The organism is Spirochaetota bacterium (genome assembly GCA_040756435.1).
Lineage (GTDB): Bacteria > Spirochaetota > UBA4802 > UBA4802 > UB4802 > UBA4802.
The window spans coordinates 1-54,047 of the sequence record JBFLZD010000024.1; the positions used below are offsets into that span (position 1 = coordinate 1).

At 38.6% G+C, this 54,047-nt stretch carries 48 protein-coding genes; 26 read left to right on the plus strand and 22 right to left on the minus strand.

Annotation, left to right across the window (positions count from 1 at the left end; translation table 11 throughout):
• Nucleotides 1–438 precede the first annotated feature (438 nt).
• From AB1444_08310 to AB1444_08320, 3 genes are read right to left on the minus strand one after another with little or no spacing between them, the layout of a single operon-like run.
• Nucleotides 439–708, minus strand: coding sequence for a PIN domain-containing protein (locus AB1444_08310; protein ID MEW6526652.1), 270 nt, complete (start codon nt 706–708; stop codon nt 439–441).
• Nucleotides 687–881 (minus strand): hypothetical protein, encoded by a 195-nt coding sequence (locus tag AB1444_08315; GenBank protein ID MEW6526653.1) that lies wholly within the window; start codon nt 879–881, stop codon nt 687–689. Before AB1444_08315 ends, AB1444_08310 begins: the two co-directional genes overlap by 22 nt.
• Nucleotides 872–1,081, minus strand: a complete 210-nt coding sequence (locus AB1444_08320; GenBank protein MEW6526654.1) for a hypothetical protein — start codon at nt 1,079–1,081, stop codon at nt 872–874. Before AB1444_08320 ends, AB1444_08315 begins: the two co-directional genes overlap by 10 nt.
• Before the next feature lie 799 nt (nt 1,082–1,880).
• On the opposite strand from AB1444_08320, the gene AB1444_08325 reads away from it, so the two are divergent.
• Nucleotides 1,881–2,282 (plus strand): hypothetical protein, encoded by a 402-nt coding sequence (locus tag AB1444_08325; GenBank protein ID MEW6526655.1) that lies wholly within the window; start codon nt 1,881–1,883, stop codon nt 2,280–2,282.
• 676 nt (nt 2,283–2,958) lie between these two features.
• Here the strand turns inward: AB1444_08325 and AB1444_08330 are convergent.
• Entirely contained in the window at nt 2,959–3,411 is a 453-nt protein-coding gene (locus AB1444_08330) for a coiled-coil domain-containing protein (protein ID MEW6526656.1), read from the minus strand.
• 632 nt (nt 3,412–4,043) lie between these two features.
• Nucleotides 4,044–4,229: a hypothetical protein gene (locus AB1444_08335; GenBank protein MEW6526657.1), complete on the minus strand. Its 186-nt coding sequence runs from the start codon at nt 4,227–4,229 to the stop codon at nt 4,044–4,046.
• Nucleotides 4,230–4,502: 273 nt separating this feature from the next.
• Between AB1444_08335 and AB1444_08340 the strand changes: the two genes are divergently transcribed.
• From AB1444_08340 to AB1444_08355, 4 genes are all read left to right on the plus strand, one after another.
• On the plus strand, nt 4,503–4,772 hold the full coding sequence (locus tag AB1444_08340; protein ID MEW6526658.1) for an STAS domain-containing protein: 270 nt from the start codon (nt 4,503–4,505) through the stop codon (nt 4,770–4,772).
• Nucleotides 4,773–4,946: 174 nt separating this feature from the next.
• On the plus strand, nt 4,947–5,306 hold the full coding sequence (locus AB1444_08345) for a hypothetical protein (protein ID MEW6526659.1): 360 nt from the start codon (nt 4,947–4,949) through the stop codon (nt 5,304–5,306).
• Between the two features lie 252 nt (nt 5,307–5,558).
• Nucleotides 5,559–5,849 carry a metalloregulator ArsR/SmtB family transcription factor gene (locus AB1444_08350; GenBank protein ID MEW6526660.1) on the plus strand — a complete coding sequence of 97 codons (291 nt, stop codon included), beginning with the start codon at nt 5,559–5,561 and terminating at the stop codon, nt 5,847–5,849.
• A complete protein-coding gene (locus AB1444_08355; protein MEW6526661.1) occupies nt 5,839–7,434 on the plus strand; it encodes a hypothetical protein in 1,596 nt (531 codons plus the stop codon). Before AB1444_08350 ends, AB1444_08355 begins: the two co-directional genes overlap by 11 nt.
• Before the next feature lie 801 nt (nt 7,435–8,235).
• Here AB1444_08355 and AB1444_08360 read toward each other — a convergent pair.
• From AB1444_08360 to AB1444_08385, 6 genes are all read right to left on the minus strand, one after another.
• Entirely contained in the window at nt 8,236–8,418 is a 183-nt protein-coding gene (locus tag AB1444_08360; GenBank protein MEW6526662.1) for a hypothetical protein, read from the minus strand.
• A 279-nt stretch (nt 8,419–8,697) separates the two neighbouring features.
• Nucleotides 8,698–9,504 (minus strand): exonuclease domain-containing protein, encoded by an 807-nt coding sequence (locus AB1444_08365; GenBank protein ID MEW6526663.1) that lies wholly within the window; start codon nt 9,502–9,504, stop codon nt 8,698–8,700.
• 5 nt (nt 9,505–9,509) lie between these two features.
• On the minus strand, nt 9,510–10,430 hold the full coding sequence (gene murB / locus AB1444_08370; GenBank protein ID MEW6526664.1) for a UDP-N-acetylmuramate dehydrogenase: 921 nt from the start codon (nt 10,428–10,430) through the stop codon (nt 9,510–9,512).
• A gap of 378 nt (nt 10,431–10,808) precedes the next feature.
• On the minus strand, nt 10,809–11,585 hold the full coding sequence (locus AB1444_08375; protein ID MEW6526665.1) for a hypothetical protein: 777 nt from the start codon (nt 11,583–11,585) through the stop codon (nt 10,809–10,811).
• 36 nt (nt 11,586–11,621) lie between these two features.
• Entirely contained in the window at nt 11,622–12,359 is a 738-nt protein-coding gene (locus tag AB1444_08380) for an ABC transporter ATP-binding protein (protein ID MEW6526666.1), read from the minus strand.
• 9 nt (nt 12,360–12,368) lie between these two features.
• Complete coding sequence (locus AB1444_08385; GenBank protein ID MEW6526667.1) at nt 12,369–13,652, minus strand: ABC transporter permease; 1,284 nt, start codon at nt 13,650–13,652, stop codon at nt 12,369–12,371.
• Nucleotides 13,653–13,814: 162 nt separating this feature from the next.
• Here AB1444_08385 and AB1444_08390 point away from each other — a divergent pair, with 162 nt between their 5' ends.
• From AB1444_08390 to AB1444_08400, 3 genes are all read left to right on the plus strand, one after another.
• A complete protein-coding gene (locus AB1444_08390) occupies nt 13,815–14,591 on the plus strand; it encodes a hypothetical protein (protein MEW6526668.1) in 777 nt (258 codons plus the stop codon).
• 232 nt (nt 14,592–14,823) lie between these two features.
• On the plus strand, nt 14,824–15,819 hold the full coding sequence (locus AB1444_08395; GenBank protein MEW6526669.1) for an RNA polymerase sigma factor RpoD/SigA: 996 nt from the start codon (nt 14,824–14,826) through the stop codon (nt 15,817–15,819).
• A gap of 9 nt (nt 15,820–15,828) precedes the next feature.
• Nucleotides 15,829–16,899, plus strand: coding sequence for a hypothetical protein (locus AB1444_08400; GenBank protein MEW6526670.1), 1,071 nt, complete (start codon nt 15,829–15,831; stop codon nt 16,897–16,899).
• Here AB1444_08400 and AB1444_08405 read toward each other — a convergent pair.
• Genes AB1444_08405 through AB1444_08420 form a run of 4 tightly spaced genes read right to left on the minus strand, consistent with a single transcriptional unit; the run spans nt 16,847 to nt 19,985 of the window.
• Nucleotides 16,847–17,719: a glycosyltransferase gene (locus tag AB1444_08405; protein ID MEW6526671.1), complete on the minus strand. Its 873-nt coding sequence runs from the start codon at nt 17,717–17,719 to the stop codon at nt 16,847–16,849. The two genes, AB1444_08400 and AB1444_08405, sit on opposite strands and share 53 nt — an antisense overlap.
• A gap of 3 nt (nt 17,720–17,722) precedes the next feature.
• Nucleotides 17,723–18,406 carry an MlaD family protein gene (locus tag AB1444_08410; protein MEW6526672.1) on the minus strand — a complete coding sequence of 228 codons (684 nt, stop codon included), beginning with the start codon at nt 18,404–18,406 and terminating at the stop codon, nt 17,723–17,725.
• Between the two features lie 11 nt (nt 18,407–18,417).
• Nucleotides 18,418–19,185, minus strand: a complete 768-nt coding sequence (locus AB1444_08415) for an ATP-binding cassette domain-containing protein (GenBank protein MEW6526673.1) — start codon at nt 19,183–19,185, stop codon at nt 18,418–18,420.
• Between the two features lie 2 nt (nt 19,186–19,187).
• The gene (locus AB1444_08420) at nt 19,188–19,985 is read right to left on the minus strand and encodes an ABC transporter permease (GenBank protein MEW6526674.1); all 798 of its coding nucleotides are present in this window, start codon (nt 19,983–19,985) and stop codon (nt 19,188–19,190) included.
• 96 nt (nt 19,986–20,081) lie between these two features.
• Here AB1444_08420 and AB1444_08425 point away from each other — a divergent pair, with 96 nt between their 5' ends.
• Together AB1444_08425 and AB1444_08430 are read left to right on the plus strand one after the other, a co-directional pair.
• The gene (locus tag AB1444_08425) at nt 20,082–21,545 is read left to right on the plus strand and encodes a putative glycoside hydrolase (protein MEW6526675.1); all 1,464 of its coding nucleotides are present in this window, start codon (nt 20,082–20,084) and stop codon (nt 21,543–21,545) included.
• A complete protein-coding gene (locus AB1444_08430) occupies nt 21,542–22,348 on the plus strand; it encodes a class I SAM-dependent methyltransferase (protein MEW6526676.1) in 807 nt (268 codons plus the stop codon). Before AB1444_08425 ends, AB1444_08430 begins: the two co-directional genes overlap by 4 nt.
• A gap of 30 nt (nt 22,349–22,378) precedes the next feature.
• Here the strand turns inward: AB1444_08430 and AB1444_08435 are convergent, their stop codons facing one another.
• Complete coding sequence (locus tag AB1444_08435; GenBank protein ID MEW6526677.1) at nt 22,379–23,944, minus strand: radical SAM protein; 1,566 nt, start codon at nt 23,942–23,944, stop codon at nt 22,379–22,381.
• 718 nt (nt 23,945–24,662) lie between these two features.
• Here AB1444_08435 and AB1444_08440 point away from each other — a divergent pair.
• The 7 genes from AB1444_08440 (at nt 24,663) to AB1444_08470 (ending at nt 35,404) form a co-directional block, all read left to right on the plus strand.
• The gene (locus tag AB1444_08440; protein MEW6526678.1) at nt 24,663–26,480 is read left to right on the plus strand and encodes a long-chain fatty acid--CoA ligase; all 1,818 of its coding nucleotides are present in this window, start codon (nt 24,663–24,665) and stop codon (nt 26,478–26,480) included.
• Nucleotides 26,481–26,687: 207 nt separating this feature from the next.
• Nucleotides 26,688–27,281, plus strand: coding sequence for a TetR/AcrR family transcriptional regulator (locus AB1444_08445; GenBank protein ID MEW6526679.1), 594 nt, complete (start codon nt 26,688–26,690; stop codon nt 27,279–27,281).
• A complete protein-coding gene (locus tag AB1444_08450) occupies nt 27,278–28,705 on the plus strand; it encodes a DUF1302 family protein (GenBank protein MEW6526680.1) in 1,428 nt (475 codons plus the stop codon). Before AB1444_08445 ends, AB1444_08450 begins: the two co-directional genes overlap by 4 nt.
• The gene (locus AB1444_08455) at nt 28,695–30,413 is read left to right on the plus strand and encodes a hypothetical protein (protein MEW6526681.1); all 1,719 of its coding nucleotides are present in this window, start codon (nt 28,695–28,697) and stop codon (nt 30,411–30,413) included. Before AB1444_08450 ends, AB1444_08455 begins: the two co-directional genes overlap by 11 nt.
• Nucleotides 30,414–30,554: 141 nt before the next feature.
• A complete protein-coding gene (locus tag AB1444_08460) occupies nt 30,555–33,221 on the plus strand; it encodes an efflux RND transporter permease subunit (GenBank protein ID MEW6526682.1) in 2,667 nt (888 codons plus the stop codon).
• 39 nt (nt 33,222–33,260) lie between these two features.
• A complete protein-coding gene (locus AB1444_08465; GenBank protein MEW6526683.1) occupies nt 33,261–34,028 on the plus strand; it encodes an outer membrane lipoprotein-sorting protein in 768 nt (255 codons plus the stop codon).
• Between the two features lie 779 nt (nt 34,029–34,807).
• On the plus strand, nt 34,808–35,404 hold the full coding sequence (locus AB1444_08470; GenBank protein ID MEW6526684.1) for a transposase: 597 nt from the start codon (nt 34,808–34,810) through the stop codon (nt 35,402–35,404).
• A 50-nt stretch (nt 35,405–35,454) separates the two neighbouring features.
• On the opposite strand, the gene AB1444_08475 is transcribed toward AB1444_08470, so the two are convergent.
• The gene (locus tag AB1444_08475; GenBank protein MEW6526685.1) at nt 35,455–36,441 is read right to left on the minus strand and encodes a DUF2279 domain-containing protein; all 987 of its coding nucleotides are present in this window, start codon (nt 36,439–36,441) and stop codon (nt 35,455–35,457) included.
• Between the two features lie 224 nt (nt 36,442–36,665).
• Nucleotides 36,666–37,400: a lysophospholipid acyltransferase family protein gene (locus tag AB1444_08480; protein ID MEW6526686.1), complete on the minus strand. Its 735-nt coding sequence runs from the start codon at nt 37,398–37,400 to the stop codon at nt 36,666–36,668.
• A 214-nt stretch (nt 37,401–37,614) separates the two neighbouring features.
• On the opposite strand from AB1444_08480, the gene AB1444_08485 reads away from it, so the two are divergent.
• The 6 genes from AB1444_08485 to AB1444_08510 all read left to right on the plus strand — a co-directional run bounded on the left by AB1444_08485 (nt 37,615) and on the right by AB1444_08510 (nt 44,138).
• On the plus strand, nt 37,615–38,928 hold the full coding sequence (locus AB1444_08485) for a DUF362 domain-containing protein (GenBank protein MEW6526687.1): 1,314 nt from the start codon (nt 37,615–37,617) through the stop codon (nt 38,926–38,928).
• 96 nt (nt 38,929–39,024) lie between these two features.
• Nucleotides 39,025–39,666: a hypothetical protein gene (locus tag AB1444_08490; protein ID MEW6526688.1), complete on the plus strand. Its 642-nt coding sequence runs from the start codon at nt 39,025–39,027 to the stop codon at nt 39,664–39,666.
• Between the two features lie 30 nt (nt 39,667–39,696).
• Complete coding sequence (locus AB1444_08495; GenBank protein ID MEW6526689.1) at nt 39,697–40,779, plus strand: helix-turn-helix transcriptional regulator; 1,083 nt, start codon at nt 39,697–39,699, stop codon at nt 40,777–40,779.
• Nucleotides 40,780–40,900: 121 nt separating this feature from the next.
• Nucleotides 40,901–42,004, plus strand: a complete 1,104-nt coding sequence (locus AB1444_08500; protein ID MEW6526690.1) for an acyl-CoA dehydrogenase family protein — start codon at nt 40,901–40,903, stop codon at nt 42,002–42,004.
• 1 nt (nt 42,005) lies between these two features.
• A complete protein-coding gene (locus tag AB1444_08505) occupies nt 42,006–43,328 on the plus strand; it encodes an acyl-CoA dehydrogenase (GenBank protein MEW6526691.1) in 1,323 nt (440 codons plus the stop codon).
• Between the two features lie 18 nt (nt 43,329–43,346).
• Nucleotides 43,347–44,138, plus strand: a complete 792-nt coding sequence (locus AB1444_08510; GenBank protein MEW6526692.1) for an acetoacetate decarboxylase family protein — start codon at nt 43,347–43,349, stop codon at nt 44,136–44,138.
• Here AB1444_08510 and AB1444_08515 read toward each other — a convergent pair.
• Nucleotides 44,128–44,250 carry a hypothetical protein gene (locus AB1444_08515; protein ID MEW6526693.1) on the minus strand — a complete coding sequence of 41 codons (123 nt, stop codon included), beginning with the start codon at nt 44,248–44,250 and terminating at the stop codon, nt 44,128–44,130. The two genes, AB1444_08510 and AB1444_08515, sit on opposite strands and share 11 nt — an antisense overlap.
• Nucleotides 44,251–44,341: 91 nt before the next feature.
• On the opposite strand from AB1444_08515, the gene AB1444_08520 reads away from it, so the two are divergent.
• The 3 genes from AB1444_08520 (at nt 44,342) to AB1444_08530 (ending at nt 50,236) form a co-directional block, all read left to right on the plus strand.
• Nucleotides 44,342–45,733 carry a sodium:glutamate symporter gene (locus AB1444_08520; GenBank protein MEW6526694.1) on the plus strand — a complete coding sequence of 464 codons (1,392 nt, stop codon included), beginning with the start codon at nt 44,342–44,344 and terminating at the stop codon, nt 45,731–45,733.
• Between the two features lie 326 nt (nt 45,734–46,059).
• Nucleotides 46,060–47,943: an acyl-CoA dehydrogenase gene (locus tag AB1444_08525; protein ID MEW6526695.1), complete on the plus strand. Its 1,884-nt coding sequence runs from the start codon at nt 46,060–46,062 to the stop codon at nt 47,941–47,943.
• Between the two features lie 421 nt (nt 47,944–48,364).
• Nucleotides 48,365–50,236: an acyl-CoA dehydrogenase gene (locus tag AB1444_08530; GenBank protein ID MEW6526696.1), complete on the plus strand. Its 1,872-nt coding sequence runs from the start codon at nt 48,365–48,367 to the stop codon at nt 50,234–50,236.
• Between the two features lie 200 nt (nt 50,237–50,436).
• On the opposite strand, the gene AB1444_08535 is transcribed toward AB1444_08530, so the two are convergent.
• From AB1444_08535 to AB1444_08545, 3 genes are read right to left on the minus strand one after another with little or no spacing between them, the layout of a single operon-like run.
• Nucleotides 50,437–51,096, minus strand: coding sequence for an MBL fold metallo-hydrolase (locus AB1444_08535; GenBank protein ID MEW6526697.1), 660 nt, complete (start codon nt 51,094–51,096; stop codon nt 50,437–50,439).
• A 21-nt stretch (nt 51,097–51,117) separates the two neighbouring features.
• The gene (gene thrC / locus AB1444_08540; protein MEW6526698.1) at nt 51,118–52,473 is read right to left on the minus strand and encodes a threonine synthase; all 1,356 of its coding nucleotides are present in this window, start codon (nt 52,471–52,473) and stop codon (nt 51,118–51,120) included.
• A 2-nt stretch (nt 52,474–52,475) separates the two neighbouring features.
• On the minus strand, nt 52,476–53,750 hold the full coding sequence (locus AB1444_08545; protein ID MEW6526699.1) for a homoserine dehydrogenase: 1,275 nt from the start codon (nt 53,748–53,750) through the stop codon (nt 52,476–52,478).
• Nucleotides 53,751–54,047 lie beyond the last annotated feature (297 nt).

Consider the following 54,047-nt stretch of genomic DNA (forward strand, 5'->3'; position numbering starts at 1 on the left):
TGAGACGCGGTCCCTTCGAGAACCTCAGTGACCGCGAGAACCTCAGCCACCGCGAGAGCCTCAGCCCGCCGGTCTTCGACAGGCTCAGCCCATCGCTCGTTGAGGCTCTCGAAACGAGCGGCGTGTGTAACGTGGTCGTCGAGTAGCCCGAAGGGCCTGTCGAAATGCGGTCATTGAGCTTGTTGAGACGCGGTCACTTCGAGAACCTCAGTGACCGCAAGAGCCTCAGCCAAAGCGAGTGCCTCAGTGAGTGAGAATATGCCGCTCGTTGAGGCTCTCGAAACGAGCGGCGTATCGAAATTCGGTCGTCGAGCTTGTCGAGACGTGGTCATTGAGTAGATTGAGTAGCCCGAAGGGCGTATCGAAATGCGGTCATTGAGTAGCCCAAAGGGGCCTGTCGAAATGAGCGCGTACCATTTTTTATTTATCAATACAATTTTACAATACATCACTTAACAGTAAAACAGAAACATCATCAACCTTTTTTAAACGAACATCGTTTGTTATAAATAGAGTAGCATTATATTCAATACATGTTGCTACCTGTATTGCATCAGGCGTCTTGATAGAGTATTTTGCTCTAAATTCAGCCGCTTTCTCCGCTATTACCTCATCAATTGGATACATTATTAGATCCTGTGAATCACAAAGGATGGCTTTATAATTTTCTCCGATATCATATTTTTTTATCGCAATGGATGTGCTAATACCTCAATGAGAGTAATAACAGAAGTAATCATCGTAATATTATTTTTTATAGAAGTTGTTATAATTTGATTGGCTATCCTCCCTAAATCCGCATGCTCTTCTATGAAATAGATAATTGGCGCAGTATCGAGCATTATTCGTTTATGTTTTTTTATAATTTTTTCTATGTCCATGAATCTCTCTCAGATTCTATATATGCATCAACATCAATTGTTTGCCAGATATCTAAACCCAACCCCTTAATTTCTGTTATTGAATGTTTTTTTCCACCTTCTTCGGACATAATGTCACGGGTAATTCTCGTCAAAAGGGCTTTTTTTTCTTGTATGCGTAATTGAGATATTTCTTTATAAATTTTTCGCAAAGAACTCATTTCACTATAGACCTCCTTGTAACATGATACTTTAAATTTAAAAATAATAATATTATATGTCAAATACAATTATCAAGAAATCAAGGAAACTCTATACAATACCATGGGATTGTTTCGTCGCTAGCGCTCCTCGCAATGACAGGATTTGCCGATGTGTCATTGCGAGCGTAGCGAAGCAATTTCATTGTTACAATAATGTCACCCCCGCTGGGGGTTTTATGGCGTGGTGATATATCGCTTTGTTACAATAATGTCACCCCCTCCGGGGGTTTGGTGGGGTGGTGATAACGTCATCTTTGCTATAACACTGTCATCCCCTGCAGTGATTCTGCCGTAATGCGGTCACCTCGATACGCGCACTGCGTGCACAGTATTAATGTCATTCTGAGCGAATAATCTCAACAATACCATAAGATTGCTTCGTCGCTAGCGCTCCTTGCAATGACGGGATTGGCCGATGTGTCATTGCGAGCGTAGCGCTTGCACTGAGTGCTTCGACGAGCTCAGCAACCACTTGTCGAAGTGAAGCAATCTCAATCTCCCAGAAAACAAGATTGCTTCGTCGCTAGCGCTCCTTGCAATGACTTTACACGACGCGGTCATTGAGTAGCCCCGCAGGCGTATCGAGACGAGCGCGATATCCAATCACTGTAAAAAATTTTGCAAATTTTAAAAAAAATTATTGTTGCATCAATTTTGTGCGTAGCAGTATTATAGAGAAGTGTGAATGGATATCCCTGCATGTGAAAAAGAGTTTTGTCCCTGAGTGGCAAACATATGATTTCATGGAGTTATAATGATGAAAAATAGAATACTTATTGGCATTCTTTTTGCGATAGTAGTATCATCATGTGCCTTTGCCCGCGATATTCCTTTCACGCAGGATGATCGCGACCGCCTCATTCGCGTGGAAACGAAAGTGGAGGAAGGATTGAAGGCTGTAAACGCGCGCATTGATGGCCTTGAAAAGCGAATTGACGGACTTGAAAATCTCATGTATGTGCTCATCTCAGCCATTTTTGTCCAGACAGTAGGTGTGGTGGGCTTTGTGCTGTGGGACAGGCGCAGTGCGCTTTCGCCGGTTGCCTCGAAAGCACGTGAGCTTGAAGAGCGCGAGGAGCGCGTGGAGCGCGCACTGAAAGAGATGGCGCGTGCCGATAAAAAGACGGCAGAAATTTTGCGCCGCGTGGGGATGCTGTAGAGGAATGCGGTCATTGAAATGCGGTCACTTCGAGAACCTCAGTGACCGCTAGAACCTCAGCCACCGCGAGAGCCTCAGCCCGCCGGTCTTCGACAGGCTCAGCCCGCCGCTCGTTGAGGCTCTCGAAACGAGCGGCGTGTGTAACGTGGTCGTCGAGTAGCCCGAAGGGCATATCGAGACGCGGTCATTGAGCCTGTCGAAATGTGGTCACCTTGATACATGCGTTTTGAGCACAGTATTAATGTCATTCTGAGCAAAGCGAAGAATCTCAACAATCCATGAGATTGCTTCGTCGCTATCGCTCCTCGCAATGTCAGGATTGGCCGCTGCGTCATTGCGAGCGTAGCGCTTGCACTGAGTGCTTCGACGAGCTCAGCAACCACTTGTCGAAGTGAAGCAATCTCAATCTCCCAGAAAACAAGATTGCTTCGTCGCTAGCGCTCCTCGCAATGACGGGATTGGCCGATGTGTCATTGCGAGCATAGCGCTTGCACTGAGTGCTTCGACGAGCTCAGCAACCACTTGTCGAAGTGAAGCAATCTCAATCTCCCAGAAAACAAGACTGCTTCGTCGCTAACGCTCCTCGCAATGACAGGAGGGCAAATGTCATTATACACGGATGTCTTTTGGGACACCCCCTTTTACATTACATTAATTCACACAAATTCTATTACAACTACTTGAATACCTGAAACAACCCTACAATTACTCCTATTATGGTTATTGTTTGTGTTAACAACAACCCTATGAGCCATTTCAACAAGCTTACCTTTGTTTGCTGTATTTCTACCTTTAATTCTGCTCGTACCTGCTCTATCTCTTTGGTAAGCTTAAGCTCTATCTCCTTCATCTCATTACGTACCTGTTCTATCTCTTTGGTTAGGTCTGCTCGCACTTGCTCTATCTCTTTGGTTAGGTCTGCTCGCACTTGCTCTATCTCTTTGGTAAGCCTAAGCTCTACCTCTTTTATTTCTTTAGTTAGCTTAAGCTCCTGCACATGTAAATCCTGTCGCGTTGCTACCTGATTATTATTTATTGCTTCTTCCACCTTCTCTATAAATTCGGCCAAAACTTTTGCTTTTACCTCATCGTCTTTGAATGCCTCATATACCTTGATTGCATATCCCATTATTCTATACCCTTCCTTATATTTTTTTACTCCTGTTCATCTTAAACATATTGCTTACTATATATTTTTTCAAGTAATTTTTCTGTTACAATAATATCACCCTGCCATACTAATTTCACCCCCTCCGGGGGTTTGGTGGGGTGGTTATAATGTAATCTTTGCAAAAATAATTTCACCCCCGCTGGGGGTTTGATGGGGTGGTTACATACATTCTCTGCTATAATAATTTCACCCCCTCCGGGGGTTTGGTGGGGTGGTTGCATACATTCTCTGCTATAATAATTTCACCCCCGCTGGGGGTTTGGTGGCGTGGTGATAATATCATCTTTGCTATAATAATGTCATCCCCTCCGGGGATTTGGTGGCATGGTTGTATATCTTCCCTGCTATAATAATTTCACCCCCTCCGGGGGTTTGGTGGCGTGGTGATATACCGCTTTGTTACAATAATTCCACCCCCGCTGGGGGTTTGGTGGGATCCGGTCACCTCGATACGCGCGCTTCGCGCGCACTCGGTGACCGTTGAGAGACGTGGTCATTGAGCCCATCGAAATGCGGTCGTCGAGCTTGTCGAGACGTGGTCATTGAGCCTGTCGAAATGTGGTCATTTCAACCCGGTAACTATCGCCCCATTACCGTATTAGCTCCACCACTGTTGCAATAAATTCAAGGGCATTTTGATGTAAAAAGATTATGGTAAATAACAACACTGCAAAATTTATATTAAATTTTTTATCTAATTTTTCTAATTTTATCAAAAACTCTACTCGTAGATTTTCTAAATCCTGCTTAATGGCAAAGTGACTGAACACCTCCATTTTAAGCTCTTCCTTTGTTTTAAGACGCAAAAAAATAAAAAATTAAAAAAATTTTTAAATATTTTGTTGACTTTTTTGTATTATGTCATATAAGCAAACCAATTTTGTTGACAAATTTTTAATTGTGTTTTTTTTGGTTTTATGTTTTCGATGAATTGTTGTGTTTTTTGTCTATTGCTTGCCGGGCTTATAAAAAAATCTAAATTTTAATACAATAAAGGACGATTATATATACATAACGGTACGTGTGCTTTTATGGATAGGAGGAAGCTAATGATTCAGGAAAACTGCTGGACGTTTCCTAAAGAAATCCCACTTGAAGAAGTGCCGGAATACTCAAGCAGGTTTGAAAAAATTGAAAAACTACAATATATGCAATTTGACTTAAGCCAAACCGAATGGATCCATTCTTCATTTATTGGCTTTTTAATCTATGCAAAACACAGAATTGCATCAAAAGGTGGCAAGCTCTACATTATCCCTTCTCCATCTGTGCAGCGAATACTCCATTTAATGAATCTTAATGATTATTTGCTGCATTAAAGAAACTTTTTGGCACACATCACATTCCAACCAGATAACATCAGAAATGGCTGATGGAATTTTATTAATTAAGGACTCTAAAACTGCGCAAATTTAAAAAATCAAAATACTATTGACATTTTGCCAGCGTCTGCGTATCTTTTAAAAGAAAGAAAAATATTTCATGAGGTGCCCATGAATAATAATATACAAAACTCAATAACTCAGCTCAAAGAGGAACTTATACCTCTTATCAAAACTGTTGTGCAGGATGAAGTTAAAACTAATATTGAAGAATTTATGCGCCAAAGCGAGTTACGAGCAAAAGAATTAAGCCTTATTGAACGCATTATACGTGTTGAAGAAGAATTAAAAGCATTGAAAGAAGTTGAAAAAGCTCGTTTTGAGACAATTGAAGCTCGTTTCGAGACAATTGAAGCTCGTTTTGAAGCTATAGAAAAGCGTTTTACCTCACTCCAATGGTTTATAGGTATTGGTTTTGCCATTATTAGCATTTTAATTGCCGTGTTTGGACTATTTGTTGGAAAGGTATAAAAAATAATGAAACAATTCCCCCCATGGAATTGAATACTCATTCCGTGCTACCAATAGATGGCAAAGGTGCAATAAAAAAATGTTGACAACACTGTACGTATTGCTACCTTGTTATTAAACAGTAAAATAATTGTTTAATTAAAATCTTAAATTCCAGAGTATTACGCTTAATTACTTTTTGCTGATTTCTTTTACCGCCATGTAATGTGTTAACAGTCTTGCAATATTCTGTGCAGAGGGGGCTTTATACATATGATTTTTTCTGAAGAACAGGTATGGTTTACCAGCGAACTATTAAAATCAATTGCCCATCCCATACGGCTTAAAGTATTGTGTTTTTTAATGGATGGCGAAAAAACCGTAGGTGAAATTGAAAAAGAATTTGGCTCCACCATATCAAATATATCCCAGCACCTTACTATCTTAAGAAAAATGAATATTATACACAGGCGCAAGGAAGCCAATTTCATGTATTACTCTATTAAAGATGAACGCATTTTAAAGCTTATTTCTACATTAAAAAATCTGTACTGTGCGCAATAAATGGTTTATTCTATCGCTTTTATTTATTCTTTACCTGTATTCGGATGTTTTTAGCCTTCCTAAAGATCTTACCATACAGGGCACTATAATCTACAATCAGGACTACTTAGTCCGTGCTGCCGACATAGATACCATACCTGCCAGCAAGTTTACTTTTGGAACTATCGCCACCGCTATAACTAAATTTTATCATGACAATGGATATACACTGGCGCGCGTTTTACTGGTGCGCCAAACGTTAGCTTCCATTACCGTGTTTGTTGATGAAGGACGCTTAAACCGCATTGTGTTTAAAAATTTAAACAGTCTTGACACGCTGCGCATTCAATATGATTTTGATCTGCCAAACCGTATTTACCATAAACAAACCGTAGAAATACAATTAGAAAAACTGAAGAAAAAATATGCCATTAAAGATTTTATTGTGACAGTACAGGAATCAAAAGATTATTCCAGTGCACTTTTCCAGATAGACAGGCTGAGTAAACCCTTTACTGACGGAAAAGTGCCATTTATACCAACTATACCTGCAACTCCTCTCCCACACTACGATTTAATTATTACCATTGTGTCATTTTCACCTGAAGAATCCGGTGGGTTTACCTATGGCCTTGATACCAGTTTCAGTTTAGGACTCATTCCGTATGCACGGTATACTCATAACGACCTTATAAAGCAGGGCGATAGTTTCCGAATAGGTTTTAAAACTGGTTTTATGTACGGGCTGGATGGAAATTTTACTTCACTTCCCTACAACACGTTTAATCAGATCAAATCAACCTATAACTTCATGCCACACTTTGATGGCTTATTTATTCCCAGGGTTTCATCTGAAGTGTACAACTCTAAGGCCGGGCGAAAGGACTTAGGGCTTGATCAGTACAATTATGTCAGGATAAACGTGCTGGCTGAACCAGGATTTACCCCCATTGAGCGCTTGAAGGTTTATCCAGGATATGGCGTTGAAAAAGTTTTTATTTTTCAGGCTGTGGAAAACCCGGATGCTACAGTAACCCAGCCCAACATAACAAAAGATACTCAGGTGTGGCATTTTATTGGCATTCAGGCAAACATTGACATCATCCCATTTTCGCTTAAACATACAACAGGGCGTAAGATCACGCTTGAAGCCTACCGCTATCAAAATGCCACTCATTTTTACAAAGTGGGTATTGATACTATTGTAAAATTTGAATTTTTTAACTTTGATTTGTTTGTCTTCCAGGGTGATTATACCTATCTTAATGACCCGGTACCTTTTTATTATGAAGAAGCTGTTTCCACACGGACATTCAAAGGTTTTATGGGCAAAGACTACCATACAACGCATATTGCACGTGCTTCTTTTGAATATGAAATTTCTGTACACAGGGATTTTATATATGCCGGCGTGTACAACGACTTTACTGCTTTTAAAGGCAAATATCTTTTAGTCGGCAATCAAACAGGCATTGCGTATGGCTTAAGCTTTCACTATGTATTTTTTGAACAGTTTGAATTTGCATTGTGGTGGGGCAAAGATTATCTTCCATCCACAGGTGAGTCAGGATATAACCTTAAATTTACGCTGGCCAAGAAGTGGTGAGGGTTTTTCTATGTGTGCTTGCTGCACACATTATATTCCTTGGCCAAGAAGTGGTAGGTTTTTTTTGTGTGTGCTTGTCGCACACATTGTATTCCTTGGCCAGGAAGTGGTGAGGGTTTTTTATGTGTGCTTGCTGCACACATTATATTCCTTGGCCAGGAAGTGGCTAGGTTTTTTTATGCGTGCTTGACGCACGCATTGTGTTTTTTGGCCAAGAAGTGGTGAGGGTTTTTTATGTGTGCTTGCTGCACACATTGTATTCCTTGGCCAGGAAGTGGTGAGGGTTTTTTTATGCGTGCTTGACGCACGCATTGTATTCCTTGGCCAGGAAGTGGCGAGGTTTTTTTATGTGTGCTTGCTGCACACATTGTGTTCTTTGGCCAGGAAGTGGCTAGGTTTTTTTATGCGTGCTTGACGCACGCATTGTGTTTCTTTGGCCAAGAAGTGGTGAGGGTTTTTTCTATGTGTGCTTGCCGCACGCATTGTGTTTTTTGGCCAAGGAGTGGTAGGGTTTTTTATGTGTGCTTGACGCACACATTGTGTTTCTCTGGCCAAGAAGTGGTGAGGGTTTTTTATGTGTGCTTGCTGCACACATTGTATTCCTTGGGCAAGAAGTAGTGATGTTTCTCTCTAAAGTTTCACAGGAAAAAGAGAATTTTTATGGGAAAAATATAGAGTAAAATCCTGTAGGAAATAGTAAAGAACAGCTACAGTCCAGAAGACAAAGTAAGAGTAGTACTGGAAGGATTACAGTATCCAAATGGGGTAACAAAACACTGTCGGAGCAAAGGGATACGGGGTTTACTGCACAGGATTTTGAAGGAAATTGGAATGATTAAGAAATAATGAATATAAAAAACGGTATTGCAACGATAGCCGTACAGGAGGTACGGCGTCATGGGTTGCATGCGACCCTTCGGCAAGCTCAGGGCAGGTGACTGAAGGGATGCTATTCCGCAGCACGCTGGCAACGATTACATACATACAAAAAGCACAAGGCATTTTTCTTTGGCACTTTCTTTTGTTGCCGCCTGGACAAAAGAAAGTGCATAATGGTATAAGGTCAATCCTTTAAAAATTGCTTTTGATAGGAAAAATAAGCATCGAAGATGCCCGTAAGAAGAGGAATGAATATAATTGTATACAGGGAAAAGACTCTCTATTTTTTGACCGCCGAAAATTCTCATTTGGTGTGGAACACTATAATTTTTTGAATGGGACAAAGATTTTAAGCAAACGCAAACAAATACTCGATTGAGTGGATTAATACACCGCTACTATACGCGCAGTGTTGAAATAACGGATTTCATTTCGCAGATAACAATATGCCTGTATGTAGTTATTTCTTCCCATGATAAAGTAACGCTGCGGCAAAATGCTGCGCTCTACAATATTCCCCTGTGCATCTTTATACCTGATAGTTATACGATACCCCAGGGGTATCCTGCTATCGGCAGGAATATGTGTGCTTTTTATGCCAAGTGAATAGGCACTGATAATACCACCATGATAGCGTTCCAGATCACGAATGCACCAGTTGTAAGCATTAAGCTTATCTATGACCTTCTTAAATATTTCCATTGAGCCCTGTGCATCGCTCAGTGCGTGGTGGGCATTGATTGATATACCAAAAAATTTGCAAAGATTGCCCAAATTATAGCTTGGGAGTTGTTTGAATGTCTTACGTGATAAATGCACAGTATCAAATGCCTTTAAATCGGGAGTATTTCTGTCATGTTGATGGTAAGCCGAATCAATAAATGATATGTCAAAACGTGGATTGTGGATAACACAGTAGGTATTGCTGGTATATTGTTCAATAGTATCAAATAATTCTGTAATAACCGGAGCTTTCTGTACCATGTCAGCAGTAATTCCATGAAGCCGTGTCACATGCGGTGGAATTGGCTTCAACGGGTTTACCAGTGTATAGAATGTGTCAATGACTCGGTCCAATGTAAACCGTATAATTCCAATAGAAACTATCCTGTCAATGATGGGATTTAATCCGGTAGTTTCACAATCCAGTGCACAGAATACAGTATCGTGTAACAACGTTGCAAATTCCATAAATGTTAAAATTCCCCAATAAAACGAATTTCAGGTTCTAAATTGATATCATACAGTTTATGCACTGTTTCTTGAATAAATTCAACCAGATGCTTGATATCCTTAGCAGTGGCCCTGCCAGTATTTATAATAAAATTGGTATGTAACTCCGACACTTTGGCACCACCAATACTGTACCCGCGCAGTCCCGCATCATTAATAAGCTTCCATGAAGCATGCCCGTCAGGATTTTTAAACACCGATCCTGCCGAAGGATAATCAAGTGGATGCTTGGTTTTGCGCTCACGTAAAATCTCTTTTACGGTATTTTTTACATCCTCCGGGTTATCTGCAACGTTTAATGTGCACCGGGCATTAACTACAATGGCACCTTCCGGCAACATTGATTTTCTATATGAAAATATTGACTTGTTTGTAACAGTTAACAACTTGCCATCTGCAGTATAACAGGTCACATCAGTTATAATATCTGCAAAAGTCCCCATCGTAGTGCCTGCATTCATGATTACACCACCACCAATACAGCCAGGTATTCCTGCCATAAACTCCATGCCGGCAAGCCCTTGCTCTATTGCTTCTTCCACAAAACGCTTTTTTGTTACCTTAGCATCAACCACAACGTTTGTGCCTTCAAAAGTAATGGAGCCTTCATCTTCCGGTGAACTTCCAATTCTTACAACAAGCCCGCGTATACCCCTATCACCCACTACCAGGTTGGAACCGCCTCCAATAATGGTAACAGGTATGTTAGTTTGCCTGGCGATAGTTACTATGTAAGGGATTGTTTCATTGGAAAGTGGCTCAATGAGCATATCAGCAGGCCCACCAACCTTAAAGGTGGTAAACTGGCTCATAGGTGCATCAACATACAGCCTGCCATACTGCGATAGTTCCTTTAAAACATCATGTGAACAGGTTTGTCCCAATGTTGTTCATCTCCTTTGGAAAAAAAATCCATACCATACAATCATTGCACGGGTGTGTCTTAAAAGAGACCTCTTTGCAATGGCTTTGCACCCCCGTCATTGCGAGCACCGCAGGTGCGTGGCAATCTCCTTTTCATACCATGAGATTGCTTCAATTCGTTCGCAATGACACATCGGCCAATTCCGTCATTGCGAGCACCGCAGGTGCGTGGCAATCTCCTGTTGCCTATCTTTACATCATTTTCATAAGTTTACATACATCCATCTACGCCCAAGAACAACATCTACATAACAAATATTAATTAAATACCACTACCATTAATATTTTACTATGAAAATCAATACTATTTTTTAAAAAATTGAATACAAGGGGAATTTTTATATCATTATCACCTGCAATTCTTCAGCAGCTTTTTTTGCACCATCGGTATATTCCTCACCAATCACCACCGGTATTCCAGGTATTCCCAAACACTTTTCAATTATTTTTGTTCTTTTAACTGCTCTTTCAACATCAGCTTTATCTACAACAACTGATACCTCTGCTGCCAAAAAAACCTTTTTTTCTTTGTTGTGACGCAAAAAACCAGTAACAACCACATCAATTTTCAACGCATCATCACGCTCATCATCAGTTATTACAGATTTCTTGTTCAACACGGCATCATCAATAGTATTTGCCAATTCCATGGTATCAATTAATCTGCACTTTAATATGAGTTTCCCAAAATACGATGGTGCTTTTTCTCTTATCTTTCGTTCAAAATTATCACCTTTCAAACTGCCAACATCATTTTTAAGAGCATTGACATCTTTCTTTAAACCAGCTACATCCTCTTTTAAAACCGCTACATCCTCTTTTAAGACTTTTACATCACCTTTTAAGGTTCCAATATCATTTCCCTGTTTTTCAACCGTTTGCTTTAATGGTTTAAATTCATTTTCTATGAAGTTTTCATAACGCTTTACAAATTCATCAAATTTTTTTGGTAAAGCCAATAGCTCTTCAGTAAGAATAAGCTTCCTTAGTTCTTCTAACCAATCGGGATGTTCCTTCAAAACTGAAAGCAAATCCCAATATGACTCAATCTTTGTTTTCTTCATCTCTTCCATGGTTTTAAGATACGCATCAGATGAAGTTTTGTCAACAATCATATCCTATCCTCCTGGTACACGTATGTTTATTTTTCCTTACTTTTTCTTTTTTATCTTTGCAACAGGCCTTGTTAGTTGCTTTTTTGTTACTGTCTTAGGCTTTTCTTTTTTTGCATCACTTTCAAGAATTTTCCCGCCTTCAATATGATACTGCACATTACTTGCCTTCACAATGCGTTCATCATGGGTTGCTATTATTATGGATATTCCCCTATCATCGCGCAGGCGCGCAAATAGCTTTAATATATCATTGGCTGTGGCAGTATCTAAGTTGCCGGTAGGTTCATCGGCAAGTATTAATTTTGGCTCATTAATGATTGCACGTGCTATGGCCACACGCTGGCGTTCGCCACCCGACAATGTGGTAGGATTTCTGTCCAGTATATCGGTAATCTGCAGATACTCTGCCAGTTCCATTATGCGCGCATGTAAATTACGCGTTTGCCTATTTAAGATTGCCGGGAATGCAATATTGTCATAAGCTGAAATATCAGAAAAAAGATTAAAAAACTGAAAGACAAACCCAATATCCCTGTTTCTGAAACGCGACCGCTTTAGATCACTCCACCTGAAGATATTATCACCCATAAAAAGCACTGTACCTTCATTGGGCTGCAAAAGTCCTGATAATACACCAAGTAGGGTTGTTTTCCCTGAACCTGATTTACCTGTTAATGCAGTGATAGTGCTTTCCTGAACTTCAAAACTTACATTATCCAGAACTTTGCGCTCATCATACTGAACACTTACCGAGTTTACCTGTAATAATGCCACGGTCATACCTCACTGTTTGCTTAATGCTTTAAATAAATTCATGTTTGATGCAAAAATAGCCGGTATCAATGCTGATAACGATGAAATTGCAATTGAGAAAAGAACAAGACCTGCACAAACATTCATGCCTACCGGCTCAAGGCCGATGCCGCTCAACGCCGGCACCAGTGATGAAAGTTTTGCACCAGCAGCCTTTATTAAATATGCACCGACTAAATAGCCAATGAAACCATACACTGCACCAATAAAAGCTGCTTCAACCATGAATGTCATGATTATTCTGAATTTTGACACACCTAAAATCCTGCGCAATGAAAAACTGTAACTTCGGTTATAGATAATTATTAAATATGAATTAAATATTGATATCACGGTCAAAATCAATAAGAAGAAACCAACAAATAGTGAAAATCCATCAATAATACTCATGGCCTGATTTGTTTTGCTAGCCACTTCATCAAGCGATGTCACCGCCAGCCCCATTGATTTAATCTGCCGTGTAACTTCAGGAAGTTTTTTAACATCTTTCACTTTGGCATACAAGCGTATATACAGGATTGGCTGCGCAATTTTGGTTTCGGCAGCATACTGAGCTGCAATTTTATTGACAAACGTGTCAGGGACTACAATACCCGTTAAATTGAAAAGCGTAGAAAAGGAATGAACTACAGCCGGCACTTCAAACCGCTTTTTTGTTTCAGTACCCTTTGGTGTATCAATTATCAACGTGATAGGCAGCCCTTTTAGAGTATCTTCAGTAAATAACGGAAGATTGTTGATTGCAGCAAAATTGTTAAACATATCAAGTGCCACCTGTGGAGCTATCACTGGCACTGGTTCATTGGGGTAATACTTGAACGATTTATACCCTGGCACTTTATCTTTGATAAACTGCTGACTTATACCGCAAATAGGTACATAGGGTGCCCGTGATTTTCCTAATAACTCAATTTTAATCTTTGTTGCTGCATTTATACAGGTAACAGTATACACTGATGCAACGTTATTCATTTTGCGAATAGCTTTAACTTTTTCTGCCGGAATGCTGTTAATGGCATACGATAACGTTGCTTCACCGGTTTTTGCCTTAGGCTCAATGATGATTTCATTTATATCAAGTGAGCCAAAAAGCCTCTTTTCCACAAAATTGGTAACAGAATCTCTCAGTGAAAGATATAATACTAAAAAGGCTATCAGTAATATGATGCCAAAACTTGACAGCAACGCCTTCCATATATTTTTAACTATCTCTTCTATTATTAATTTTGCATTCCTGATAATGTACTGTATCATAATAATGTACTTCCTCATCAAAAATTGTAAGAACTATCAATAAGAATGTTCTCAATAAAAATGTTACAAACATAAAAAAAATTATTGCATTTTTAATAAATATCATAAATATCTTCAAAAGGCAATTATAAAATTAAATGCAATGAAATAAAGATACTATTTATGTCAAATAAAAAAATATTAATATACATATGGTTTATTATACCATTTCTTTGGTGTGCAACGTATACCCCTGTAGAAAAAATATATGAAGATAACAGAATAGTTAAGATTATTTTGCGTGATAGCAAGGGTATAACGGGATGGTATATCGTCAATTATGATACAACTGGCAGGATAACAGGCCTTAATAAATATACACCGTATAAAAATACTCCCATTACAAAAATACAGCTTCAATACAGGGGCAAGCTTTTAACTAGCTATACCATTTCATCAACAGCTCCAGTAAGTGATACTGTGTTATACCAATCAACTCATATCTTTAACTATTCATCTACTAATGATCTCAGGCGGGTTGATATTTCTTTTAATAAACCAGCAAGCATAAAGCAGGCAGGAACAACGTTTGTCAAAATACAATATTTATATACGGATAAATCATTAACAGGATTATATATCACCGGTGATGCATCAAGCTTTAAGATTTCATGCACTATTAACTATCGCAAAAATACTGTTGATGCAATTACTATTGATGAAAAACGATACAATATAGCAACCAAAAAATTTGAACAGGGATTAAAAGGTACGCTATATGTTGACCAAACACCACAGTACTACATTGATGAAATAACCGGAAGTACAATTAAAGACAAAAACAAGCTTGCCTCTATTTATTCTGAAACATATATACACGATGCTCTCAATAAACTTAAATTGACACAAGGCAACGAACAAATAATTAATTATTTTCTTTTGTCCGATAACCCATTGTAATATACATGTATTTTTTTAATATGTATTCCTTACTTTTTTTAAGGTAAGAAATGATAGACTACCCCTGCCTTCGAAGGCAGATGGATTGATACATTTCATTACTTTAACACTAAAAACAGTATTTATAGTAATTATTAGAATTATTTTTTGCCTTGTCAAAATAATCATTGCATTTAATACTGTAACCTGATAGTAGTTTTTACTACGTATATAGTGATTAACAGGAAGATGTATGCCAAAAAAACTTAAACAGGAAAAACCTATAAAATCAAATATAATGTCTGCACCTGAGAGCCAAACAAAACAACGTAAGCTTCAAAAAAAAGAAGCTATGTTACCAAAGCAGAAAAAAGTGACCAAGAATAATAATGAAACCATTAAAGCCAACTTTGATGATTTCACCGATTCTTCGATATCATGGTACTTAGAGCAAATTAATAAAATTCCTCTTTTGACACGGGAAGAAGAGGATGCACTTGCACGCCGTGCCCGTGCTGGCGACCAGAAAGCCAAAGAAGAATTAATAAAAGCCAATTTACGGTTTGTGGTGTCTATAGCTAAGAAATATCAGACCAGCGGTATTTCATTACTTGACTTAATCAATGAAGGGAATATGGGGCTCATCAAAGCAGCTGAGCGCTTTGACCCTGACAGAGGGTATCATTTTATTTCCTATGCAGTATGGTGGATCAGGCAGGCAATACTATTGGCTATTTCACAAAAAACTTCACTGATACGGCTGCCACTGAATAGAACCGCTGATATGCAAAAAATTGACAAGGTTCATAAGTCGCTTGAAAGTAAACTTGGACGTGAACCAAGCCCCGCTGAAATTGCTGAAGAACTTGATATGGACAATGATGAAATCAACCACTTGCGCAATATCACACAGGATTTTGTTTCACTGGATGCCACCATTGGCAATTCTGAAGATAATACCGTATTGAGCTTAGTTGAAGACCTTAAGGTAGAGTCACCTGACAAAAAGGTATTTGATGAATCATTGAAAGAAGCTTTGAATGAGGTGCTTGACACATTAACACCATCCGAACGCGAGATATTAAAATTGCGCTATGGCCTGGATGGAAATGAACCAATGTCATTGCAGCAGATAGGTGAACGCTTTAAGCTTTCAAAAGAACGTATACGCCAGATTGAAAAAAAAGCAATTCGTAAACTGCGGTTACCTTCCCGCAGCCAGAAATTAAAAAGCTTTTTAACGGATTGATACTATACTATGAGATATGCAATACTTGGATTACTGGTAGGGATACTTTTAGGGATTGCACCTGTTTTCATGATTCATACAGGATTTTTACTTACCCCATTATGGTATGGTTCATTACAAAAAATACAGGCTATAGAACCTGCATCCACTACTAATGAAAAATTGTCCTTTGCAGTTACTACTGATAATGGCTACTATTATATTGGTGCCAATGGTTTGGTTCATAAATTTATCTCATCTGCTGATGCTTTTGTCAAACCTACTACTGATGGAAAATTTTATATTACTTACAAAAAGATTGGCAATGAAATAGCCATGTATAATGCGGCCAATGAGTTTTTCTGGAAACTGCCTTCAACCGAGTACCCATACATTTCGCCTGACGGTTCCATTATTATACTCCTCACGGCTGATGGAAGCTCAGCTCGTATTGCTGATTTCAACGGCAATGTGTACCCCAATGATGAACTCAACGGACAATTTACCACCACTATAGCATTTTCACAAAAAGGTTCTTTTGCAGGAATTGGCTTTATTGATGGACGGTATTATATATGCAACAATAAAGGACAGATTATTTATAAGGGAACTTCACCATCATCAACTGTTGTTAAGGGTATCGCTATAGATGATAGTGGAAACTATGCGCTGGTACACTGCGGTAACAGCAGCAAGGATTATGTGGTGGGTATTACTGTTGCCAGGCAAAAGAGCTTTACCTATGAACTATCGGCACCGCATTACGTAAAAACATCAATGGCTATTAATGCTTACGGCAAAGCGCTATTCTTAGATTTTACCAGGTTGCTTGAAATTGACATCAAAGGAAAAGACGTCACCTCATATGCTATCATCAAAAAACGGTATGGCCAATCACAGATAAGTGTCAGTAACGACATCTTCATAATTAGCTATCCCACTGAAGCAGGTGGCTCAGTATGGTATGTGTGGCAATGGGGTAAGGGTACATTATACAAGCGGGAATTTTATGAAGAGCCATTCCTTCACCATATACTATCGCATAATATTATTCTTCTACGAGGTCAGGATACACTGATGTGCTTTGGCTATCAACAGTGAGCCACCGTACAACCCGCTCTACCTTTTGCAATAATGCAACATTGGAACGTTTTTTTGCCCCCTGATATAACACAGAACATTTTTGAAGCGCAACCTCAACTGCTTTATGGTAGTAAGCTTCCGGAAGCAATAAACCATCATTAGCAATCAGCTTGCATAGTGCATACACTCTGAAACGGTCCATACCCCACAGGGATAATGACAGTTGGTCGCTGTGTCCGCCAAATTTTACAATAAGCTTTTGGGGAATAAAACCAATATAGTATTGCCAGGCAACACGCAGCCACAGATCATAATCCTCACATACAGGCATACGCTCATCAAACATGCCCACCCGCTCAAACACACTGCGGTGCACCACCACTGCCGAAGGGCTCACCAGGCACAGATGCAGGCAATCCTCAAATATATGTCCTTCTTTTTTTTGATGCTTTTTCATTGGGTTGACGCGTTTGCCGTTTCTTATCCATAACTCATCAGTCTGATGGATATATATATTGGGATGAGCCTGAATATATTCATAGTGTGCAGCAAGTTTTCCAGGCAGCCACATATCGTCTGAATCAAGAAAGGCTATCCACTCTCCCTGTGCCTGCTGTATACCACGGTTACGCGCTGTGCTCACGCCACTATGGGGTATGTATATGTACTTAATTTTATTTGTATAGTGCGATAGTACCCGGGAAGTATCATCTGTTGAACCATCATCAACCACAATACATTCATAGTCAGTAAATTTCTGCGTAAGTACTGACTCAACTGCCCGTGTAACCAGATGCGCTCTGTTAAAGGTGGCAATAACAACCGAGAAAAACGGCATGTATTATTTTTCACCCTTAAACAAAAACTTTACAGGATGTTTTTTGAGTTCAACCGAAATTTCATTCATGGTTTTTGCAGTTTCACGGAACGAAGCCATTATAGCCAGTATATCTTTTTGTGAATCCTGCAATACTGAGCTTATGGTCTCCACACTCTTTGAAAGATTAGCAACCAGACTGCGGATATTGCCTTTGCTTTCCAGTGATATATCCTGAATAACAGCTACAGTATTAGTCAGGGTTGCAAGAAGCGCATGCACATCCTGCACTATTGTTTCAAGGCTAACATACTCAACACCTTCAATTACTGCTCCGGGACGCAACAATGCTTCTTTTTTAACTGGATTTCTTATTTCTATAACAGTATCACCAATGATATTCTGATTCATAATGACTGCTGAACAGTCTTCATACATATCAATTTCTTTCTTAATACGTAACAGTGCCAGAAAATGTAATGATGGCTTGTACACCGGAATAATATCCACTACCCTTCCCACCGTGTAGCCTTTTATTTTTACCTGTGTGCCGTTTTTTATTGAAGAAATATTATCAACCTTCATATACACATCAATGGTTGACGTTGCAAAAGAGTAGCCTAATTTAAGAACAACAAACACCAGAAGTATTACCAGCGGTAAAAGTATAAATATAGCAACCCGTATTTCATTCTTTTCTAATTTCATAAGTCTTACTCCTAACGTAAGGTCATTGGCCCATACGGCAATACTTTTACAAATTGTTTCACATATTCATTTTCAAATGTTTCAAATTCTTCCTTTGTTCCATCAAAAACAATACTCCCTTCATGCAGCATGATAAACCGCGTTGCAATATCAATATACACTAATGGCTGATAAGTGACAACTATAACAGTTTTATTTGGTGCAAAAGCACGGTTTTGCAATGCCTGCAAAAAAATCTGTGCATTCCAAAGGCATTGCCCTTCAAGAGGGTGTTCAATTAAAAGCATATCAGGATCCAACGCAATAGCTCGTGCAAAAGCAGTCCGCAACATCTCAGACTGGGTGAGCATAACGGGACGTAAATCCCTGCAATGCGATAAATGAAGATACACAATGAGGGAATCAACTAGTTCATGAATTTCTTTTTCGGATAAATCAGTGTGGTACCTGAGTGGCAGCGCTATATTTTCATACACTGTCATATTACTGATGAGCGCATACCCACGTTGTACATACCCAAATATCTTTCTGAAATTATGAACCTCAACAAAGTCCATATGTTTAATATGTTGCTCTTTATAAAGCACTTCACCACTATAATTTTCCAGAGCATGAGCAAGCAGCGGGCAAATATAATCAATACCACTATCCTCAGCACCAAAGATGACAACATCCTCACCCAAGCATAAATTAAATGAAACATTACGAAGGTTTTGCTTGCCACCTTCAATAGTAACATTTTTAACTTCAATCAGTTGTTTTATTTCATTACATTCCATAATTAAAAATAAAATAAGACTGAAATTACCGCATTAATGATAAAAATAACTAACAACGTGCGTATGACAGCTTTGGAAACAAAAATTGGAATTTCAAAGCTTGACTTTGGCTTTAAACCATAATAACAGCAAATAAGAGGAATGAGAACTCCATATATAATACTCTTGGTGATAGTTACCAGTAAATCATTGAAAGTAAATGCATCCAGCAATGTCTGTGTAAATGTTCCCATGGGAATATAGACGCTGGTCAGTGCTATCAGATACCCACCAAAAAAAGCAATTACATCAAAAATAATGATTAGTGTAAAAATGGCAGCAAATGAAGCGACGATTCGTGGCAATATAATATACATTCGTGTATCAATTCCCATAAGCTCCAGAGACAGTATCTCTCTGTTCTGGGTTTGGGTGGCAATTTCAGCAGCTATCGCAGAGCCTGATCGTGCTACCACAATTAAAGCGGTAACCAGTGGACCAAGCTCTCGGGCAATGATAATAACCAAAAGATTGCCAATAAAGCTTTCAATTCCGTATTTGGGGAAATTGGTGGTTGCCTGAATAATAACTGTCGCTCCTAATAATAGCGCAATCCATGAAACCAGTGGCAGCGCATCTATGCCAGTAAATCGTGTTTGATTAACCGCTATTGTATATAGTGACCGAATTTTAAGATAGCGCAATGAACGAAAAGAACGAACAATAGCTTTCATGTATGTATTGAAATCAGCAATACCCCGTATAATTCCATTAACCTTTTGCACAATAATGAAAATATTTTTTTTAATAATCTGCACCATAGAATAATTTTTATATTGAATTTATTTCAGTGTTTTCACAGTGTGATACACACTGTTATATTCAAAAAATATCTTTTGAAAGCGAATAGTATGACTATGGCATATAAGGCTAAAATCGTCAAGCTTGTTATTATTCTGGGTATTCTTCTTGTTTTTATCCTCCAGTGGCATAAGTTTATATATGTAGCAAATTATATTAAAGGATATTATATAACCATCAAAGATTCACTTTTTACATCTGACACGGTTTCAATTATCTATCCAACACGTTTCTTCAATTATAAGCGCCCTTACCATCAAGCACCCCGTGTACTTCTTCACTGCGGCAATATGCTTCTCTATACAGCACCAAAAGAAGAACGGGTTAGTGACATAGCACAAAAGTTGATTGGGTATACCTATTATTACCGGGCATCACATCTTCACAATGCAATTGTAACGCTCAATGCCTTAACATCTAAAACAGTTAGTGCAGGTTCAGTTATTGTGATACCGCATCCTTTACCTTTTATAACCATAGACCTTTCCAAAAAGTCAATGACGCAAATACCCTATATAAAAGGTGTTTACTATTCAGGCAACAGTTTAGCAAGCAACAAAATGTTGCGGCAGCTTTCTGAGTTAAAACAGGCAGGAATAAACGCAGTTGTGTTTGATGTAAAGGATGTATGCGGCACAGTAAATTATAAAAGCCATGTACCCATGGTAGTTGAACTGAATACCCATGAAAAGCGTCCTGTTGATGATGTAGTTACTCTCATACGAAACTTCAAGGAACTTGACCTGTATGTCATTGCACGCATCGCCGTGTTCCGTGATCACCTTCTGGTAGCAAAAAGCCCTGATATGGCTATAAAGTCAAAACGCACGGGTGGAATATGGAATCAGGGTTCAAAGGAATTATGGGTTGATCCAACAAAACAAAGTGTATGGGATTATAATATAGCACTGGCCTGTGAAATTGCCACATTGGGTGCCGACGAGATACAATTTGATTATATACGGTTTCCCACTACAGGGGACCTGTCAGATGCAGGGTATGCGTATGACTTTGGAAAAAAAACAAAAGTGGAAACCATAACTGAATTTTTGGCAAAAGCAAAAAATGAATTGCATAAGCTCAATACCGCAGTTTCTATTGACATCTTTGGTGTTGCTGCATGGCAAAAAGAAGAAGACGTCAATAAGTTAGGGCAAAAAATTGAACTACTGGCACGTAACTGTGATGTAATCTCGCCTATGCTGTATCCTTCTCACTTCAATGACAATTTTGATGGATATGCAAACCCTGGCGACCAACCATATTACTTTATTGCAACCGGGAACAAAAAGGTGCAGGCGATAGCTCCTCATATACTAATCCGCCCGTGGTTACAAGCTTTCAAATGGCGTGTCAGTTATTATGATGAAGACTACATACTTGCTCAGGTTAAAGCATGCATCGAAACCAATACCTATGGGTACCTGTTCTGGAATGCATCCAATGACTATACGATAGTGTATAAAGCTTTTATGAAAAAGAATAACGGAATTCAAAAAACAAAGGGGAAAAGCAAGTGATAGTCCAAGATAAGAATTTTTTGCATGATTATATAAAAGTGTGGGATGATGGTGCTATTAAGGACGCACCATTTATCACATTGGGGCTTGAAGCTGTACTGACCGATTACTATGGAAACCTATTAGATGCTCCACCACCGTTTGAAGTGAAACCTGGTGAAAAAATACTGGATTTAGGCTGTGGCTGGGGCCGCGTGTTAAAGCCGGTCAGGGCTATTACTGGCGATGCTGTAGGGCTTGATATCTCACACCAGATGCTCATTGCAGCACATAACCATCTAAACCATCACAATCTTCCAACGCCATTGGTCAGAGGGGATGGCACAGTATTACCATTTAAGGATTGTAGCTTTGATACAGTCTATTCGCTTCTGGTATTGCAGCATCTTTCCAAAGAAAACGGGAAAAAAGTGATAAAAGAAATACACCGTATATTAAAACCTGGCGGGAAAGCATTTATACGGGTACCTTCCCGGTTTGCTCCTGAAAATCTGTTGATGGCATTTTTGCAACTTATAAGCATCCACATATTCAGATATAAAGACCCTATCAGAATGCGCTTCTACTGTATTGGTGAGATACATAAAATCTGTAAGCCCTTCCGTACTGTAGAAATAACCGCACATGAATTCAGACCACCGTGGAACTTTCACACACCATGGACATGGCACTACATTATCATCCCACAGCGATTCCACAAGCGTCTGCGAGTGCTATCGGACAAAATAGAAAAAAGGGCAAACAGTAAAAGCCCATGGCTTAAGCACTTTGGTGTGACACTGATGATTAAAGTGGTAAAGTAAGCGTTGCTACAGCTATTCCATCACACCATATTACGTCCATACTGGATAAATTTTATTATTGTTATATTTAAAATCAATGCATTGTAGCTGTACAAGCCGCTCAACCTGGCTTGTTATTTCTTCCTTTGAAAATTTTGTTTTTTGTGATAAATACTCAACAAATTCTTTTTTAACATCAACGGGAACCCCATTCTCTATACCCGGAAATTCTTCAATAAGCCTGTCTAATATCATGTCACGCACTATTTCAAATGACCGTATATTGCTGATTAGCTCCTGTTCATTTTGTGAAAGCTTCTGACCCTGTTTTTGCTTTTCACCCAATGACAAAATATATGCTTTTATGCTGCCATTGAATCTATCAACTATCTCATTAATCCTATCAGCAGTAACCCACGGTGTAATCGAAACAGCCCTGTTAGCATCATACAGATCCCAGTCATTGGTTAAAATCTCAATGCCGTAATAATCTTTCATTTCACGCACTTCGGTACCAGGGAATGGTGCCAGCACATGGAACCCGTAATTATCGCTTAACTCTTTTGCAAATTCCAGGGTCTTCTTTATTGTCTCTTCTGTTTCGCCCGGTAAACCCAGTATATACGACGTCATGGGGCTAATGCCAGCCTGCCTGCACATATCAACGGCTTGCTTACATTTCTCAAGTGTTATCTTTTTCTTTACCTTATCCAGAATCTCCTGATTGCCGCTTTCAATGCCAAAGCACAGCATGGTGCACCCAGCTTCTTTCATGTGATGCAACAACTCTAAATTTACTGTATCAACGCGAGCAAATGCAGTCCACGGATGATTGATGCCACGCCTTACAATTTCCTTGCACACTTCAATGCAGCGGCTTTTATGCGATGTAAAAAGATCATCGACGATATTTATCTGCTTAAATTTCATGGTAGCAAGCATGGCAAATTCATCTACAACACGTTTTGTTTCAAAATAGCGTACCTTCCTTCCCACCATCTTGCTGCCAACACAAAAAATACAATTAAACGGGCATCCCCGTGATGTCATCATGTTAATGGGAAAACCAAGCGCTCTATATTTTGATAGCTCTACTAAATGCCGCGCAGGGTATGGAAGGTTATTAATATCGGCGATAAAATCTCTGTTGGGATTATGAACTATCGCATTGTCACTATCGCGGTATGAAATGCCTTCAATGTTTGCATATGCATCTTTATCATATAGGTGCGATAGTAACTGATGAAAAGTCACTTCCCCTTCACCACGCACAATAACATCTATATACAGGTGGTGCAGCAACATATTGTGCGCATCAAACGTTGCATGTGGGCCTCCCAGTACAGTGATACAATCGGGATTGATTTGTTTATAAACTTTTAGAATTGCCAATGCCTTTTTTATGTTCATGGTAACACCGGTTGAGCCAACAACATCCGGTGCAAATGATGACATAACATCCTGTGCACGGTTTTCTGAAAATCTGTTTACTATATAATCCTCAATTTTTACTTGAATATCTTTTTCTTCAAGATATGCAGCAAGTGCCATAAGTCCAAACGGTGGTGATGGCGATTCCTCAAACGGATATGGTGGATTAATAAGCAGTACTTTCATAGTGTCCCTTTAATCGTTGATTTTTAAATTATATGAGTAGTGAATGTATTACCACTGCCATTTTGATATGGTGTCCTGTAATTCAAAACATTACTATTGTCAATACCATTACATGTATTAATTAGTATTGTCATTCCACTCTTCATATTTGTCATTTCAAGCATTACTTTTGTCATTTGAAGCATTACTTTTGTCATTTCGAGCGTAGCGAGAAATCTTCATCCGCCACTTTAAGATTTCTCAGTCGCTTTGCTCCTTCGAAATGACCAAATGAACTTCGTTCATCGAAATGACAGATTAGCACTGCCATTTCGATCTTGTTCCGTAATCTCTATCCCCACCATTGTAGATCCTGAATCAAGTCCAGGATGACTTATTGCCTAACCGTCATTCCGGGCTTGACCCGGAATCTTTTCCCCTACTTTAAGATTTCTCAGTCGCTTTGCTCCTTCGAAATGACGAAATGAACTTCGTTCGCCGAAATGACAGGGAATGCTACCATTTGTGAAAATGACATTACTAAAATAAACAAATTTTAGCAATATTTTTTTAAAAAAATATAGTTTATACTAACATATGCACATGAATACCTGCTACAATTGAATTATCATTTTTTCATATATATTTATTAAAATTTATATATTTTAATTGACAATATGATATACTATACGTATAGTTTCAAAAATAGTATTATTCTAAAGAAATGGTGAGGTTAAATATGCTGTCTGATTATCATTATAATACACATACTGTTTTGGACCTTTTTAAAGACGGTGTTAAGAAATATGGCAATAAAGTCTTATTAAACCGCCATAATGGCACACATTGGGAGTCATTCACCTGGAATCAGGTTGATACAATGGTTCAAGCCTTAGCATCGTACTTCATTGATCTGGGGTTAAAACCTGGGGATGTTGTATCAATCTATTCAGAAAACCGCCCTGAATGGGCAATTGCCGATTTAGCTACCCTTTCAATTGGTGGTATTGATGCAGCTATTTATCCAACAAATTCTGCACCTGAAGCAGCATACATACTGAAAGATTCTTCATCTGTTGTTTGCGTGTGTTCATCAAAATTTCAGACTGATAATGTCCTTTCTAAAAAAAGTGAACTGCCAAACTTAAAGAAAATTATTGTATGCGATGATATCAATTATAATGATGATATGGTCATCACATTTAAAGATGCAGTTAATGCTGGGAATGCAAACCTGCACATAGAGGAGATAGAAAAGCGTACAAAGAATGTAAAACCCGATGATGTAATGACATTAATCTATACATCGGGAACAACAGGCGACCCAAAAGGTGTTATGCTGACACATAAAAATATAATGTTTATATGTCTTACGTTTAACAAAGTTGAAGCTTTACCAGAAGGTTTTATACACTTATCGTTACTCCCACTATCTCATTCGGTTGAGCGTACCATGGATTACTATAGCGTGTTAGAGCGTGGAGCTGTAATTTATTATAGCCGTGGTACAGAATACTTTGCAGAAGAACTCAAGGAAATTCGACCACAATGCGATATTCTGGTTCCTCGTGTTTTTGAAAAGATTTACAACGGAGTTATGGCAAAAGTTAAAGAAATGCCTGAAAAGAAACAAAAGATTTTTAACTGGGCACTATCGGTAGGGCTTCAAGCAGCACCATACTTTATGGCAGCAAAGCGCAAACCTCCATTACTTGCACTAAAATATGCAATAGCAAACAAACTTATTTTTTCAAAACTTAAAAATGCACTTGGTCTTGACCGTGTTATCTGCTGGGGCGCTGCAGGTGCACCGCTGGCAAAAGAAATACATGATTTCTTCTGGGCAATGAATCTTCAGGTACGCAAAGGATATGGATTAACCGAAACTTCCCCCGTTCTTGCTGTTGATGGTTCGCCAAAATTGAGGCCAATTAAATCTGATGGCTGGATATGTCCTTTCCCTAAAACGCAGATAAAGATTGCTGATGACGGTGAAATCCTTGCTAAAGGCCCGCAGCTAATGAAAGGTTACCTTAATAAGCCTGAAGCTACAAAAGAAATGTTTACTGAAGATGGATGGATAAAAACAGGCGATATTGGTGTTCTTGACAATGAAGGATACATTAAAATAACTGACCGCAAAAAAGATATTATCGTCACAGCTGGTGGCAAAAATATTGCGCCACAGGTTATTGAGCAGCGCTTGCTGATTCATCCCTTTATTGAGCAGATTGCTATCGTTGGGGATGCACGAAAATACATCGTTGCCCTGATTGTGCCAAATTTTGAAACATTAACACAGTGGGCAGCCACTCAGGGAATATCAGCACCATCCAATGACGAACTGGTAAAACATCCTGATGTGCGTAAAAAATATGAAACCATAGTTAATGATGTTAATCAGGAATTTGGCAAGGTTGAACAGATTAAAAAGTTTACACTGCTACCACAGCAATTCACCCAGGAAACAGGTGAATTAACGCCTACACTCAAAATCAAACGCAAAGTTATTCAGAAAAAATATGCAGATATTATAGAAGAAATGTACAAAGAATAAATTTATTCACACACAGAGAGCGCTTTTAAACACAGAGTTTTGGGATATATGCTCTGACCCCATTTCACAGCGCTCTCTGTGTGCTCGACGCACTCTGCATGCTACATTTTTTTCTAACCTTTTTTAAAAAAAAATCCCATCATATCTTGACGAAAATCAAAATCATAGCTATATTAACAAGTACGAACGTTCGTTCAGAGGTGAATTATGAGCAATACAATCACTGATAAGCGGCAGCAAATTCTTGATGTAGCAAAAGAGCTTTTTGCTACAAAAGGATATTCGGCCACAGGCATACGTGAAATAGCCGAAAAGGCGGGACTGTCGCTTGGGAATTTTTATAATTATTTTAAAAATAAAGAGGATTTATTTAAAAGCCTGCTTGATCCTGAAAATATACTTATGCATCTTACTCAGATAAAGCAGATGTTAAATAACAATTTCCCCTTTAATTTTAAAGATATACTAAAGGCAATTAAATTAGTTGTGGATAATGATTTCCATCTCTACAGGCTTATATTTATTGATCTTACCGAATTTAACGGATTATACACAGATAAAATACTGGATCGCATCATTCAGGAAGCAACCACAACCTTTAATACCAATGTTAAAAACGCAATTGTAGGACGCATCATAAAAGACGATGATTACCAATTTTACATCAAAGCATTCATTATATCAACCTTGTCACTTTTGGTCATTGGAAAAATTTTACCATCTGCAAATTTTAACGATTCGTCTGATGATTATATTGCTGAAAAGCTTTCCAATGTCATATTGCATGGGATTTTGCTATGAGGTATACACCATACATATTTTTTTGGGCGATAGTTACTGTAATAGTAAGCAGGGTTGCCTTTGCACAGGAACCTTTTAGCCTTTTATCCGTAGAAGACAAACCAACCGCAAGCATCAAGGGATTTGTTGAAATTGACACCACCACGTCCACCTATCCCCATCAGGAAACAGCTGACATCTTTAAAAAAGATGAACTCAAAGCAAACACCACTATCAAATATGGCAAGGAGTCATTCTATGTTTATACTGATATACATGCATATCTATTGCCAAATCTGATTAACAAAAACATAAATCCTGCATATCGATATGCATCACAAACCGACATCCTGCGAAATGGCACCGTTACATCCAGCAATGCAGAAATTAATTTTCGTGAATGTTATATAAATTATGAGATTGGCTCTGTACGCTTGCGTGCAGGCAATCAGATATTTGCATGGGGAACTGCCGATGCATTTAACCCAACATCGTATTTCAACACATACGACCTTCGTGAATTTCTGTTTAAGGATGAGGACACCGAACTCAAGATGGGAGTACCCGCGCTGTCAATGCTTATAACGCTTGGCAATGATACACTTGAGCTTGTTGTCACACCGCTGCATGTGCCACTGCGCATGCCACAAGCTGACACATTCTGGCAACTGAATGTAAAGGAGGGCCCTTTTCCGGTAACTATCGCACAACCCCAAACCCTGCCTTTTGAAATTGCCAATGCTGGCGTTGGTGCGCGCTACTACCACAATGTTGCCGGCTTTGATGTCCACCTGAGTGCATACCACGGTCCTGACACACAGCCATATCTTTTGCCGGTACAAACTATATTAAAGCCAAATGAACCGGTTTCAATTCTGGTTGAGCCACACTATGCTATAGTAAACATGGTGGGCACTGCGCTATCAAAGGCATACAAAGATTTTGTATTTCAGGTTGAGGCTGTCTATAGCCCTGATAAAACGGGCGTTGTGGATGTTGATTTGCAAAACTTGAGTGCAGCACAGCTTGCAACGCTTCTTCCCTACAAAACGCGCAAGAGCCATTTTGTAACGTATTCGGCTGGCTTTAATTATTTCATCCCCATCCGCGATTATTTCAAAGAGCACGAAGGGCAATGTGTGTTTACCTTTGAGTGGAGTCAGTCACACTTTTTTAATGAAGAACTTATGAAGCCAATGCTTTCGGACATTGTTGTGCTGAGATTACAGGATAGCTTTCTTAATAACAAGCTCACTGTAAAGATAAGCTCATTTATTGAAACGCAAACAAAAAGTTATATGATAATGCCTCACGTTAGCTACCGCTTTGACAGCGGGATTAACTTTGACGTAACGTACATATATCTAAATATGACAAAAGACTCATATTTTGCAGGCTACAACAACAATGATTGCGTAACAGGGAGGATTAGCTATGAATTCTAAAATACTCTTTGTGGCGATAGTAACTGTTATAGCCTTTACTTCCTGCGGAGCACTACAGGAGGAATCGGCAGTCATTGCTGGCTTGGTCACGGTGGATGAAGGAATTTCACGGACTGAAAGCGCCCCTGTTTTTGTTGCCATTGCTAAAAATGGCGATATGGAAGCCATACAAAACGATCCTGCCAACACCATCATTACCGTCATCCAACCCGATGAATCAGGGGAGTTTACCCTTGCGTGCAAAGACTATGGATTAAACAGCGGCGATGAGGTTTTCTTATTTGCGTTTATAGACAATGATTATGCGGGCGGCATCTCCTTCCCCACGCCTGGCGATGCGGTTGGCTTTTACAATAATGGATTTAAGCTTTCGTACACCATTGGCATTGATGGCCAGGCAGATATACATATTAACAGGCAGCAGTACAATTTTAATGCAAGCATCATTGGCATACTTGATGGCAATGAAAGTGGCAATGTCATTCTGATTGCATATGCAGGAGATTTCAATTCAAGCAACTTTTCTGATATTGATATTGATGCAGTGATTGCGTATAAAAAAATCATAAAGCCTGCATATCCGGTAAGCTTTACCCTTCCTGTCATGCCGTATGGATACGATGTCCCAATTGGAGGCGTCTATATCATAGCACTACTGGATGCAAATAATAACGGAATCCCCGACGAAGGCGACACCATTGGCTTTGCTGTTGAACCAGGCAGCAATACACCGGTAGCCGTAACCATTACCGATGGTGTGGTTTCTGCTTCTACCATTAGGTTTCTTATGCCCATATACGGTGAACCTGCTACCAATGATCCCCCATTAACCATCACAGGCCAGTTTGATGCTCCAGCCGGATATAGCTCTGACCCCGCCACCAAGCCAATATTTATAGTGGTAGCTAAAGGCTCTGACCCCAATGAGGTATTTACCAATATCAAGAACTTAAACACCCAGACATTTGACTTCACCCGCGTTACACAGGGGGAAAACAGTTTTGCTCTGACCCTTTCGCGAAGTAAATTTAACCCCGGTGATAGTGTATTTATCTTTGCCCTGTGGGATAAGGATTATGAAAGCGGTTTGCCTTCACCAACACAAGGTGATATGTTGGGATTTGTTATGAATAAAAACAATTTTGAATATACGGTTATTCTACAGGAAGGTGATAACCAGTTAATAAAAAGTGGATCCCAGTATATATTTAATGGCCATAATGGATATTCATTTACACTGAATAGGAATATATATAATCATAGTGCAGCTATTCGTTTTCAGCTGGAAAAAGGCGCTTTAAATGATACTCAATTTGCAAACGGGACAAAGGTCCTGGTTGTTGCTGTATATGAAACAGACTCCATATCAACAGGTTATGCTATAGATATGGATAAAATTATTGCAACAGCTACTGTGCGCATAAACAGGCAAACAGGTTCAAACACCACCGTATATTATAGCATGCCGGTAATGCCAGCACTGCTTGATTCAATTCCAGCACTACAGGATGGAGAGCTTTGTATTGATAATATATGGGTACTGGCAGTGCTTGATAGCAATGGTAACGGTAAACCTGATGATGGTGAACGGATAGGATTTTACTGGGGATATTTTATAATTTATTATCCAATAAAGCTTCCATCTCCATTAGGAGATGGTACAACAATTTTAAACAAAACAGTACGTTTTTCAAGTTATACCTATTAGGATAATTATTTGATAGTATGCGTTTTTCATCACATGAAAAGTGAGGATAAGGGATAGTGAAAATACTAATTATTATCTATTTTTAAATGGGGTTTCCCATTATTTTAAATACTAAAACTAATCTAACATAAGGAATGGAATATGAAAAAGTGGCTCAACATTATACTAACCTATCCAAAAACAGTAATAGCAATCATCATTGCTATCACCATTATCGTAGGCAGTGGTGTATTTACAATAAAGTTTGATAGCTCCATTGAAGCGGTTATGCCAAAAAAAGATCCTGAATATCTACTCAATGAAGAAGTGAAGAAGATATATGGCAATACCGGCAAATTCATAATTATTGATGTGAATTCCAGCAACATGTTGCAACCGCACATTTTATCGCTGGCATCGCATCTTCACGATGACTTAGAAGAATACCAGAAGTTTGATGAAGCAAAAGAAAACAGGCGGTTGACCTTGTTACAGGAACTATCGCACAATAAAAGCATATCAATACAAAAACTGTACCAGACGTTTGCCGATGACCCTGCGTTTATACGATACCTCAAGCGTACATTGCAGGAGCTTTCCATTCAACACGGTACCCTTTCAAAGCACGACCTGACAAAGATTATCAAAAAATTTACAAAGACAATTGAAATAAAACAAAGCCAGACAGTGGATTTGATACTATCCCCATTTACTATGAAAGATCTTTTAGGTAAAAGCGATACGCTATATGTTCGCGATATCGTTGAAAAGGATGAATTGGGAAAACGAAAGATCCCACAAACCAAAGAAGAGATTGCTGAGTTTAAAAAACGCCTTACTAACAACCCCGCCTTTGAAAAAGGGATTTATGTAAAAGATGCCAATGGCACTATCACTGACTTTGGAATACTTTTACGCTTAATTGACCAGCCTGTGTATGATCCGCTAGTCAAGGAAATTGAAAGCGTTACATCTTTTTACCAGAAAGACATTACTATTATTTTGCAAGGAATGCCCGTTACTCACCATGAAATAAATGAATATATGAAAACCGACTTAGAGCGTTTCCTGCCCCTGGTACTTGTTGCTATGCTTATTGTGTTTTATCTTAACTTCAGGTCCATACGGGGGATGTTACTTCCCTTTTCTACTATTGTGCTTTCGGACCTGTGGGTCATTGGCCTTATGGGACACTTAGGCTTTAAGCTCAATGTCATTGGCGTAGCACTTCCACCACTTATGGCAGCAGTAGGTAGCTCGTATTCAATTCATATCTTAAACCAATACTTTAAAGAATGCAAGAACATTAAAACAGGAAAAATAAATGTGATTAAATCCTCACTGTTGCATATTTCGTTAACTGTTATTCTTGCAGGGTTCACCACATTTTTAGGATTTATCACATTATCCACCAATCAGGTTTCATCAATCCGCGAAATGGGCATTTTTGCTGCATTGGGAGTGCTTTTTGCAGTAGTCATTTCATTAACACTCATCCCTGCATCTCTGGTACTATTGCCCGAAACTGCAAAAACAATACACTTTACGTCAGCAGTATTATCATATATTAATAATTTGAATTTAGTGGAAAGGATGGTAAAAATACTTGCAGGCTGGGCAGTAAACAAAAGTGCACTGGTCATTAGCATTTTGATTGTAGCGCTTGGTGTTGCGTTTGTTGGTATGTCAAAAGTAAAAGTTGAAACTTCGGTGCACGCGTATTTTAAAGAAGGCGACTATGTGCTGACAAGTTCAAAGATTATTGGGCAAAAATTTGGAGGAGCAGCAGGATTGAATATCCTTATTGATACCGGCACACCTGATGGAGCAAAAAACCCACACATACTACAGTTTGTTGATAACTTCAGGAACTGGCTTACAGATGAAAACAATATAGATTTAAATATTGGCCGCACAGATGCATTTACTGATTTTATTAAAACAATAAACTTAGCAATGCACAACAACGATTTTACGTACTATTCCATTCCTGAAACCATACAAGATGTTGATAGTTACATAGATTTATATAGTGGTAAGGATGATAATGACAACGGCCTTGCAGATGAGTTTGAACCGTATGTTGATAGAAAATTTACCACACTGAATATCTTTGCTCGCTTGTGGGAAAAGGAAGGAAAATTTTTAAGCACAAACACTATGCATCACATTATAAATAAAATACAAAATTATCTTGATACCAATATCCCTGAAGGGTGTACCTATAAAATTACCGGTGAGCCTAAGGTACTGGTGCGGATGTCAGAATATATTGTGCAGGGTCAGGTGATGAGCCTGGGATTGAGTTTACTTAGTATTTTTGTGGTGGTGCTGCTTATCTTTCATAATCTCAAAGCTGCATTGGTATCGCTCATTCCCATTAGCACTGCGGTGCTTCTTAACTTTGGTGTGATGGGATTTTTAGGCATTCGCCTTGATATGGCAACAGCCATTATTGGAGCAATTACGGTAGGTATAGGGATTGATGACACCATACACTTTATCAACACGTACCGGCATTTTCACTTAAAGGGATTGCAACAAAAAGAGGTAATTATAAAAACACTCAACCAGGCTGGTGTTGCAATTATGTATACATCACTTGCATTAATATTTGGATTTTTAGTGCTGGTAATCTCCAGCTTTAAACCCGTTATATATTTTTCGGTATTGTTGGCAACAACAATGATTACAACAACCTTGGGAGCACTTTTGTTTTTACCTGCAACTATTAATTTACTACAGCTTGATCTATCACCTATGACACATACATCACGATTGCTGGAATATTTTAATTTAGGGAAATACTTTGAATTTGAATCTGAATAAAATACAAAACACTAAATTTATTATATAAGGAGGCACATAATGAAAAGATTTCTAATGGTAGCTTTGTGTATTATAAGCGGTGCGATAGTTACTGTGTATGCAATGACTGGCAGGGAAATAATGGAAAAGTCAGATGCGCTGACCGAGCCAAAAACTGCAATAAGTAAAGCAACGATGGTAATTTACAAAGGTGGTGATACACTCACGCGAACTATCGAAATGATGGCAATGAAGGTTGGGCAAAATGACAAAGTGCTTGCCGTAGTCAAGGAAGAACCAGGTGGTGATATTACCAAGGTATTGACACATACCAATAAATCAGGTGAAGATATGCAATGGGTTAAAATGCCCAACGGGAAAGTGAAGCGTATATCTTCAGGAGATCGCAGTGGTGCGTTTGTCAATTCACATATCTTTTATGAAGATTTGCGATCCCGGAATATTGATGATTATGAATACACCTTGTTGGGAGAAGAAACTGTTGAAGGATATGCTTGCTATAAGGTTGAAGCAAAACCAAAACCTGGCAAAAGCATTTATGATAAGGCAATATTTTTTATCATAAAATCAGGCGAATTTCAGTACTTTGCTGTACGTATAGATATTTTTTATGAAGGATATCTTTACAAACGGTTGATTAATTATAATCTGAAAAAGGTTGATGGCATCATTACACCCTATAAAGCTGTTATGTATAGATTGGACAAAAGTGGGCAAAATTTAGGCCGAACCGAAGTAACCATCACAAATCTGCAATACAATAATCCAGCAATTAACGAGGGTATGTTTAATCAAGGTAAATTATAATTCAATCGTTCCTTTTCTTAACTCCTATTGCAGGCGTGTAACAATGTTAGCGCCTGCATTTTTTTATTAGAGCTATAACAGTATCATCTCTGGGGTATTTCTTATGGTGATGTGATGGTGTTGTTAAATATAGGCTCTGACCCCTTACAATAGTATCACCCCTCAGGGGTTTTATAGTAAATAATAGCATGTCATCCTGAACTATGTCCTGAATTTATTTCAGGATTGATTCAGTGTAGTCATCCTGAACGTGATTCAGGATCTCATTGGTGGGAACAAGAGATTCCGGATCAAGCCCGGAATGACGTATAGGCAACAAGTCATCCTGAACTTGATTCAGGATCCTTATAAGGCTCTGACCCCTTACAATAATATCACCCCTTCGGGGTTTCATGATGATGTTTAGATAGTATGCTCTGACTCCACTAAGGATCTTACATATCTTCCTATCATTAAGGATTTGCCCCCTCAAAATCCCACTATCTTTCCAATAACTCAGCACACTCTGCATGCTCTGCGTGTTCCATCAGTTTGTTTCACACAAAGACCGCAGAGATGGGGAGGATGAGGCTCTGAACCCTTACAATAATATCAACCCTTCGAGGTTTGAATGATGTTGTGATGGGGTTGTGAAGATAATATGCTCTGACCCCATGTTTTTTAATTTTTTCATCAAAAAGTACAAAATTTTTCCCAATTCCTTTTAATTTTTTCCACCAAAAGCGTTGTATACAGTAGAAGCTTAATTTACCTATTATAACAAAACACGGAGGAATACTATGGCACGGAAATTGCGTGTACAAATGCCCGGTCTTACCTATCACATCACTTCCCGCTGCATTGAGTGGCGAAATATGTTAGAAGAAGAGTACTTTAAAGCCTGCTTTGTGGAAATTTTACGCAGAGCAAAAGAAAAATACCCGTTTAAGCTTATTGCCTACTGTATTATGGACAACCACATCCATTTGGTTATTCACACGGTAGATGATGGAGCACCTATAGGACGCATTATGCAGTATATTAAGGCACGGTTTGCAGAACTGTATAATAAGGTAACCGGAAGGACTGGTCCTTTCTGGAATGAGCGGTATAAAGATAGCATTATACAATTTGCTAAAGATGGGTTTCACTATTTATTGTGGTTGTTGTGGTATTTGGCGTATAATCCGGTACGGAAAAACCTATGCTCTGACCCCACTACATACCATTACAGCAGCATAAAAGCATATTTACAGGAGGATGCCGATGTAGGTGTGCCAATAGACCATCATGATTACTTTGTACAGTTAGGGGAAACCTTTGCCAAGAGGGTGGCTTCGTTTATGCACTACGATGCAATATATCGCAAGCGGTATTCTATTGTAGGGTGGGTGTAAAAAAAATAATTGAAGCAACCACATTGCAAGAATGTAATAAAATGCAACTTCTAAATCTTATAATTTTCGTGATACCCTGCTGGTATATGATAATATTTAAAAGGTTGTTGTAAAATTCTACTTGCTCTTGTTTCAGGATTATCAAAAAAGTCTTTTACTATTTCCATAAAGTTCAATGAGACACCATAATACAGGCTTCTATATGGCCCTTCATCAGTAACGTCTCCACTGCGATAATTTCGAGTGAAATATCCAAAATCAAGTTGAATATACCGTAAAAAGTCTGGTAGTTTTAATCCTAAATTTTGAAGCCCTGCCAATCTGAAATTGAGGACAAATATTGCACCATTATAATCAGTAGTAAAGTTAATGGGTTTTTCATTCTGTTTTTTGTAAAAACGAGAAGTAGGTACATATTGCCAGCTATAGCCAATAAGGGAATCTAATGTTGGTGAATATTCCAGTATTACACCCAACGTAATCCCTGACAGGTCAGAAATTAAATCTTCATATGAGAAGCCATATTCACTGGTGTATGCATCCCCCACTTCTATCATAAGACCCAATGCAGCTGCTGTTGTAATTGAATAAAACCATTTGGTATTTTTCCCATTTTCCGACCAATCATAATAATTATGCATAATCCTAAATGCTAAATAGTGTGAAAAAGCATGGCCAACTTTGTCAGCACCACCATTGGCTGTATTCTGGCCAAAAAAACCTTCATGACGTACATGGAAACCGTCTTCTTCACCCCAATTCCATGTTGCCATGCCATATACTAATGTACCAACTGGGATGCCAATAAAAGCAACCAATGTATATGGTGTTGGCCAGTTATTTCCATTTGGTTGATCCATAGCATCTGGTGTATTTGTACTTATATCGTTGCTTAGCTGACTTATAACAATATCAGTGTTGGTAAATTCTTCCGGTTTCTGCGATAGTATGCTATTTCCTTTTGCAAATGTATAAGTTGTAAAATGTAATAAAAGTATTATAGAAATTAGCTGAATTAGAATTATATGTTTTTTCATTTTCAACCCCTAAAAATATGTTAAAGCCAGGCTATTCAATAAAAATTATACATAACAATATGAATTGTATCTCATATTGTAAAGAAAAAATATAAAAAAATGTTTTTTACCATTATTGAAAAATTGTTTTTAAATATGAAAAAGTAATATATTGAGATAATCCATAAATAGTACAGCATTTTATATAATTTGGTGAGTATAAAAAAAGGATCAGAGCATAACAATTATTGTTCTAAGACAGAAGTCATGATGGATTTAGTAGTATCCATCAATTCTTCAATTTTATCCTCAGTATACTGATTAATATTAATAGGTTTGTGAATATATAAATGAACAATTCCAGGAAATAGGTTAATTGTATGTGCTGGCAATATTTTAGATGTTCCTACTATAGTTACAGGTAATATTGGAAGCCCCAAATCAAATGCCATTTTAAAAGCACCCTTTTTAAACTCACCAACTTTTCCATCTTTACTGCGGGTACCTTCAGGGAAAAAAATTACCGAAGTGCCATTAACAATCTTCTTCTTAGCCTCATTCAGTGATGCTAATGCTCTTTCGGTATTTGACCTGTCAATAAAAATGTGCCCTACCTTCTCGCAACCAATGCCCAAACCTGGAACTTTCCTGAGTTCCTGTTTCATAACCCATTTAAAATCTATACCCAACCATCCATATAACACAAATACATCATAATGGCTTTGATGATTTGAGACAATAACATATGACTGTTGAGGATTAATATTCTCTCTTCCATGTACCTTTACCAGCATAGGTGTCATATATCCATTAAGTCTTGACCATATGGCACCACATATATAACTGGCTATTTTGGGGTTTGTCAAAGGAACAAGAATAATTGTCAAAAACCCAAAAAACAACGTTGATACAACCAGAAAGGGTAAAAATACAATCCATTTATAAGGTTGATATAAAACATAAAGAATTTTTTTTATCATACCACCACCTTAAAAAAACAATAGACATATTTTGAAATATTTAATTTTTTTTGCAACAAAATAAAATAATAACTACACCTTTATATTTATGTTTTTAACAATTTTTATTTATACTTTACTTGACAACTTTACATAAGTATAATTGTTAATACAATAACAGGGTTGGGGCATAACTACATATAAAATAAATTTTTATCGATACATGAGGGATACTATGAACCATATTGTTGCTCTGACCCAATACGATGCCAGGGGAAGTGTTAAAAAAGCCATAGAACTTTCCAGAGCATTTCACAATGTAAAACCATCTGATACAGTTTTTATTAAACCAAATATTGTATTTTGGGCAAAGGTTCCTTTCCCTAAATGGGGTGTTATTACTACTTCAACAGTAGTACAAGAGGTTGTCGAATTGTTGAACGATCAAGGTGTACATAATATTACTATTGGCGAAGGTATTGTAACACTCAAGCCAGGTGATACAGAAACCGCTACCCATGCATTCTACTATTTAGGGTATACTACATTAGCAAAACAATATGGTATAAAAGTAGTTAATATATTTGATAGACCATTTGAAAAAGTTTATTTAGATGATGAAATAGAAATAAGCCTGAATACCGATGCTTTACAATGCGATTTTTTAATAAATCTTCCTGTATTGAAAACGCATGCCCAAACCGTTGTGAGCCTTGGTCTTAAAAACTTGAAGGGGTTGCTAAATATAGCATCACGGAAAAAGTTTCATAATCCCGATGATAATAAAAATCTTCATTATATGATTGCAAAATTGCATACTCTTTTGCCAAAAGGAGCAACCATTATTGACGGGATATATACGCTTGAACGGGGTCCAGGTTTTGACGGAAAGCCTCAACGAAGCAATATTATCATTGCATCAGCCGATACACTTTCAGCAGACCTTGTAGGCAGTAAAGTACTTGGGCATGATCCACAAAGCATTCCCTATTTACACTTATCAGCAACACAACAAGGTAGAAAATCTGATTTATCTGATATAACTATTGTAGGGGAATCATTAGAATCTTTATCATCATATCACGAATATACCTTTCCTTATAACAAAGAAGGCACATTGCCTGAAAAATTGCATAAGATGGGGGTTATGGGTTTATCATATCCAAAATATGATACTACTATGTGTACCTATTGTGCAGCATTAAATGGTGCAGTACTTACAGCCATAACTTTTGCATGGCAGGGAAAACCATGGAATGATGTTGAAGTACTCACTGGCAAAAAAATGCAACCTTCACCAGGTAAGAAATACACCATCTTGCTTGGCCAGTGTATGGTAAATTTGCATAAAAATAATTCAAGTATAAATGCAATTCCAGTTAAGGGATGCCCACCTGATCCAAAAGAAACAGTAAAGGCTTTACATAAGGCTGGCATTGAAGTCAATCCAATAATTTTTGAACATCTGGATATAGCACCCTCTTATTTTATGGAGCGATATAAAAACAAGCCAGAATATGAAGAGCAATTTTATATGATTCATTTATAATAGAATGCATATAAAGATGAATAAAGTTGATGCAATCAGAAAACAATTTTTATAAAAAGTTAGATTTTACATTCTATGCAATAGTATGAGGTCAAGATGGAAGACAGTGTAAAAAGAAACCCATTTACAGCGATATTTCAAAAATATTATGAAAAAACAATGTCAGATAGCCGTAGCAAAGAAATTGCAGAATACATTAAAGATTTTTTAACCATCAATGATGAAGAAATCATTAATGATATGCTTACCGAATTGCGCAATACATTAACAATTTATACCTCAAAATTAAAAAATGAACACATACAGATAATAACACTTTTCATAGATGCACCAGATGATGAATATTTCATTCCATCAATAGTTTTGGCCTCGGCTTACAACAGTTATAAAATTAAAAACACATACTCAATACCATCACATCCATTGCTTCCTGGAACTGACAATCTGTATAAGCAGATTGAATTTGGTAAAAATGTTTTTTCACAATTTGGCGGTTGCGATATCGATATGATATCAGATATCCTTTTTGATATGACATCTTTACCAGATATTGCCAACTCTGAGTTGTTCAGGCAAATGCAAACATTAGTAATAATAAAAATTCTTGAGCTTTTGTATAGCTCATGCATGTTGTTAATGAAAGGTGATGTATTTAAAAAATTGCCAAAAATTATGCCCTTTGCCTTCTTTGCACATCTTGATGATAAGGAATATATACACATTGCTCCTTATGATTGATAAGAGACCTTATTATTTTTATTATTTGCTATGAATGCATCTTTTGCCATTATCATTTTTGGTGCAATTTTTACCCTATTGCATGGCATTGAACAAATTACTGGAAGGGCTCACCGCACAAAAATTGACTATCTTACAGCTATCGTTATGGCTGATGTAGCTCTTATTCTATATAATCATGCAGTTATGGCAACAGATGGCCTTCAAAAACAACTATCGCTCATATTTTATTTAACATCTATTTATGTAATTGGACCACTCAATTACTTATATTACTATTCTTTATTACATAATACCCTAACAATATCTATTCGTTTACTCAGTCATTTATTTCCAGCTATTGTTTTGTTTTGCATTGAATGTATGTATTATCTTTCACCTGCCCATGTTAAAGAAAATATCATATCTTCAATGTATACGCAAAGTATTAATGTTTTCAGTATTCTTCTTTTTTCAGGTGGAATACTATTTGTACTCTATCAGCTTTACTTTATCTATCAATGCAGTAAAGTTTTTAATGATGTTAAAATACGTAAAGGCTTATATTTAACATTAATCCTTGAATCAATTAACATTACAACCCCCATACCCATACTGCTGTGGCTTATCACAAAAAAGAACCATTACTATGCAATTGCAGGATATATGACCATAGCTGTCATAGTAATTCTTTTTCTGACTAACCGACGATTCCCATTATTATTCCACAGAATAGCTGATGCTATACGAAATAAAAAATATGAAAGAAATTATTTATCAAATATTGACAAAGAATATCTGCACCAGCAGCTTTTGAATATAATGAAAAATGAAAAAATATATTTAGACCCAGAGATTAATCTTGAAAGCATGTCCTTCAAACTCAATATAACCCCCCACCAATTATCACAATTTTTAAATGAATACTGCCATATGCGTTTCAATCATTTTGTAAACAAATATAGAATTGAAGAAGCCAAGTATATACTTTCAAAGCATCCTGATGCAAACATCATATCAGTTGCGTATCACGTTGGTTTCAATTCAAAATCAACATTCAACAAAATATTTAAGCAATATACAGGAAAAACACCTTCTTCATATAAAGATAGTTTTAAAACTAACAATAATTAATTGTAATAAGATATTATTGTCTTACTATGTCCATTGTTATAACACAAGTCGACAACAGTACTATGTTATGATAGCATTTCAAATAAAATTATTATCACAATAATCTGGAGGAAAGTATATCATGAGTACCCTGTCGCAGGCCAGCATTGATGAATTTGAACAATTAACTGCAAGCTTCTGTAAAAAGAGTTTATTGCACTACATAGACGAACACCATCCCGATGGCAATTTCACTCTATTACCTTCCCTTATAGATGAAGCATGCGCTATCGGAATTATCGCAAAAGCAAACGCAAGCGCACCAGGTTATGACTACGGGGTATGGGGTAAACAAACTATCGATTCAAAAGATGCCATACAAAGCTCCCTTATAATGCTAACTACATTGGCCAAAACATGCGCTTCTTTTGCATTTCTGGTACACATACAGGGAATAGCATCCCATATTCTTATACGTAATACCATAAAAAACGATTATCACTATCCTTTGTTAATACTTTACGATGGCTTTTTCCCACCATATTATTCTTCATTACGGAACCCATCCAGGATACCCATCAATTATACAATAGAAAATAACTATCTCATTCATACTGGTACAGGATATGGATATAAACCTCAGTATGCAATAATGTGCATACCTGAAGCAACGGGATGGCACTGTATCTACTTTAACAATACCGAAACAATACTTTTTCAACCTTTAAAAACACTCGGTATTAGAGGATTAACCTACTGTGCCCGCTTTAACTCAAGAATTACACATACCGTGTCGGTTGATATAAAAACAATTGAATCATTGTTTGCATATTTCTGGCTTGGATTAGCAGCCATTGCAACAGGCATTGCACAGAGTGCATATCAAAAGGCAATTGAATATGCTGGGGAGCGCTACCAGCGTGGAAGTTTGATAAAAAACATTGAATCAGTTCAGATGCTTCTTGGAAATGCTAAAGCCAGTATTGAAGCTTCAAAAAGAGCACTTTTTACATTTGAATTGGGCGATAGTTCATTGATATTAAACCATGCTGCTCAAACCAAGCTTACTGCAACCACCCTCTGCAGTCAGGCTGTTACTGATTGTCTTCAGGTATTTGGTGGTTACGGTTACATGGAAGACTTTGGCATAGAGAAAAAGTTTAGAGATTGTATCACACTACAAACAATCGGTGGTTCACCATTCTTTATGAAACAATTTATTGCCCAGATGGAAATGGAGGAATAGCATGTATACCGATAACTATCTGTCATTACGACATTCTAAGGAATCATTACCTATTTTGGGGAAATTGTTGGTTGATGGCAAATATCAGAGCCTGTGGGATTATGATACAACATTATTACCACGAAAAGTACGAAAATGGCGCAGGAGAGCCAAAACTTTTTCCCGGCTATATATACACCCACTTGCACCTGTAGTTGACAATAACCCGTATGATTTTGATCCACAACCACTAATAAAAGAAGCAACTCGCTGGGGATTCCAGACCATCATCATGCCTTTTCCATTTGGCAGTGCAGCACTGGTACCGTATTTACGCAGTACAACCTTACAGGTAGCTGTCATTGCTGAAGAATTTGCAACTGAATGCGGTGGGCTTGCACTTCTTTTGCTGGCACATCACTTAGGTGTTGCACCACTTCTTTTAAGTGGACATATACCTACATGGTTAAAATTTTTACTTCCCATGTATATCAAGGGAGCATGGTTTGGAAAACCCACAACCATGGCTTTTGCAATCACAGAGCCTGAAGCAGGGAGTGATGTTGAAGACAGTGTGGGAGCTAAAAATGCACACATCCAGGTAACGGCAACACCAGCTAAAGGCGGCTATCTTCTCAATGGCACAAAAATATTTATATCTGATGGTGCAATTGCTGACCAGGTGACTGTATTTGCAAAGATCAAAGGTGAGGGTGTGGATTCATGGACTTGCTTTTTAGTCAAAAAAGGCATGAAAGGCTTCAGTGTTGGCAGGCGTGAAAAGAAGATGGGGCAACGCGCTGCTGATGCAAGTGAACTCATATTTGATAATGTCTTGGTCCCTAAGAGAAATGTAGTTGGGAAAGTAAGGGGTGGGTGGGCATTGAATCAAAATGTTTTAAACTACTCACGTCCTGTTGTTGCTGCAATGGCTTTGGGGCATGCTCGTGGAGCTTTTGAAAGAGCACTACACTTTTGCAATCACAATTACTATATGGGCAAAAAACGTATAGATTATAAAGAGATTCAATATGAACTTGCTGATATGCTCATAAAGCTGGAATCAATAAGGATGACGATATGGCGTAGCTGCGCTCATTTCAGAGCTGTGCAATCACTTTCATCTATTGCCAAGGTTTACGCGTCAGATATGGCCGTTGAAATATGCCAGCAGGCAATGGCAATCATGGGCGATGCAGGAATACACCACGATTATGGTGTTGAAAAATTCCTGCGTGATGCACGCTTAACGCAAATTTATGAGGGCACTAACCAGATTAACCGTTTTGCAATCATTGAACATCAGTGGACCACTGATATTGCTATGGATTACAACAACTATTGATTTTATAGGAGGAGCATAATGAAAACAATGACCAGAGAAAAATTTTTTACTATTCCCACTGAGACATTTAAAATGTCAAAAGGTACTGTGGAGTTGCCAATCTATTACTATGATTATGGCTATGCACATTTTATTTTCTTTGTGAATTATGAAGCTGCCAAAAAGAAGCTTGAAGAAACAGCATTTTTACCCTGTAAGTTTTTAGGAAAAGCAATAGCCCTGTTAAATTTTTTTGAATATCGCGACACCGCAATTGGCCCTTACAATGAAGTGGGACTTTCCATTTTGTGCTATCCAAAAAACAAAAAGCAACCGTTTATGGTGCCATTGCATATATTGAAGGATGCAAAGAAATGGCAGGTTGGAGCGTATGTCATTAATCTTCCCGTCACAACTGAGATTGCATATCTTGCAGGCAAAGAAGTATGGAACTATCCAAAATTTGTAACACGAATAGATTTTACTCTTGTTAATCGTTATTTTAAGGGCGTTGTGTATGACCCCAATCTTAATGAACCCCTGGTGACACTGGCAGGAAACATAGGCTTTATTGCAACGCCAAAGCAAAAGAATGCCTCTTTTATTTCCCACACAACACATAAAGGCATTCCTCTCAGAACGCTAACCGTGGTTGATACGCGTTTTAAAATAGCATACGGCTTTGGGGGAAAATGCACTGTTAATGCAAAGAGTAATCATAGTATGGCGCAAAATCTACGTGACTTAGGTATTGATGGCAAAAAACCAATAGGCTGCATGTATTCACCACAGGCACAGATGATGCTCTGTAAAGGGGATCCTATAGCATAATACCTCTATAGTTTTTTGGGCGATAGTTACCAGTGAAAATATTTTTACCTGCAATCAATGGTGCACTGCCATTTTTTCCACAGTAACTATCGCCAAACAAAAACAACCACATATATAATAAACTCACAATTTATCTTGACCTGGCGCTCATAAAAAAAGAAAATGCGATAGTTACTTAAAAACCTCAAGTCAAGAAGGTATGCATGAAATTACTATTACCCTTTATAACTATCAGTGTCTTACTATTTGTTGGCCACTACCTTAGACTGCACGTTAAACTTTTCCAGAAGCTGTACCTGCCATCATCGTTACTGGGTGGCATTGTTGGACTTATACTGTATCAATCAGCTAAAGCACTCTCTGTCAATACTCTTAGCATCTGGTTTGATGGACTTACCATGTTGCCTGCTTTTCTTATTAATATAGTCTTTGCCTGCCTTTTTATTGGTGTTACATTGCCTTCATTTAAAACAGTTTCAAAAAAAGCTATCCCGCAACTTTCGTATGGCCAGATAGTTGCCTGGGGGCAATACATGATTGGTCTTGGGCTTTTTATTTTTATCATCAATCATTTGTGGGATTTGCCTGCGATGTTTGGTGCAGTAATTGAGGTGGGCTTTGAAGGGGGACACGGCACCGCAAGCGGACTGGCCCCAACATTTGAAATGATGAATTGGCCTGAAGGTAAAGATTTTGCATTGGCAAGTGCAACAGTTGGCATAATAAGCGCAGTTCTGTGCGGAATAGTGCTCATTAACTGGGCAAATAAAAAAGGTTATACGCACCGTTCACTGCAGATAGAAAATATACCCCAGGATGAAACCATAGGCATAATCCCCGTAGACCGCAGGCCCATTGCGGGATACCTCTCTATCCATACGGATTCTCTTGATGCGATGTCGTATCATATAGCAATTGTTGGCATTGCTGCTGGAATTGGCTATCTTCTTAAAGAAGGATTGATAACACTTATATATTTTTTTCAAGCAGTTTTGTCACCTGCAACCTATTCATCCATCGTCACTATAGTAAATAGTTTCCCACTCTTTCCCCTGTGTATGATTGGCGGCCTTATCGTACAACTTTTTGCACAGCATTTTGACAAACATGAAAGTATTGATATTGGACTGGTGCGGCGAATTCAGAATATGGCGCTGGATATTCTCATTGTGAGCGCAGTTGCTATGATTCAGGTTGTTATTGTTATTCAGGGCATAGTGCCTTTTACTATCATGGTGATTGGAGGAATACTGTGGAATGTTTTTTGCCTGTTAGTTTTAGCAAAACGGTTACTTCCCGATAGCTGGTTTGAACGAGCCATTGCTGAAATGGGACAATCAATGGGAGTGACAGCCACAGGGCTTATGCTACTGAGAATTGTTGACCCCGATTATAAAACTAATGCATTGGAAGCATTTGCCTATAAACAACTTTTGCACGAACCATTTATGGGTGGAGGAATCATCACCAGCATGTTCATCCCTCTCCTTGGTATAGGTGGGATAGCTATGGCATATAATTTGTTCTATATCTCCATTGCTGTTATTATACTATGGTTGGTTATCCTGATGCTGTTTAAATATAAGTTACTTTAATAACAAAAATATATATATTTTTTATTATGTTCACATAATTATTATTAAATAACAGCAATAATTCCTTAAAAAATTTTATAATGAATATAGTGTACCCCCCCGCCGCCTTCGGCGGCTGGGGTGTACACTATTGTATATTTTATTCAAATTTCCATATTTAGGAATAATTAGAGATTAAATAATAATAAATTTATTGAATATACAAAATTTTACTTACAAATAATATATACATTGACAAAATAGTATGACATGTATATATATGTTATTAATAATGTTATACTTCTATTTTCAAATCATTTTAACAATAACAATAGTGGGGGTATATTATGGTATCGGTATCAATGCGTAATCAACTGGCAGATCAAAGGGATGTTCATTTTGTACTTTTTGAACTACTCAAACTGGATGAATTAAAAAAAATTCCACGTTTTGCTGATCATGATAAGGATATATATGAGGCAACGATCGATCTGGCATTCAGAATGGCAGTAGAAGAAGTATATCCTGTTAATAGGGAAGCAGACAAAATTGGCGTTAAATACAACCCTGAGGCTAAAAAAGTAATCATTCCTGATTTACTCAAAGCCCCATTGAAAAAATATAATGAAGCTGGATTTGTTGGAATAATGGAAGAGGCTGAAATTGGTGGAATGGGTATGCCATTTACCATAGCAATAGCGTGTAATGAGATTTTCACCGCAGCAAGCCTTGCATTCACATCATATCCTTCCCTTGCTCATGGTGCAGCAGCACTCATCAAGAATTTTGGCACTGAAGAACAGAAAAAAATGTATCTGGAAAAAATGCTTACCGGGCAATGGGGTGGTACCATGTGCCTTACCGAACCTGAAGCTGGCTCTGATGTGGGTAACCTGAAAACAAAGGCTATTCCTCAGCCTGATGGTACGTACCTCATTCAGGGACAAAAAATTTTTATAACCTCAGGCGATAACGATTTTTATGAAAATATTATTCATCCGGTTCTTGCCCGCATTGAAGGCGATCCACCCGGAACAAAAGGCATTTCCATATTTATAGTACCAAAGTACAGAGTGAAACCTGACGGCAGTTTAGGTGAGTTTAATGATGTCATATGTTCTGGTATTGAGCACAAGATGGGTATCCATGGTTCTGCTACCTGTACATTGAACTTTGGTGATAATGGCAAATGTGTTGGGTGGTTGTTAGGGCAACCTCGACAGGGAATGAAGATCATGTTCCACATGATGAATGAAGCTAGACTTGATGTTGCCTTGCAGGGGCTTTCGTTGTCATCTACCGCCTACATGCATGCAGTCACATATGCACGCAACCGCATACAGGGCGTTCACGTAACCCAGATGCTCAATCCTGAAGCACCAAAAGTAGCTATTATTGAACATCCTGATGTTAAACGCATGCTTTTGTGGATGAAAGGCTATGTGGAAGGCATGCGTATGCTCAACTACTATCTGGCACATAATGCAACGCTGATTGAAGTACTTGACGGCGATGCAAAGAAAGAAGCCCAGGGTATGGTGGAGATACTTATCCCTATTGCAAAAGCTGGCTGTACCGATACTGCTGTGCTGGTTACCTCAGAAGCTATTCAGGTCTATGGTGGTTATGGATACACTTCCGATTACCCCGTTGAGCAGTACATGCGTGATGCCAAGATAACTCAGATTTATGAGGGCACCAACGGCATTCAGTCCATGGACTTAACCATGCGCAAAATCCTCATGAATCCCGAGCAATACAACTACAATGTCATGAAAAAACGCATGGCCCAAACTATTGCCAAAGCCAAAGGTATAGTTGAAGATAAATACATTGAGTTAGTTGAAAAGGGAATCCAGAGGTTAGATGAAGTCATCACCATGTTGAAAGATCAGATGGCAGCAGGTAAATTTTTACACATCTTTGCCGCCTGTACACCATTGCAGCAGGCCATGTTCATGCTGACGCTGGCATGGCTGCATCTGTGGTCACTGACATTGACCATACCAAAGATGAAAGAGCTAGTAGGCGACAAAAAAGGCGAAGAGCGTGACAAATTCCTTGCTGACAATGAAGAAGCAGCATACTATTCCGGACGTGTTTTATCATCACAGTTTTATCTGGGTGCTGAATTTCCAAAATTCTTTGGCCGGATTGATGCGCTGCTGTTTAATGAAACTGCGGTTATTAAGGCAAGTAAAGACATCTTTACCGGTGCGCTGTTAGAGTAGGATGATACATTGTGCAGGCAAACAAACGCTTGTTTGCCTGCACGTTAAAATCTAAAAAAACGGACAACCACTTCCCTGTGGCTGCCAATTAATGTATAACTATCGCTACACTTTTTATATAATACTCACCATGCTTTTATCAATTTTTTATAGTGCCTTGGCTATTTTTTCAATGTGAATGTTCTTTTTCTATTATCACGAAATATTAATATAATAATCCTATTTGTATAAAGTTAGAAAAACTATGACAATTTTAGAATGTAAGTATACACATAGAACGATATGCACACATTTGACCTAAAATTTTTCTTTCCTGCAATATTATTACTATTGACAACACAATTGAATATTTTATGTATGTCATTATTACATTAATACAGCACATTATTATTAATCTTTTAAGAATAACCGGAGGTTTGATATGATGCGCAATCCACTTGTAGACGGGCGTGATGTCCAGTTTGTCTTGTTTGAACTATTAAAAATCGATGATTTAAAAAAGTACCCAAAGTTTGCTGATCAGGACAAGGATATGTATGAAGCCACCATTGACTTGGCATTAAAAATGGCGGTTGAAGAAGTGTATTCAGTAAACAAGGAGGCTGACAAAACTGGTGTCAAATACGACCCTGAAACCAAAAAGGTAATGATTCCGGAAGGATACAAAAACGCTCTAAGAAAATATAATGAAGCTGGATTTGTTGGCATGATTGAAGATCCAGAAATTGGTGGAATGGGTATGCCTGGTGCAGTTGCAATGTCATGCAGTGAAATTTTTACCTCAGCCAGTTTATCATTCACAACCTATCCTGGCCTGTCACATGGTGCAGCAGCACTCATCAAGAATTTTGGCACTGAAGAACAGAAAAAAATGTATCTGGAAAAAATGCTTACCGGGCAATGGGGTGGTACCATGTGCCTTACCGAACCTGAAGCTGGCTCTGATGTGGGTAACCTGAAAACAAAGGCTATTCCTCAGCCTGATGGTACGTACCTCATTCAGGGACAAAAAATTTTTATAACCTCAGGCGATAACGATTTTTATGAAAATATTATTCATCCGGTTCTTGCCCGCATTGAAGGCGATCCACCCGGAACAAAAGGCATTTCCATATTTATAGTACCAAAGTACAGAGTGAAACCTGACGGCAGTTTAGGTGAGTTTAATGATGTCATATGTTCTGGTATTGAGCACAAGATGGGTATCCATGGTTCTGCTACCTGTACATTGAACTTTGGTGATAATGGCAAATGTGTTGGGTGGTTGTTAGGGCAACCTCGACAGGGAATGAAGATCATGTTCCACATGATGAATGAAGCTAGACTTGATGTTGCCTTGCAGGGGCTTTCGTTGTCATCTACCGCCTACATGCATGCAGTCACATATGCACGCAACCGCATACAGGGCGTTCACGTAACCCAGATGCTCAATCCTGAAGCACCAAAAGTAGCTATTATTGAACATCCTGATGTTAAACGCATGCTTTTGTGGATGAAAGGCTATGTGGAAGGCATGCGTATGCTCAACTACTATCTGGCACATAATGCAACGCTGATTGAAGTACTTGACGGCGATGCAAAGAAAGAAGCCCAGGGTATGGTGGAGATACTTATCCCTATTGCAAAAGCTGGCTGTACCGATACTGCTGTGCTGGTTACCTCAGAAGCTATTCAGGTCTATGGTGGTTATGGATACACTTCCGATTACCCCGTTGAGCAGTACATGCGTGATGCCAAGATAACTCAGATTTATGAGGGCACCAACGGCATTCAGTCCATGGACTTAACCATGCGCAAAATCCTCATGAATCCCGAGCAATACAACTACAATGTCATGAAAAAACGCATGGCCCAAACTATTGCCAAAGCCAAAGGTATAGTTGAAGATAAATACATTGAGTTAGTTGAAAAGGGAATCCAGAGGTTAGATGAAGTCATCACCATGTTGAAAGATCAGATGGCAGCAGGTAAATTTTTACACATCTTTGCCGCCTGTACACCATTGCAGCAGGCCATGTTCATGCTGACGCTGGCATGGCTGCATCTGTGGTCACTGACATTGACCATACCAAAGATGAAAGAGCTAGTAGGCGACAAAAAAGGCGAAGAGCGTGACAAATTCCTTGCTGACAATGAAGAAGCAGCATACTATTCCGGACGTGTTTTATCATCACAGTTTTATCTGGGTGCTGAATTTCCAAAATTCTTTGGCCGGATTGATGCGCTGCTGTTTAATGAAACTGCGGTTATTAAGGCAAGTAAAGACATCTTTACCGGTGCGCTGTTAGAGTAGGATAATACATTGTGCAGGGGTTGTCCCAAAAGACACCTTATTGCAATTACTTTGACTTCCTGTCATTGCGAGGAACGAAGTGACGAAGCAATCTTATCTTGTGCGGCATTGAGATTGCTTCGCTACGCTCGCAATGACATTTCATCCGCGCCATTGCTATCCACACAGTTTGTTTTGACACGGCTCCGTTAAAATCATTTTCACAAAAATGACTCAATAAAATTCTTCACTTCTTCTTTTTCATAGTACACACCAAAATGGCCTTCACACAGAATATCAGCATCAAGTGAAAGTAAAAACTCCAGTGAATGTATATAATCATCCCTGTTAGACTTCAGCACATCATTCAAAGGTCCATGGACATCCTGCCCAAAAAGAACCAGCTTGCCTTCGGATTCAACTGTTAAAGCCGCAGAACCAGGTGAATGCCCGGGAATATGATACATGGTAACTTTAAGACTTCCAACCTCAAAAGTTTTTTGTTTTTCATTTACCTTTATATCAACCGTACATGGGGTTAAAAAGCTGCCATACCAGCTTGCTGCACTTACATACTGATCCCCTGTTTCAATATAGTGTGCATCAAGCTCGTGAGCCACCACCCTACAATTGAATGTTCCCCGTACCTTGTGCGCACCGCCAACATGGTCAAAGTGGCAATGCGTTAAGAAGAGATACTTTATTGATGATGGAGCAATATGTTCTCGGTCTAAATTTTTTAAAAGCCTGTCATGTCCATCACCAGTGCCAGCATCTATCAGCGCACTGACCGTGCCATCAGTAATACAGTAAATAGCTGCATCTTGAGGATGCGTAAGGGTAGAACCTCCCACCTGATACACATGCTGTGTTATTTTCATGTCAACTATCCTAACATATTGTTAATACTTTAACGTGCTTCTTTTATCCAGCTCTTTAAATAACACCTCTCTAACAACATCAGCATTGGCTTCAAGTTCAATAGGCCTGTTTGCATATTTACAGTTAACACCGTCAAGTGTGCCCTCATGGTAACCAACCTTAAACTCGCTAAACTTCAATCCATGGGCTGTTGATATAACGACAGTTCTGTCTTTTTTAGATATAACCTTTTTTTCAACAAGCTTAAGTAGAACCGCCAGTGCTACACCCGTATGTGGGCAGCTGTACATGCCAGTACGGTCGGCAAGCGCTGCGGCATTTGCCAGTTCTTCTTCAGAAGCCTGCTCTACAATGCCATCAAACTTCTGCAATGCACGTATTGCCTTTTTTACTGAAACTGGATCGCCAATCTGTATTGCCGAGGCTAATGTTTTTTGCGGTGTTATGGGCTTAAATTCTTTAAAGCCATTACGGTACGATAGATACAGTGGATTTGCATTTTGCGCCTGAGCAAGCACTATGCGTGGTTTTTTGCTGATAAGACCCAGCTGCAGCATCATCTCAAATCCGTTGCCCAGTGCCGACACATTGCCTAAGTTCCCACCAGGAATGATGATGACATCAGGCACTTCCCAGTCAAACTGCTGCACAATTTCAATTGAGATTGACTTTTGTCCTTCAATACGAAGCGAGTTCATTGAATTTGCCAGATAGATGCTGTTATCCCTGGTTATTTCCTGTACTATTTTCATGCAGCCATCAAAGTTAGTATCAAGTGACATGACAATGGAACCATTGCTCATAGGTTGCACCAGCTGCGCTGTTGAAATTTTGTTACGCGGCAAAAACACAATAGATGGGATACCTGCATATGCACAGTACGCTGCCAGCGCTGCTGATGTATCACCTGTTGATGCACAGGCAACCGCTTTGATGGGCTTACCTCGCTGTATCATCTCATTTACCATGGATACCAGTACTGTCATCCCTAAGTCCTTGAATGAACCAGTATGACTGTTACCACACATCTTCACCCACAGATCGTCCATCCCTATCATTGCTCCAAAACGTTTTGCCCAGAACAAATTGGTATTACCTTCAAACATTGACACTATATTTTCGTTATCAACTTCAGGGCATACCCATTCTTTCTTACTCCACACGCCGCTTCCGTATGGCCACTTCGTGGTTCCTATACGACTGTCAAAAAGCTCCCGCCACTTTTTGGGCGATAGTTCCTGTAATCGGTCCATGTCGTGATGCACTTCTAACAGTTCACCACACTTTTTACACCTGTAGACAATCTCATCAAGGGGATATTCTTCATTACAACCTGCAATACATCGGAAGACTGCTTTATAGTTACTATCGCTCATAATTATTCACCTGTACTATTAAAATCTTCAATAGGTATGACCATTACCTGACCATTGACAAAATTAAACTGCTCAATATCCTGTTTTGCTTTGCGCATTGCAGCTTCACTTGCTGCGTGCGTGGTAATGACAAGCGGAACATACGGCGCATTAACCTCTTTCTGTATAACAGAAGCAATACTGATGTTATATGAAGCAAATACGCCAGAAATTTTTGACAAAATACCGGCTCTATCTTCAGTATGCAAGCGCACATAATAGCGTAGCATTCTATCATCCGATGAAAGATACTGCGCATCCTTTGCTATATACACACTGTCTTTTATGCCATTCTGTTTTTGTGCAATGGAAACAATATCGCTTACCACTGCTGACGCTGTGGGTAAACTGCCTGCTCCCTTACCATACAGGGTCACTGCGCCAGTCATATCCCCATTATACATCACTGCGTTAAATTCATTGCGCACCGACGCCAGCGGATGGGTAAACGGAATCATCACTGGTTGTAGACGTATGTCAAGCTTATCATCTACCATGCGGCTGACACCTAAAAGCTTGATGGTATAGCCCATTTCATGGGCATACTTTATATCCAGACTTGTGATTTTTGTAATGCCTTCTATATAGATATTCTGCATTGAAACGCGGACATTATATGCTAACAGTGACAAAAGCGCAATCTTGTGTGCTGCATCAAAGCCTTCAATATCAAAGGTGGGGTCAGCCTCAGCATAGCCTTTTGCCTGTGCCAATTTCAGCGCTTCATCAAATGACATGCCATCCTCAGCCATCCGTGTTAAAATGTAGTTGGTGGTACCGTTAAGTATACCCACTACCGATTGTATGGCATTGCCAACAAGCCCGTTTCGCAACGCAGCAACACACGGAATTCCACCACCAATGGCCGCTTCAAACGCTAATGCTCCTTTTGCTGTTTGTGATAGTACAAAAATATCATTGCCACTTTCAGCTAAAAGCTTTTTATTTGCCGTTACTACACTTTTACCCGCATTAAGTGCCGAAAGAATAATTGTTTTTGCAGGTTCTATCCCACCAATAAGCTCAATGACAACATCAATAGAAGCATCGTTGATAACATCCTGCCAGGTACTTGTAACCGGCACATTAACATCTTTGATGTTACGCACATCACATATTGTGACAAGCTCAATATCCACACCCGTTTTTTTTAATATATCTGTTCTGTGTTTTTGCAACAGCGTGTACACACCGCTTCCCACTGTACCAAAACCAATAAGAGCGCATCGTATTTTCATAACGTACTCCAAATATAAAAATTATCCACCTTACCCCCAACCATACTACTTTTAATGACACAACCTTGCTTTGACCTATGGTCAATACATTATACTAATACACACTACAACCTTTTGTCCACGTGTTCAGTAACCGTCTACCTATCCAGAATGAGGGAAGTTTTCCATAAATTATGTACATCACATTCATACGATGACACTGGTTTCGTTGTCAACTTTAATTATACATCAGCAATAATTCCTTAAAAAATTTCATAATGAATATAGTGTACACTCCCGCCGCCGAAGGCGGCGGGA

Coding starts and splice junctions, on each gene's coding strand:
- AB1444_08315 (MEW6526653.1), bottom strand. CDS start 881: ATGGACATAGAAAAAATTATAAAAAAACATAAACGAATAATGCTCGAT.
- AB1444_08320 (MEW6526654.1), bottom strand. CDS start 1,081: ATGAGTTCTTTGCGAAAAATTTATAAAGAAATATCTCAATTACGCATA.
- AB1444_08325 (MEW6526655.1), top strand. CDS start 1,881: ATGAAAAATAGAATACTTATTGGCATTCTTTTTGCGATAGTAGTATCA.
- AB1444_08330 (MEW6526656.1), bottom strand. CDS start 3,411: ATGGGATATGCAATCAAGGTATATGAGGCATTCAAAGACGATGAGGTA.
- AB1444_08335 (MEW6526657.1), bottom strand. CDS start 4,229: ATGGAGGTGTTCAGTCACTTTGCCATTAAGCAGGATTTAGAAAATCTA.
- AB1444_08340 (MEW6526658.1), top strand. CDS start 4,503: ATGATTCAGGAAAACTGCTGGACGTTTCCTAAAGAAATCCCACTTGAA.
- AB1444_08345 (MEW6526659.1), top strand. CDS start 4,947: ATGAATAATAATATACAAAACTCAATAACTCAGCTCAAAGAGGAACTT.
- AB1444_08350 (MEW6526660.1), top strand. CDS start 5,559: ATGATTTTTTCTGAAGAACAGGTATGGTTTACCAGCGAACTATTAAAA.
- AB1444_08360 (MEW6526662.1), bottom strand. CDS start 8,418: ATGTATGTAATCGTTGCCAGCGTGCTGCGGAATAGCATCCCTTCAGTC.
- AB1444_08365 (MEW6526663.1), bottom strand. CDS start 9,504: ATGGAATTTGCAACGTTGTTACACGATACTGTATTCTGTGCACTGGAT.
- AB1444_08375 (MEW6526665.1), bottom strand. CDS start 11,585: ATGATTGTTGACAAAACTTCATCTGATGCGTATCTTAAAACCATGGAA.
- AB1444_08385 (MEW6526667.1), bottom strand. CDS start 13,652: ATGATACAGTACATTATCAGGAATGCAAAATTAATAATAGAAGAGATA.
- AB1444_08390 (MEW6526668.1), top strand. CDS start 13,815: ATGTCAAATAAAAAAATATTAATATACATATGGTTTATTATACCATTT.
- AB1444_08395 (MEW6526669.1), top strand. CDS start 14,824: ATGCCAAAAAAACTTAAACAGGAAAAACCTATAAAATCAAATATAATG.
- AB1444_08400 (MEW6526670.1), top strand. CDS start 15,829: ATGAGATATGCAATACTTGGATTACTGGTAGGGATACTTTTAGGGATT.
- AB1444_08405 (MEW6526671.1), bottom strand. CDS start 17,719: ATGCCGTTTTTCTCGGTTGTTATTGCCACCTTTAACAGAGCGCATCTG.
- AB1444_08410 (MEW6526672.1), bottom strand. CDS start 18,406: ATGAAATTAGAAAAGAATGAAATACGGGTTGCTATATTTATACTTTTA.
- AB1444_08415 (MEW6526673.1), bottom strand. CDS start 19,185: ATGGAATGTAATGAAATAAAACAACTGATTGAAGTTAAAAATGTTACT.
- AB1444_08420 (MEW6526674.1), bottom strand. CDS start 19,985: ATGGTGCAGATTATTAAAAAAAATATTTTCATTATTGTGCAAAAGGTT.
- AB1444_08425 (MEW6526675.1), top strand. CDS start 20,082: ATGGCATATAAGGCTAAAATCGTCAAGCTTGTTATTATTCTGGGTATT.
- AB1444_08435 (MEW6526677.1), bottom strand. CDS start 23,944: ATGAAAGTACTGCTTATTAATCCACCATATCCGTTTGAGGAATCGCCA.
- AB1444_08440 (MEW6526678.1), top strand. CDS start 24,663: ATGCTGTCTGATTATCATTATAATACACATACTGTTTTGGACCTTTTT.
- AB1444_08445 (MEW6526679.1), top strand. CDS start 26,688: ATGAGCAATACAATCACTGATAAGCGGCAGCAAATTCTTGATGTAGCA.
- AB1444_08450 (MEW6526680.1), top strand. CDS start 27,278: ATGAGGTATACACCATACATATTTTTTTGGGCGATAGTTACTGTAATA.
- AB1444_08455 (MEW6526681.1), top strand. CDS start 28,695: ATGAATTCTAAAATACTCTTTGTGGCGATAGTAACTGTTATAGCCTTT.
- AB1444_08460 (MEW6526682.1), top strand. CDS start 30,555: ATGAAAAAGTGGCTCAACATTATACTAACCTATCCAAAAACAGTAATA.
- AB1444_08465 (MEW6526683.1), top strand. CDS start 33,261: ATGAAAAGATTTCTAATGGTAGCTTTGTGTATTATAAGCGGTGCGATA.
- AB1444_08470 (MEW6526684.1), top strand. CDS start 34,808: ATGGCACGGAAATTGCGTGTACAAATGCCCGGTCTTACCTATCACATC.
- AB1444_08475 (MEW6526685.1), bottom strand. CDS start 36,441: ATGAAAAAACATATAATTCTAATTCAGCTAATTTCTATAATACTTTTA.
- AB1444_08480 (MEW6526686.1), bottom strand. CDS start 37,400: ATGATAAAAAAAATTCTTTATGTTTTATATCAACCTTATAAATGGATT.
- AB1444_08485 (MEW6526687.1), top strand. CDS start 37,615: ATGAACCATATTGTTGCTCTGACCCAATACGATGCCAGGGGAAGTGTT.
- AB1444_08490 (MEW6526688.1), top strand. CDS start 39,025: ATGGAAGACAGTGTAAAAAGAAACCCATTTACAGCGATATTTCAAAAA.
- AB1444_08495 (MEW6526689.1), top strand. CDS start 39,697: ATGAATGCATCTTTTGCCATTATCATTTTTGGTGCAATTTTTACCCTA.
- AB1444_08500 (MEW6526690.1), top strand. CDS start 40,901: ATGAGTACCCTGTCGCAGGCCAGCATTGATGAATTTGAACAATTAACT.
- AB1444_08505 (MEW6526691.1), top strand. CDS start 42,006: ATGTATACCGATAACTATCTGTCATTACGACATTCTAAGGAATCATTA.
- AB1444_08510 (MEW6526692.1), top strand. CDS start 43,347: ATGAAAACAATGACCAGAGAAAAATTTTTTACTATTCCCACTGAGACA.
- AB1444_08515 (MEW6526693.1), bottom strand. CDS start 44,250: ATGTGGTTGTTTTTGTTTGGCGATAGTTACTGTGGAAAAAATGGCAGT.
- AB1444_08520 (MEW6526694.1), top strand. CDS start 44,342: ATGAAATTACTATTACCCTTTATAACTATCAGTGTCTTACTATTTGTT.
- AB1444_08525 (MEW6526695.1), top strand. CDS start 46,060: ATGGTATCGGTATCAATGCGTAATCAACTGGCAGATCAAAGGGATGTT.
- AB1444_08530 (MEW6526696.1), top strand. CDS start 48,365: ATGATGCGCAATCCACTTGTAGACGGGCGTGATGTCCAGTTTGTCTTG.
- AB1444_08535 (MEW6526697.1), bottom strand. CDS start 51,096: ATGAAAATAACACAGCATGTGTATCAGGTGGGAGGTTCTACCCTTACG.
- thrC (MEW6526698.1), bottom strand. CDS start 52,473: ATGAGCGATAGTAACTATAAAGCAGTCTTCCGATGTATTGCAGGTTGT.
- AB1444_08545 (MEW6526699.1), bottom strand. CDS start 53,750: ATGAAAATACGATGCGCTCTTATTGGTTTTGGTACAGTGGGAAGCGGT.